Origin of the sequence: Geobacter sp. (assembly GCF_030834625.1) — a bacterium.
GTDB lineage: Bacteria > Desulfobacterota > Desulfuromonadia > Geobacterales > Geobacteraceae > Geobacter.
The window spans coordinates 57,152-114,822 of record NZ_JAUQXO010000027.1 but is presented as its reverse complement, the minus strand read 5'-3'; the positions used below and the strand labels follow the sequence as shown (position 1 = coordinate 114,822).

General features: G+C 63.7%; 49 protein-coding genes and 1 riboswitch (2 of these 50 running past the window's edge). Of the genes, 34 read left to right on the top strand and 15 right to left on the bottom strand.

From position 1 onward, the window contains the following. Together RCH91_RS07385 and RCH91_RS07380 are read left to right on the top strand one after the other, a co-directional pair. Positions 1-346, top strand: the 3' end of a protein-coding gene (locus RCH91_RS07385; RefSeq protein WP_306533985.1) for a GPMC system family 4 glycosyltransferase. Its footprint begins 674 nt before the window's first position; only the last 346 of its 1,020 coding nucleotides appear in the window; its start codon lies beyond the left edge, outside the window; its stop codon occupies positions 344-346. Positions 347-377: 31 nt separating this feature from the next. Continuing rightward, a complete protein-coding gene (locus RCH91_RS07380; RefSeq protein ID WP_306533984.1) occupies positions 378-794 on the top strand; it encodes a secondary thiamine-phosphate synthase enzyme YjbQ in 417 nt (138 codons plus the stop codon). Between the two features lie 27 nt (positions 795-821). On the opposite strand, the gene RCH91_RS07375 is transcribed toward RCH91_RS07380, so the two are convergent. Then, a complete protein-coding gene (locus tag RCH91_RS07375; protein ID WP_306533983.1) occupies positions 822-1,922 on the bottom strand; it encodes a phosphotransacetylase family protein in 1,101 nt (366 codons plus the stop codon). Between the two features lie 47 nt (positions 1,923-1,969). Next, positions 1,970-3,079, bottom strand: coding sequence for a homoserine O-acetyltransferase (locus RCH91_RS07370; RefSeq protein WP_306533981.1), 1,110 nt, complete (start codon positions 3,077-3,079; stop codon positions 1,970-1,972). 96 nt (positions 3,080-3,175) lie between these two features. Continuing rightward, positions 3,176-3,392, bottom strand: a riboswitch (SAM riboswitch). A gap of 231 nt (positions 3,393-3,623) precedes the next feature. Here RCH91_RS07370 and RCH91_RS07365 point away from each other — a divergent pair. The 5 genes from RCH91_RS07365 to RCH91_RS07345 all read left to right on the top strand — a co-directional run bounded on the left by RCH91_RS07365 (position 3,624) and on the right by RCH91_RS07345 (position 7,522). Then, positions 3,624-4,013 (top strand): DUF948 domain-containing protein, encoded by a 390-nt coding sequence (locus RCH91_RS07365; protein ID WP_306533980.1) that lies wholly within the window; start codon positions 3,624-3,626, stop codon positions 4,011-4,013. A gap of 4 nt (positions 4,014-4,017) precedes the next feature. Continuing rightward, positions 4,018-4,332, top strand: a complete 315-nt coding sequence (locus tag RCH91_RS07360) for a YtxH domain-containing protein (protein ID WP_306533979.1) — start codon at positions 4,018-4,020, stop codon at positions 4,330-4,332. 79 nt (positions 4,333-4,411) lie between these two features. Further along, positions 4,412-5,773, top strand: coding sequence for a YhjD/YihY/BrkB family envelope integrity protein (locus tag RCH91_RS07355; protein ID WP_306533978.1), 1,362 nt, complete (start codon positions 4,412-4,414; stop codon positions 5,771-5,773). A gap of 134 nt (positions 5,774-5,907) precedes the next feature. Next, positions 5,908-7,260, top strand: coding sequence for a penicillin-binding transpeptidase domain-containing protein (locus tag RCH91_RS07350; protein WP_306533977.1), 1,353 nt, complete (start codon positions 5,908-5,910; stop codon positions 7,258-7,260). 25 nt (positions 7,261-7,285) lie between these two features. Further along, positions 7,286-7,522 carry a YkgJ family cysteine cluster protein gene (locus tag RCH91_RS07345; RefSeq protein ID WP_306533976.1) on the top strand — a complete coding sequence of 79 codons (237 nt, stop codon included), beginning with the start codon at positions 7,286-7,288 and terminating at the stop codon, positions 7,520-7,522. Here the strand turns inward: RCH91_RS07345 and RCH91_RS07340 are convergent. Beyond that, entirely contained in the window at positions 7,519-8,259 is a 741-nt protein-coding gene (locus tag RCH91_RS07340; RefSeq protein WP_306533974.1) for a UDP-2,3-diacylglucosamine diphosphatase, read from the bottom strand. The genes RCH91_RS07345 and RCH91_RS07340 overlap by 4 nt on opposite strands. Positions 8,260-8,332: 73 nt before the next feature. Between RCH91_RS07340 and RCH91_RS07335 the strand changes: the two genes are divergently transcribed. The 24 genes from RCH91_RS07335 (at position 8,333) to RCH91_RS07220 (ending at position 39,176) form a co-directional block, all read left to right on the top strand. Beyond that, a complete protein-coding gene (locus tag RCH91_RS07335; protein ID WP_306533973.1) occupies positions 8,333-8,770 on the top strand; it encodes a UPF0158 family protein in 438 nt (145 codons plus the stop codon). 46 nt (positions 8,771-8,816) lie between these two features. Next, positions 8,817-9,863 carry an AI-2E family transporter gene (locus RCH91_RS07330; protein WP_306533972.1) on the top strand — a complete coding sequence of 349 codons (1,047 nt, stop codon included), beginning with the start codon at positions 8,817-8,819 and terminating at the stop codon, positions 9,861-9,863. Position 9,864: 1 nt separating this feature from the next. Next, positions 9,865-10,917, top strand: a complete 1,053-nt coding sequence (locus RCH91_RS07325; RefSeq protein ID WP_306533971.1) for an AI-2E family transporter — start codon at positions 9,865-9,867, stop codon at positions 10,915-10,917. Beyond that, a complete protein-coding gene (locus RCH91_RS07320) occupies positions 10,910-13,303 on the top strand; it encodes a heavy metal translocating P-type ATPase (RefSeq protein ID WP_306533970.1) in 2,394 nt (797 codons plus the stop codon). The genes RCH91_RS07325 and RCH91_RS07320 overlap by 8 nt, the downstream gene beginning before the upstream one ends. A gap of 81 nt (positions 13,304-13,384) precedes the next feature. Further along, positions 13,385-14,212, top strand: a complete 828-nt coding sequence (locus tag RCH91_RS07315) for a PstS family phosphate ABC transporter substrate-binding protein (protein WP_306533969.1) — start codon at positions 13,385-13,387, stop codon at positions 14,210-14,212. A gap of 7 nt (positions 14,213-14,219) precedes the next feature. Continuing rightward, entirely contained in the window at positions 14,220-15,449 is a 1,230-nt protein-coding gene (locus RCH91_RS07310) for an ATP-binding protein (protein ID WP_306533968.1), read from the top strand. 85 nt (positions 15,450-15,534) lie between these two features. After that, positions 15,535-15,948: a peptide-methionine (R)-S-oxide reductase MsrB gene (gene msrB / locus RCH91_RS07305; RefSeq protein ID WP_306533967.1), complete on the top strand. Its 414-nt coding sequence runs from the start codon at positions 15,535-15,537 to the stop codon at positions 15,946-15,948. 105 nt (positions 15,949-16,053) lie between these two features. Further along, positions 16,054-18,741, top strand: coding sequence for a 2-oxoglutarate dehydrogenase E1 component (locus RCH91_RS07300; RefSeq protein ID WP_306533966.1), 2,688 nt, complete (start codon positions 16,054-16,056; stop codon positions 18,739-18,741). 87 nt (positions 18,742-18,828) lie between these two features. Beyond that, positions 18,829-20,070, top strand: coding sequence for a glucose-1-phosphate adenylyltransferase (gene glgC, locus RCH91_RS07295; protein WP_306533965.1), 1,242 nt, complete (start codon positions 18,829-18,831; stop codon positions 20,068-20,070). Between the two features lie 34 nt (positions 20,071-20,104). Next, a complete protein-coding gene (locus tag RCH91_RS07290; protein ID WP_306533964.1) occupies positions 20,105-22,612 on the top strand; it encodes a glycogen/starch/alpha-glucan phosphorylase in 2,508 nt (835 codons plus the stop codon). Positions 22,613-22,651: 39 nt separating this feature from the next. Next, positions 22,652-23,857: a 2-oxoglutarate dehydrogenase complex dihydrolipoyllysine-residue succinyltransferase gene (gene odhB, locus RCH91_RS07285; RefSeq protein WP_306533963.1), complete on the top strand. Its 1,206-nt coding sequence runs from the start codon at positions 22,652-22,654 to the stop codon at positions 23,855-23,857. Beyond that, complete coding sequence (locus RCH91_RS07280; protein ID WP_306533962.1) at positions 23,847-24,635, top strand: tetratricopeptide repeat protein; 789 nt, start codon at positions 23,847-23,849, stop codon at positions 24,633-24,635. Before odhB ends, RCH91_RS07280 begins: the two co-directional genes overlap by 11 nt. Positions 24,636-24,704: 69 nt before the next feature. Continuing rightward, complete coding sequence (gene lpdA, locus RCH91_RS07275) at positions 24,705-26,114, top strand: dihydrolipoyl dehydrogenase (protein WP_306533961.1); 1,410 nt, start codon at positions 24,705-24,707, stop codon at positions 26,112-26,114. A gap of 70 nt (positions 26,115-26,184) precedes the next feature. Continuing rightward, positions 26,185-28,125 carry an aconitate hydratase gene (locus tag RCH91_RS07270; protein WP_306533960.1) on the top strand — a complete coding sequence of 647 codons (1,941 nt, stop codon included), beginning with the start codon at positions 26,185-26,187 and terminating at the stop codon, positions 28,123-28,125. A 47-nt stretch (positions 28,126-28,172) separates the two neighbouring features. Next, complete coding sequence (locus RCH91_RS07265) at positions 28,173-29,843, top strand: ATP-binding protein (RefSeq protein ID WP_306533959.1); 1,671 nt, start codon at positions 28,173-28,175, stop codon at positions 29,841-29,843. Between the two features lie 54 nt (positions 29,844-29,897). Further along, positions 29,898-31,604 carry an ATP-binding protein gene (locus RCH91_RS07260; protein ID WP_306533958.1) on the top strand — a complete coding sequence of 569 codons (1,707 nt, stop codon included), beginning with the start codon at positions 29,898-29,900 and terminating at the stop codon, positions 31,602-31,604. A 10-nt stretch (positions 31,605-31,614) separates the two neighbouring features. Continuing rightward, positions 31,615-32,592: a pyruvate dehydrogenase (acetyl-transferring) E1 component subunit alpha gene (gene pdhA / locus RCH91_RS07255; protein ID WP_306533957.1), complete on the top strand. Its 978-nt coding sequence runs from the start codon at positions 31,615-31,617 to the stop codon at positions 32,590-32,592. A gap of 196 nt (positions 32,593-32,788) precedes the next feature. Continuing rightward, positions 32,789-33,064 (top strand): type II toxin-antitoxin system Phd/YefM family antitoxin, encoded by a 276-nt coding sequence (locus RCH91_RS07250; RefSeq protein WP_306533955.1) that lies wholly within the window; start codon positions 32,789-32,791, stop codon positions 33,062-33,064. Positions 33,065-33,068: 4 nt separating this feature from the next. Next, positions 33,069-33,368, top strand: a complete 300-nt coding sequence (locus RCH91_RS07245; protein WP_306533954.1) for a type II toxin-antitoxin system RelE/ParE family toxin — start codon at positions 33,069-33,071, stop codon at positions 33,366-33,368. 64 nt (positions 33,369-33,432) lie between these two features. Continuing rightward, entirely contained in the window at positions 33,433-34,419 is a 987-nt protein-coding gene (locus tag RCH91_RS07240) for an alpha-ketoacid dehydrogenase subunit beta (protein WP_306533953.1), read from the top strand. A gap of 14 nt (positions 34,420-34,433) precedes the next feature. After that, positions 34,434-35,696, top strand: coding sequence for a dihydrolipoamide acetyltransferase family protein (locus tag RCH91_RS07235; protein ID WP_306533952.1), 1,263 nt, complete (start codon positions 34,434-34,436; stop codon positions 35,694-35,696). Between the two features lie 2 nt (positions 35,697-35,698). Beyond that, positions 35,699-36,340, top strand: a complete 642-nt coding sequence (gene lipB, locus RCH91_RS07230) for a lipoyl(octanoyl) transferase LipB (RefSeq protein ID WP_306533951.1) — start codon at positions 35,699-35,701, stop codon at positions 36,338-36,340. Between the two features lie 65 nt (positions 36,341-36,405). Beyond that, entirely contained in the window at positions 36,406-38,856 is a 2,451-nt protein-coding gene (locus tag RCH91_RS07225) for a Lon protease family protein (RefSeq protein ID WP_306533950.1), read from the top strand. A 2-nt stretch (positions 38,857-38,858) separates the two neighbouring features. Further along, on the top strand, positions 38,859-39,176 hold the full coding sequence (locus RCH91_RS07220) for a c-type cytochrome (protein WP_306533949.1): 318 nt from the start codon (positions 38,859-38,861) through the stop codon (positions 39,174-39,176). A gap of 79 nt (positions 39,177-39,255) precedes the next feature. Here RCH91_RS07220 and RCH91_RS07215 read toward each other — a convergent pair whose 3' ends face one another. From RCH91_RS07215 to RCH91_RS07200, 4 genes are all read right to left on the bottom strand, one after another. Continuing rightward, positions 39,256-40,782, bottom strand: coding sequence for a S8 family serine peptidase (locus tag RCH91_RS07215; protein WP_306533948.1), 1,527 nt, complete (start codon positions 40,780-40,782; stop codon positions 39,256-39,258). Next, positions 40,779-42,692, bottom strand: coding sequence for a RiPP maturation radical SAM C-methyltransferase (locus RCH91_RS07210; protein ID WP_306533947.1), 1,914 nt, complete (start codon positions 42,690-42,692; stop codon positions 40,779-40,781). Before RCH91_RS07210 ends, RCH91_RS07215 begins: the two co-directional genes overlap by 4 nt. A gap of 10 nt (positions 42,693-42,702) precedes the next feature. Continuing rightward, complete coding sequence (locus RCH91_RS07205) at positions 42,703-44,544, bottom strand: RiPP maturation radical SAM C-methyltransferase (RefSeq protein ID WP_306533946.1); 1,842 nt, start codon at positions 44,542-44,544, stop codon at positions 42,703-42,705. Between the two features lie 73 nt (positions 44,545-44,617). Continuing rightward, positions 44,618-45,706, bottom strand: a complete 1,089-nt coding sequence (locus RCH91_RS07200) for a hypothetical protein (protein WP_306533945.1) — start codon at positions 45,704-45,706, stop codon at positions 44,618-44,620. Between the two features lie 693 nt (positions 45,707-46,399). Between RCH91_RS07200 and RCH91_RS07195 the strand changes: the two genes are divergently transcribed. Both RCH91_RS07195 and RCH91_RS07190 read left to right on the top strand, forming a co-directional pair. Continuing rightward, positions 46,400-46,978 carry a helix-hairpin-helix domain-containing protein gene (locus tag RCH91_RS07195; RefSeq protein ID WP_306533944.1) on the top strand — a complete coding sequence of 193 codons (579 nt, stop codon included), beginning with the start codon at positions 46,400-46,402 and terminating at the stop codon, positions 46,976-46,978. 48 nt (positions 46,979-47,026) lie between these two features. Beyond that, entirely contained in the window at positions 47,027-47,434 is a 408-nt protein-coding gene (locus RCH91_RS07190; RefSeq protein ID WP_306533943.1) for a YidB family protein, read from the top strand. 86 nt (positions 47,435-47,520) lie between these two features. Here the strand turns inward: RCH91_RS07190 and RCH91_RS07185 are convergent, their stop codons facing one another. After that, complete coding sequence (locus RCH91_RS07185) at positions 47,521-48,594, bottom strand: Ig-like domain-containing protein (protein ID WP_306533942.1); 1,074 nt, start codon at positions 48,592-48,594, stop codon at positions 47,521-47,523. A gap of 378 nt (positions 48,595-48,972) precedes the next feature. Beyond that, positions 48,973-49,431, bottom strand: a complete 459-nt coding sequence (locus tag RCH91_RS07180) for a hypothetical protein (RefSeq protein ID WP_306533941.1) — start codon at positions 49,429-49,431, stop codon at positions 48,973-48,975. A 154-nt stretch (positions 49,432-49,585) separates the two neighbouring features. Here RCH91_RS07180 and RCH91_RS07175 point away from each other — a divergent pair, with 154 nt between their 5' ends. Next, on the top strand, positions 49,586-50,458 hold the full coding sequence (locus RCH91_RS07175; protein WP_306533940.1) for a diacylglycerol kinase family protein: 873 nt from the start codon (positions 49,586-49,588) through the stop codon (positions 50,456-50,458). On the opposite strand, the gene RCH91_RS07170 is transcribed toward RCH91_RS07175, so the two are convergent. From RCH91_RS07170 to RCH91_RS07145, 6 genes are all read right to left on the bottom strand, one after another. Further along, positions 50,421-51,527 (bottom strand): TIGR04283 family arsenosugar biosynthesis glycosyltransferase, encoded by a 1,107-nt coding sequence (locus RCH91_RS07170; protein ID WP_306533939.1) that lies wholly within the window; start codon positions 51,525-51,527, stop codon positions 50,421-50,423. The two genes, RCH91_RS07175 and RCH91_RS07170, sit on opposite strands and share 38 nt — an antisense overlap. 126 nt (positions 51,528-51,653) lie before the next feature. Beyond that, positions 51,654-52,592, bottom strand: a complete 939-nt coding sequence (locus tag RCH91_RS07165) for a chemotaxis protein (RefSeq protein WP_306533938.1) — start codon at positions 52,590-52,592, stop codon at positions 51,654-51,656. A gap of 78 nt (positions 52,593-52,670) precedes the next feature. Further along, on the bottom strand, positions 52,671-54,689 hold the full coding sequence (locus tag RCH91_RS07160; protein WP_306533937.1) for a molybdopterin oxidoreductase family protein: 2,019 nt from the start codon (positions 54,687-54,689) through the stop codon (positions 52,671-52,673). 235 nt (positions 54,690-54,924) lie between these two features. Continuing rightward, a complete protein-coding gene (locus RCH91_RS07155) occupies positions 54,925-56,463 on the bottom strand; it encodes an ATP-binding protein (RefSeq protein WP_306533936.1) in 1,539 nt (512 codons plus the stop codon). A gap of 7 nt (positions 56,464-56,470) precedes the next feature. Then, complete coding sequence (locus RCH91_RS07150) at positions 56,471-57,334, bottom strand: ABC transporter substrate-binding protein (protein WP_306533935.1); 864 nt, start codon at positions 57,332-57,334, stop codon at positions 56,471-56,473. 20 nt (positions 57,335-57,354) lie between these two features. Further along, positions 57,355-57,671 carry the final stretch of a TonB-dependent receptor gene (locus RCH91_RS07145; protein WP_306533934.1) on the bottom strand. 1,597 nt of this gene lie beyond the right edge of the window, so only the last 317 of its 1,914 coding nucleotides appear in the window; the start codon falls outside the window, past its right edge; the stop codon is at positions 57,355-57,357.

Below are 57,671 nucleotides of genomic sequence, written 5' to 3'. Positions count from 1 at the left end.
GGTGGGGCGAGACGCCATCGGTGCCCTCTACCGGCGGGCCGACGTGATCCTCAACACCTCCCGCTTCGAGGGTGGCATGGCCAACAGCGTGCTGGAGGCCATGGCCTTCGGCCGGCCGGTCCTGGCGGCGGACATCGAGGGGAACCGCTCCATCGTCCTGGAGGGAAAGACCGGGCTCCTGTACCGGGACGAGGGGGAGTTCCTCCGCAAGGCGCGGCAGCTGCTGGAAGACGACGCGCTGCGCCGGCATCTCGGTGAACGGGGGAGCCGGCTGGTGCAGGAGCGGTTCTCGCCGGAGCGGGAGGCGGTGGCGTACCGGGAACTTTACGGGAGGGTGCTGGGATGAACACCATGGGGAGTAACGGAGGGGCATCCACATGAAAACCTATCGCAGGGAGCTCTGGTTCGAGACCAGGCAGCGGCGGGAGCTGATCAACATCACGGGGACCGTGGCGGAGTGCCTGCGGGAGAGCGGCATCCGCGAGGGGCTGCTTCTGTGCAACGCCATGCACATTACGGCCAGCGTCTTCATCAACGATGACGAGCCCGGCCTCCATCATGACTTCGAGATGTGGCTGGAGGGGCTGGCCCCCGAGAAGCCCTACTCCCGCTACCGTCACAACGGGTATGAGGACAACGCCGACGCCCATCTCAAGCGTACCATCATGGGGCGTGAGGTGGTGGTTGCGGTTACCGACGGCAAACTCGACCTGGGGCCGTGGGAGCAGATATTCTACGGGGAGTTCGACGGGAAGCGCCGCAAGCGGGTACTGGTGAAGATCATCGGGGAATAGGCAGCCGGTCGGGGGGGCGATGATCTCCTACGGCCCAAAAAGCGCATCGAGCCTATCGAAGTCCAGGCGGGTCTCGGCCAGGTTCCTGATGAGGGCAAGCTTCTCGGTGTCCTCGGCGGTGATCTTCGAGACGTCCTCGGTGATGATGTGGTAGAGCTCTGCGGTGGTGTGGGTGTAGTTGCGGAGAAAGGGTATTCTGCTTCGCTCCAGGATCTGCTGGGTGATGGTGCTGACCGGGATGATGCCGGGGATGACGAGCCCGACGATCTTGGTGCGGTATTCGGGCATCTGGTAGAGGTTTGCCAGGGTCACGAGGAGTTCGTCGCGGCTGCTGGTGACGATGAGGAGGGTGGAGTCCCGCAGGAGCTCGGCCACCCGCTGGGTAGAGGCGGCGCCGATCTGCACGTTGTTGATGATCCGCTTCATGTCGCGCCGGTTGCCGTGGAGGGGGAGATCCAGGAGCTTTGAGACGCGGTCCAGGGTGGGGTTGGCCAGGACCGGCTGGTAGTCGAAACCGCCAATCACGGGGAAGGGCTCGTCGGCGAAGGCCCGTTGCAGATAGTCGAGGATCTGGCCTCGCTTGTGGGCGACCAGCTTGTTGGCCAGGATTGCCCGCACCTGGGCCCCTTCCTTCTCAAAGAGTGCCAGATCCACGGAAACGGAATCGACCACGTTCCCAACCCCGCCGCCGGTCACCATGAGCACCGGCGCGTCGAGCATCCGAGCGATACGGGCATTGGAGAGCTTCATTACGGAGCCGACCCCCGGGTGCCCCGACCCTTCGATGATGATGAAGTCGCACTGCTTCTCCAGCTCGGCATTGGCCTCGAGGATCCGCTCCCGGAGTTCGATGGGGGAGATCTCGCCGTCAATCACCTTCCGGGTGGTGTCGGGATAGACCACCACCGGCGACATCCAGCGCAGATCCTTGGTCAGGCCGAAGACTTGGGCCATGAGGGCGGCGTCCTTGTCCATGGGGATCCCCCGCAGCATTGCCGGCTTGGGACCCAGGGGCTTCATGAAGCCGACTCTTCCGTATTTTTTCCGGGCCAGGTGCAGCAGCGAAAGGCTGGTGGTGGTCTTGCCGCAGTTCTGTCCGGTGGCCGCTATGAAGATCTTCCGCGCCATTGTTTTTCCTTCCTGGAAGCGCCTCGATTGGGATGCCTTCCCCTAAGCTACTCTGAACATTCCACCTTGTCCAGAAACTCCCGCACCATCGGCGCGAAGGTCTCGTGCTCCAGGAGGAAAGCGTCGTGGCCGTAGGCCGATTCGATCAGGTGGTACTCGACCGGTTTGCCGAGGGAGCGAAGAACAGTGGCCATCTCCTCGGTCTGGTAGGGGGGGTAGAGCCAGTCGGAGGTGAAGGCGAAAAACTGGATCGGCGCCTTCACCTGGGAAAACGCTTCCTCCAGGGACTCGTACCCCCAGGCAAGGTCATAGAGATCCAGGGCCTTGGCCAGATAGAGGAAGGAGTTGGTGTCGAAGCGGTCCACGAAATTGTAGCCGTTGTAGGAGAGGTAGCGCTCCACCTCGAACTGGCCGAAGAAGTCGAAGAGGCCGTCCCGGGCGTTGAAGCGGCGGCCGAACTTCTGCCACATGGACTCGTCGGAAAGAAAGGTGATGTGGCCGATCCCCCGGGCAAGGGCCAGGCCGTCCTTGGGGTTTTTCCGGTATTCACCCTTCTTCCAGGTGGGGTCGTTGAAGATGGCCCAGCGGGCCACGGCGTTCAGGGAAATGGCCTGGGGCGAGGGCCGGCTCGTGGTGGCCAGGGCGATGGCGGAACGGACCCGGTCCGGGAACTGGGTGGCCCACTCCAGGGCCTGCATCCCCCCCATGCTCCCGCCGAGGACAGTGAGGAGCCGGTCGATCCCCAGGTGGTCCAGCAGCAGCGCCTGGGCCCGAACCATGTCGCGGACGGTGATGACGGGGAAGGTGAGGTTGTAGCGCTTGCCGGTCCTGGGATTGATGGAGGCGGGGCCGGTGGAGCCGTAGCAGGAGCCGATGACGTTGGAGCAGATGACGAACCAGCGGTCGGTGTCCAGGAGCCGCCCCGGACCCACGATGGCGTCCCACCATCCGGGCTTCGTGTCCTCGTCGCTGTTTTTCCCCGCCAGGTGGGCGTTGCCGGTCCAGGCATGGGCCACCAGTATGGCGTTGGAGCGGTCGGCGTTGAGTTCACCGTAGGTCTCGTAGGCCAGCGTGATGGGGCCGAGGATCCGGCCGCTTTCCAGCCGGAGTTCCGTGTCGAAGGTTACTGATTGTTCCTGTACGATGCCGACGGACATGCGTCAATCCTGAATGAGCGGTTGAAGAAACCAAAAGCCCCTTCCCGCGGTGGCGAGAAGGGGCTTTGTGACAGTTATTGCTATCGTCAAGCGCCGTTCTCATCTTTGCCTGCTGGCAGGATTTAGCACCTGGCGCTTCCGTTTCGCCTTCAAGCTGATACCTGCGTTGCCTGCGTCGTTGGCTCCTCAGCGTACTTTTTTGTACGCTTGCGGGGCCGCCTCCTTGGCGCCTTGGTCTAAGCTCGCATGCGAACCGGAAAAACCGGTTGCTGTGGTTTCGCAGGGCCTGTCCCTCCACCACTCTTGATAAGAATGCGTTTCTATTTGGTTTTCGTGGGAGAATACGGAAGCCTCGAGGGTTTGTCAAATGAAAATTTTCTCCGGTGCAGGGGGGGGAACTCCGCGCCAATCCTGAGCATTTCGTTTGCCAACGCCCCGGGGGATGGGGTATAGTTCCCCCACTTCCGGTTCGGCCGGAAGCTTGCATTGTCCCGCTGCTGTTCTATACTTATCACTACTTATCCGTCCTGGAGGAATCGACCCCATGAGTGTATCCGCATTTGCCTTGGTGGTGATGGCCCTTGCCCTGGTGGTGCTGGTGGCCTTCATGATCCCGACGCTGATGGAGATCCGGAAGGCCGCGGCGGATCTGCGGGGCTTTGTGACCCGGACCGGGGGCGAACTGAAGCCGGTGCTTCTGGAGCTGGAGAAGACACTGGCCGAACTCCGCATGGTGACCGAGGCAATCGCCGAGAAGCGCGAGGATGTCCAGACTTTCATGGAGTCGGTCGGCGATACGGGGCGCAATATCCGCACCATCAACGCCGTTATCGGCACCGTTGTCCACGCGGCGGTTACCTCGTCGGTCTGGATGACCGGCGCCAGGACGGCAGGCAAGTTCCTCACAGAACGACTCATCAAGAAAAGGGGGTAATGTCATGGCAGACGAAGAAAAAGGGTTAAGCGTAGGGACAGTTTTTCTCTCCTTCCTGGCCGGCACCGCGGTCGGTGCAGGGCTCGGGCTCCTGCTGGCGCCGAAGACCGGCAAGGAGATGCGGGAAAACATCCTGGATCTGACCGATGACGCGATCGACAAGATCAAGGGTTTCACCAAGGAGGCCCAGGGCAAGATCAAGGACACCTACGAGGAGACAAAGGATCTGATCACCGAGAAGAAGTCGATCATCACCTCCGCCATCGAAGCTGGCAAGGAAGCGATGGAGCGGGAAAAAGAGAAGTTCGGCCAGATGTAACAGTTTCAGCCGCAGCATGAAAAGCCCACCTCGCGTGGGCTTTTTCGTGCGCGCGGCCGGCCGGTGCGGCGGTGGGGCGATGACACGGAGAGACGGGACACAGGACAGGATCACCGGTTTTTTCACCCATACTCTCTGGGAGATGGAGCCGGACTCCTTCGGCCCGGTGAAGGGGCGCCTCGTGCGCTATCTGCAGATCGGGACCCTGGTCGTCAGGGACTTTCTCGACGACCAGTGCCTCATTCGGGCGTCGGCCCTTGCCTTTTCGACGCTCCTTTCCATCGTTCCGTTCTTTGCCCTTGCCTTTGCCGTCCTGAAGGGGTTGGGGGTCCAGAACACCCTGGAACCCTTCATCCTCGAACAGGTGGCGGCCGGCTCCCACGAGATCGTCGACAACATCGTCACCTATATCAACAACACCAAGGTCGGCGCCATCGGCGCCGTCGGCCTCGTGTTCCTCATCGTCACTGTCGTCTCGCTTCTGGGCACCATCGAGGAGGCATTCAACGTCATCTGGGGGGTCCGGGAGACCCGCTCTCTCTACCGCAAGTTCAGCGATTACCTGAGCGTGCTGGTGAGCGGTCCGATCCTCCTTCTGGCCGCGGTGAGCACGACGACTACCATCGAAAGCCAGGCGTTCGTCCAGTGGCTCATGCGGTCCACGTATCTGGGCGACGTTCTAGTGCTCCTTTTTCATCTGGTTCCCTTCCTCAGTATCTGGATTGCCCTCGTTTTCCTCTACATGTTCATACCCAACACCAGGGTCCGCTTCCGCTCGGCTCTGGTGGGGGGAGTCATCGCCGGGACCCTCTGGCAGGTTGCCCAGTGGGGGTATATCACCTTCCAGGTGGGGGTGGCCAAGTACAACGCCATCTACGGTACCCTGTCAGTTCTGCCGATCTTCATGGTCTGGCTCTACACGAGCTGGCTCATCGTTCTTCTGGGGGGAGAGGTGGTCTATGCCCACCAGCACCTGCGGACCTTCCGGCGCGAGGTGCGCACCCCGTCAATGAGCAGCGCCGCCCGCGAGCGGCTGGCCCTGGCCCTTCTCTACGAAATTTCCCTGGCGTTCCACAACGACCGCCCCGCCTGGAGCGTGGCGGCGCTTGCCGAGCGTCTCGACGTGCCCGAACGGTCTGTGCGGGAAATTCTCGAATGTCTGACCGAGGGGGGGATGGTCGCGGCAGGGTGCGGCGATGATGCCCTCTATCTGCCGGCCCGGGAGTTGGAACACATTCTGGTTCGGGACGTGCTCGCGGCATTGCGGAATCAGGGGATTGGGCTCCCCCGAAGGATGGGGGGCGAAGGTTCTGCCGTGGTGGACGGTCTCTGGGCCAGGATTGAGGGGGCTGTCCAGGGGGCTGTCGGCGACCTGAGTTTCCGGGATCTGACGGAATCCGTTCCATCGGCGGATGACGACCCCTTGACGTCTGGTTCATGAGAGGATGGTAACGGGTGCCGTCGTTGACAAAGGGTGGGGTTTTGCATATAGTGACGGCTGTGTAACCGCTATGAATTCCAGCATTCACGCCCGCTTCGGCTTCGACGGACGGGTGATCGGATCCTTTTTTATATATGCAAGACTTTAAACATCTCACGAGCAAGGGCCGCTTTTCTCTTTCCGCTCTCACCAAGCAGCGGAAAGCCCCTTCCCGCAATTCCTTCAAGAGACTCGACGAATCGAAACCCCGGAAAAAACGTCTCCGGGTTCTCCTTCCCGTGCTTGCTGCCTTTATCGCCGCCTATCCGGTCTTTTCGCCCGTGTTCTTGGGGCGAACGGCCGTCTCCAGCGTTCAGGGGGAAGCACACCCGACAGTAAAGGACCCCCGCGATCTCGACGTATTCAGTTCCTTCCGGCTCGGGGCCGGGCTCTTCCCCTCGGCCCGGCTCGAAGGGGACCGGTTCACGGCCCCCATTCCCGATGGGGGGACGGTGGTTTTTGCCATCAACAATACCATTCAGGAGCGGGTCAAGGAGGTCATGGCCCAGTTCGACGTACCCTACGGGGTTTTCGTTGCCATCGAGCCGAAGAGCGGCAAAGTCCTGGCCATGGTTTCCCATTCGTCGGCGTCTCCCGGTTGGGAGGAGCGGGCCTTCTACGGGGTCTACCCCATGGCGTCCCTCTTCAAGATAATCACTGCCACGGCGGCGCTGGAGCAAGGGAAGGTTACCCCCGACACGGTCATCCCGTTCCGAGGCGGACTCTACTCGGAGAGCTCCCGCCACTGGAGCAGCCTCCCGAAACGGGGCGCCCAGGAGATGGACCTCACGACCGCCATGGGTAAATCGGTCAACCCGGTCTTTGGCCGGCTCGCCAGCGACATCGCGGGGCGGGAATCGGTTCTGCGCTGCGCCGAGCGGTATGGTTTCAACCACTATCTTCTCCCGGGGACCCCGGTCCAGCCGAGTAAGGCCGAGCACCCCCAGACCGAGGATGATCTCCGCCTCATGGGGGCGGGCCTCGGTCGCGAGGTGAAGATTTCCCCTGTCCATGCGGCGGTCATGATGGCGGCCATAGCCAATGGCGGCACCATGCTCGCTCCCTCCCTCGTGGACGAGATCAGAAATACCAAAAACGAGGTGACCTACGCCCACAAACCCCTGACGATCCGCTCCATCGCGGCTCCCGAAGTGGCCAACCAGCTCACGAGGATGCTCTCCACCACCGTGACCAGCGGCACCTCCCGCCGTGCTTTCCATGACAGCCATGGCCGTCCCAGGATTGCCAATGTCAACATCGCAGCCAAGACCGGCTCCATCAACGGCACCGACCCCGAGGGGCACTACAGCTGGTTTGCCGCCTACGCCCCTGTCGAAGATCCTCAGATTGCCCTTGCCGCCCTCGTCATCAATCAGGATAAGTGGAAAATCAAGGCGCCCTACCTGGGTGAGCAGGCCCTGGAGGCGTTTTTCAACAGGAACCGGTGATCTGGGGCCGGGGGCCGGGAGAGGCATGGAGTGTCTGAAATGCGGCACCTGCTGTGTCGCCCCCGACATCACGACGCTCGGAAAGCCGGTTGGGGTGAGGTGTCGGCACCTGGACGGGATGGGACTCTGTACTGCCTATGACGAGCGTCCGGCGGTCTGCCGGGGGTACCGCCCCGACGAGCTCTGCCTCCTGGTGGAGGCGCCGACCATGGAAGAACGGGTTGCGAGGTATCTGCGGCTCTTCGGGCTCGACACGCTTTAGCGGGCCGTGGTCCCTGATCTTTGGTCCCGGTAGCTTTTCAGCGACAGGGTACCGTCCTTCCACTCTCCGTACGTATAATGGCTAAGCCAGTCCCCCAGGGAGAGGAGAATCCGGCCGTCGGTGTTGTCCAGGAACGGGATGTGGAAGTGGCCCGAGACGACCACATCACACCCCTCCCGGAACCGTTCGGCGGCAAAGGCCCGCAGCAGGGCGGGGTAGTCCCAGCGGTGCCGGCGCCGACCGTGGCTCTTCTTGCTCCCATGGGACATCCGCTCGGCGATCCAGCAGGCGACGGCAGGTGGGACGATACGGGTGGCTCGCCGTGTCAGGGGGCTGTGGAGGATGAAGCGGAGCAGCCGGTAGGGGTAATCCTCGCGGTTCACCTCGTCGCCGTGACAGAGGTATACCCGCTTCCCGTCTATTCCGACCGCTGTTGGGCCGGGGTGGACCCGGGCGCCGAGGACCTCGGTGAAGAATGGCCCCATGTGGAAGTCGTGGTTTCCCTCCAGGTAGACGATCTCCACGCCGCTTGCAGCCAGTTCCCTGAGCCGGTCCAGGACAGGGTGGTAGTGGGTGAAGGGGACCGTGTCGTAGCCGATCCAGAACTCGAAGAGATCACCGAGAATGAAGAGGGTGTCGATGGTCCCCCGGAGTTCGGCCAGGAACTCCATGAGGAGCCGGTAGTTTTCGTCACCCTCGTGTCGCAGGTGGGCGTCGGCGATGAAGATAGCGTGCATGGCGGCACTATAGAACAAAAGGGCTGCAAAGGTAAAGATAGAGCCTCGATTGAGAGAGGAAGACGGGTTCACCATGGGATTCATGCGGGACGTGGAGATAGTCTGGGACGACCTCCTGGAGGCCTTTGACAATCCGGAAAGTGATGTCATTTTCTTCCTGGACCGGGAGACGGGGGAAATCTTCGCCGTCCCTGCCGACTACGAGGACGACGAGTTCTGGCATGACCTGGAGGAGAGCGACGAGCGCTTCATTCAGATACCCGGATTTGACTACGATCAGGAGCGGCTTCTGCTCCACGAGTTCATCCGCGGGGTGGAGAACGATGCCCTGAAGCGGATGCTCGAGCGGGCCTTCGAGGGGAAGAGGCCCTTCGGGAAACTTGACGAGATCCTCTCCTTCTATCCGGAGGAGTTCGACCGCTTCATGGCCAGGAAGGAAGAGATCATCTCCGAGCGGATCAGGCACTGGCTCGAAGAGCACGACCTCTTTGGCGAGGAAGAGGAATTTTAGCAGCCTGCCAGCCAACGACGGCGGCGTTACGGGAACGGGGGCAATGATGGGAGAGAACGCACCGGCCGCACAGAAGGGGATCATCTGGTTCCTGGCGGTCGCGGCCGTGATAGCCGCAGGCTATGCCATCCGGCACACGCTTTCCTGCTTTCTTCTCTCCTTTGTCTTTGCCTATCTCCTCGATCCCGCCGTGGTCCTGCTGGAGCGTCGCGGCCTTCGCCGCCCCTGGGGGATCGTTGCCCTCTACCTGCTCCTCACGGTTCTCTCGGTCTTCTTCGTCACCTTCATCGTCCCCTTTGCCAGCATCCGCTGGGAGGCATTCCTCACGGGGCTCCCCACCTACCTCCAGAAGGGGAAGGAGATCGTCCTCGCCTGGAAGATGCAGATGGTTCCCTCCTCTGCCGCCGACGAGTGGCGCTGGCTCTTCGAGACGGGAGCCGGCCAGCTCGACAAGCTGGCGTCGCGCTTGGGCGCGGGAGTCTACGAGGCGGCCACGGGGTTTGTCTTCAACCTCTTCAATCTGGTGCTTGCCCCCATCCTCATCCTGTTCATGCTCTGGTACAAGGAGGAGATCAATAGGGGGATCATCACGTGGCTCCCCCCTTCCCGTAGCGAGGCAATCCTCACACTGGGGCGGGAGATCAACGCCAGCGTCGGCGGCTACATCCGGGGGCAGCTCATCGTCTCGGTCATCGTGGCAATCCTCTCCATCATCGCCCTCTTCGTCCTTGGCATCGACTATCCCTTCCTTAACGGCATCTTTGCCGGCCTTGCGTCGATCCTTCCCTTCATCGGGGTGATCCTGGCGACGCTCCCGCCGCTCTTTTTCGCCTACGTCCAGTACGAGAGCGGACTTGTCCTCCTGAAGGTGATCGGGGCCTTCTCGGTCATCTACTTCCTGGAGGGGTACGTGGTAAAACCCCTGGTCTTCAAGGAATCCATGGACTTGAATCCCCTTGTGACGATCATTGTCGTCATGCTCTTCGGCGAGCTCATGGGCTTCTGGGGGATCCTGCTTGCCATCCCCATCGCCGCAGCGGTCCGGATCATAGCGAATCACGCGCGGCACGGCGACTTTTCGCGGGGAGCGTGAGGTGCGCCCCCGCGATGCGGCCCATATCGCCTGGTTCCTGGCCGGGACCCTGGGGGTGGTGCTCCTGGCGGGCCACGTGGCCCACCACAGCCTCTCGGCCATCCTCACCTCCCTCGTCATCGCCTACCTGCTGAACCCCTTCCTGAAGTACCTGGAGCGCAAAGGGCTCGGCCGCATTCCCGCCCTCGCAATCCTCTACCTCTGCATCTCGGTGGTGATACTCTTTTCGCTCTTTGCGCTTATCCCGTACCTGAGCCATCAGCTTGAGGCCTTTCCCCGGGCGGTCCCCCACTATGTGCAGAACCTGGAACGGGTCCTGGAAGGGTGGCGGGCGCGTCTTGCCCCCTCCTACGGGGGCCAGGAGGGGGCCTGGCTCATCGCCCGGGCCGAGGAGTCCCTCAGAAAGCTGGCCCTGGAGGTGTCGGGCAAGGGGTACCAGGAGCTGAAGGCCGCCCTCTTCGGCCTCTTCAATCTGGTCCTGGCGCCGATCCTCGTCTTCTTCATGCTCTCCTCCAAGCAGTTCTTCAAGGACCTGATCCTCCGCTTCGTCCCCCACCGGGAGCGCCCCTCATTCCGGGAGGTGGGGAGGCGGATCAAGGAGTCCCTGGAGCGCTTTGTCATGGCCCAGTTCTTCGACTGCCTCCTGGTCGGTTTGTTGTCGGCCCTGGCGCTCTATTTCCTCGGGATCGAGTTCCCGCTCCTGAACGGCTTCGTGGCAGGGTTCGCGTCGGTGGTTCCCTACGTGGGGGTGATGGTGGCGGTCATCCCGCCGGCCCTCATGGGGTACGCCAAGACGGGGGACCTCATGATCATCCCCAAGGTCTGCGCCGCCTACTTCGTAATCAACGTCATCATCGAGGGGAACCTCATCAAGCCGCTCCTCATGCGGGGAACCCTGCGCCTGAACCCCCTTGCGGTGATCTTCGCCCTCATGGCCCTGGGGGAACTCCTGGGTTTCTGGGGGGTGGTGCTGGCGGTGCCGGTGGCGGCGGTGGTGAAGATCTGCGCCGTGGAGTTGAAGGGGTATCTGGTGAGAGGGGAGAGAGATGCGTAAGGCGATGTTCGGCATAACCGGCATGAGCTGCGCCGGTTGCGCGGCCCGGATCGAGAAGGAGATCGGCCGGATGGCCGGCGTCGGCACGGCGGTGGTGAACTTCGCCACCGAGGAGCTGGCGGTGGAGTATGACGAGGAAAGGACCTCGGAAGAGGCCATCGCGGCCCGGGTGAAGGAGCTGGGCTACGGGACGCGGCGCAACGCGGCGGCCGGCGAGCTTCGCTTCGGGGTTCGGGGGCTCCACTGCGCCTCCTGCGTGGCGACCCTGGAGAAGAAGCTCCTCTCCAACCCTGCCGTGACCGCCGCCGTGGTGAACCTGGCCCAGGAGGAGGCCCTGGTCCGGTTCGACCCGGCCCGCCTTGGCCAAGCCGACATTTTCGCCCTGGTGACGGACGCCGGGTACACCCCGGTGGAGCCGGAGCAGGGGGGGGCGGAAGCCGCGTCGGAACTCACGGCCCAGCGGAACTGGTTTGTCCTGAGCGCCCTCCTGTCGCTCCCCATCATGCTCACCATGACCCTGCACGACAACCGAGCCGTGGGGTGGATGAACCTGGTGCTGGCCACGGTCGTCCAGTTCTCGGCGGGACTCACCTTCTACAAGGGGAGCTGGTTCGCCCTCAAGAACAAGAGCGCCAACATGGACGTGCTCGTGGCGCTGGGCACCTCCGCCGCCTACTTCTACTCCCTCTTCGCCTTCTTCGGCGCCTTCGGGGAGCACGGCGGCCACGTCTTCTTCGAGACCTCGGCCATGCTCATCGCCTTCATCCGCCTCGGCAAGTACCTGGAGGCCCGGGCCCGGGGGAAGGCGGGGGAGGCCCTGAAAAAGCTCCTGCGGCTCCAGGCCGACAAGGCACGGCTCGTGACCGGTGAAGGGGAGCGGGAAGTGCCGGCCTCCGCCGTCCGGGTGGGGGACCTGGTGCGGGTCTTTCCTGGCGAGGCCCTTCCCGTGGACGGGGAGGTGGTGGAGGGGAGCTCCACCGTGGACGAGTCCATGGTCACCGGCGAGTCGGTGCCGGTGGCGAAGAAGCCGGGGGACCCGGTCACCGGCGCCACGGTGAACCGCAGCGGCGTCCTCACCGTCCGGGCGACCCGGATCGGGGAGGAGACCCTCCTTGCCCAGATCGTCCGGATGGTGCGGGAGGCCCAGGCCGACAAGGCCCCCATCCAGCGTTTCGCCGACCGGATTTCCGGCGTCTTCGTGCCGGTGGTCATCGCCCTGTCCCTCATTACCTTCGGGGTCTGGTTCTGGGGACTCCATGCCGAGTTCCTCTTCGCCTTCAAGCTGGCCATTGCCGTGGTGGTCATCGCCTGCCCCTGCGCCATGGGGCTCGCCACCCCCACCGCCATCATGGTGGGGAGCGGCGTGGGGCTCAACCGGGGGATCCTCGTGAAGCGGGGGTCGGTGCTGGAGAACATCTCCCGGGTCCAGGCGATCCTTCTGGACAAGACCGGCACCCTTACCCGGGGGGAGCCGGCCCTCACCGACCTCCTCCCGGCGCCGGGGGAAACGGAGATGCGGCTCCTGAAGTTCCTTGCCGCCGCCGAGTCCCGCTCCACCCACCCCCTGGCCCAGGCTGCCGTGGCAGGCGCCGCGGAGCGGGGCGTGGCGCCGGAGGAGGCGGCCGACTGCCGGGAAACCGAAGGGGGTGGCGTCGCCTGCACCGTGGCGGGGGAGCCGGTCATGGCCGGCAACGCCCGCTTTCTGGAGGAGGCGGGGATTGCCACCGAGCCTCTTGCGGCCGAGGCCGCGCGGCTGGCAGGGGAGGGGAAGTCCCTGGTCTTCGTGGCGGGCGGGGGGCGCCTCGTGGGGCTCGCGGCCCTGGCAGATCGGCTCAAGGATGGTTCGATCGCTGCCGTGGCGGCCATGAAAGCCATGGGAATCGCCACCTTCATGATAACCGGCGACCACCGGGCCGTGGCCGCTGCCGTGGCCCGGGATGCAGGGGTGGACGGCTTCGAGGCGGAGGTCCTTCCCGGTCGCAAGCAGGAGGTGGTCAAAGAATACCAGGCCAAGGGGCTTTTCACGGCCATGGTGGGGGACGGCATCAACGACGCCCCGGCCCTAGCCCGGGCCGATGTGGGGATCGCCATCGGCGGCGGTACCGACGTGGCCAAGGAGACCGGCGACGTGATCCTTGTCCGCGATGACCTCATGGACGTGGTAAGGGCAATCCGGCTCGGCCGGGCTACCCTCGCCAAGGTTAAACAGAATCTCTTCTGGGCGCTCTTCTACAACATTCTCGGCATCCCTGTTGCAGCAGGTGTTCTCTACTACCCCCTTGGCATTACCCTCAAGCCCGAGTACGCAGGGCTCGCCATGGCCTTCTCGTCAGTGTCGGTGGTGACCAACTCGATCCTCCTGAGGAGGGTCGGAAAGAGGCTGTAGACGGGCTGGACGTAACGGTTTTTTGACGCGTGCGGAGTTGACACAGATGCTGCCCCGATCCTTTACCTATGAGGAAATGTGATGACGCAAGTGATGCGAACATGTATTGCCGCAGTGATGGTGCTGATCGTGTCTCCAGCGTTTGCCGGGACGTCCGGGAACGATTCACAGGTTGTTGTGGCCGGTTCGGGGACATGCATCCCGATCGTCCGGATGCTTGCCGGGGAGTTCCGACGTTCCCATCCAGGGGTGTGTATAACGGTTCCTCCCAGCATAGGCTCGGCCGGCGGGGTCAAGGCTGCCGCAGTCGATGCGGTGGATATCGGCATGGTTTCCCGACCACTCAATAAGGCCGAAGCGGTAAAGGGGCTCGTGTACCGGCCCTTTGCGCGCTCGGCCATAGTCTTTGCCACGTCGCCGTCGGTTCCCGACACTGATCTGAGCCATGCCGACATCGTTGCCATCTATCGAGGCCACAAGAACCGGTGGAAGAATGGCCGAAAGATCGTCGTCCTGACCAGGGAGCCGGGGGACAGTGCCATAGGTTTGTTGCGGGAAAAAATTCCGGGGTTTCGGGAAGCCTACGATGCAAGCCACGACAAAAAGTTCTGGGTCACCCTCTACACCGACCAGGAGATGAACCAGGCGCTTTCATGGGCGCGGGATGTTCTTGGGATTACCGATCGGGGCGCCGTGATGGTGGAGAAGCTCCCCGTGAAGATGCTGAGCCTGAACGGGATCCCGCCCCATGACGACAATGTGGCCAGCGGCAGATATCCCCTGGCCAAAACCCTGGCCTTTGTCTATCGCAAGGGGGGGCTTTCACCGGCCGGTTCGTCGTTTCTTGAATTCGTATTTTCCGACAGGGGCCGGAAGCTGTTGAAACGATATGGCTATCTGCCGGAGTGAGGCGAGGATGAGGGGTGGCAAGCGGGGAAACATAGCGATAGCAAAGCAACTGGCGGCCCGGCTCTATCCCCTTGCGCTGGGGATCGCGCTCCTTATCGGCATTGGGTTCCCGGCAGGGTATGCCTTCCTCGCATGTAACGCCCAGGAGAAGGCCGCCACGATTCATGCGCGGGAACTGGCGGAACGGCTCGGGAGGATGGTCCTTGAGGATGCGGCCCTCTGGAAGTTCCAGAGCCAGAAATATGCGGCCATTCTTGACGATTTCCTCCCGCTGAAAAATATCGCCCATGTCCGTATTCTCGACGAATCGGGGAAGCCGCTGAAGCTGTACGATCATGACGAAACTGACGGGATGCCGCTCCTCAGGTCATTCGCCCTGAGCGGCGAGGCCCCCATTGTCTTCAACAGGGAGACCATGGGGACCGTTGTCATAGAAACGGCGGTGGACCGGCTGGTCGTGTCCACCCTTGCCGTTTTTCTCGTTTTCGCCATGGCGGGATTTGGCCTGGCGTTTTTCGTCTATCTCTATCCCACCAAGGTGGTCAAGGAACTGGAAGGGGAGATCGAGGGGCTCATAGCCGAACTTGAAGCGTTCAGCTATGCGGTGTCCCATGATCTCCGGGCCCCGCTGCGGCATGTCAGCGGTTACAGCACGGTCCTGATTGAAGATTACGGCGACAGCCTGGGGGAAGAGGGGAGGGAGTTCCTGAGCCGCATCCATGGCTCCAGCGAAAGGATGAGAGCCATCGTCGATTCCCTCCTTGAGTTATCGCGCATTGGCAAGGACGAGCTCAGACGGGAAAAAATCAATCTGGGGAGCATGGCGCGGGAGATTGCGGACGGTCTCCGGTTGTCGGAAGCTGGTCGCCAGGCAACCTTCCGCATCCAGGATGACGTGGTGGTCGAGGGGGACCCTCAGCTCCTGCGGAACGTGCTGGAAAACCTCCTGGGGAACGCCTGGAAATTCACCGCCAAAAGGGAACACGCCCTCATAGAGTTCGGTACGGTGGAGCTTGACGGCAGCAACGTCTGCTTTGTCCGCGATAATGGTGCCGGCTTCGACATGGCCTACGCCGACAAGCTCTTTGCACCGTTCCAGCGGCTCCACACCACCGCTGAATTCGAAGGGTCCGGCATCGGCCTTGCCACGGTGCGGCGCATCATCAACCATCACGGGGGAAAGCTCTGGGCCGAAGGAAAGCCGGGCGAGGGGGCGGCATTCTACTTTTCACTTTGACGTCTTCGCTGTGCCATCTTCTGCAAAATCGGTACGATGTGGTATCCTTTCTCATGAGATATGAGCCGGCCAGGGAGGTGGGCCCATGAAGAAAAAAATTGTCAAATCCGATGCCGAGTGGTGCAAGGAGCTCACACCCGAGCAGTACGAGATAACCCGCCGCAAGGGAACGGAGCGGGCCTTCACCGGCGCGTACTGGGACTGCCACGAGGAAGGTGTCTACCGCTGCATCTGTTGCGGGGCTGAACTCTTCACCTCCGCCGCCAAGTTCGATTCCGGCACCGGATGGCCCAGCTTCACCACCCCCGCCGACAATGAGAGCGTGGAGGCCGAGTCGGACTTCAGCTTCTTCATGCGCCGGACCGAGGTCCACTGCGCGGCCTGCGGCGCACACCTGGGGCATCTGTTCGACGACGGCCCGGCCCCCGCCGGCAAGCGCTACTGCATCAACTCGGCGGCGCTCACGCTGGAGAAAACGGGAGAGAACACGGGCCAATGACGGGCCGCCTTTGAAACCCCTTCCCCCTCTGCTATACTTTCGGCGTCATGCAAGAGTTATTCGTACGTTAGTTACGAACAGGCTCTCTGTCGAGAGGAAGCACCCATGTCCATTCTCCCCGGCGCCGACCCGGAGTTCATAGAATCCCTCTACCTGCGGTGGCGCGACGATCCCGCCGCCGTTTCCCCCCAGTGGCATGCCTTCTTCAGCGGATACGAGCTGGGGCGCGGGATGCCCGGCGGTGAGACCCTCTCCCCTGAACTTGCCGCCAAACAGTCGGCGGTGGATTCACTTATCTACCGCTACCGGGACCTTGGGCACCTCCTGGCCTGCACCGACCCCCTCTCCCCCTGCAAGCTGGAGCACCCGCTCCTGGCCCTGGACCACTATGACCTGGACGAGAGGGACCTGGACCGCACCTTCCATCCCCGGCGGTATGTGAAGAAGGAGGCGACGCTTCGGGAGATCCTCGATACCCTGCGGGAGACCTACTGCCGCTCCGTGGGGGTGGAGTTCATGCACATCCAGGATCCCTCCGTGCGGAGCTGGCTCATGGAGCGAATGGAGCCGGTCCGAAACCGGCCGACCTTTTCGCGGGAGGAAAAGCTCAACATCCTCGGCAAGCTCCAGGAGGCGGCCCTCTTCGAGGAGTTCCTCCACCGCAAGTTCCAGGGGCAGAAGCGCTTTTCCCTGGAGGGGGGGGAGACCCTCATCCCGCTCCTGGACGCGGTGGTGGAGCGGGCCGCGGAGCACGGGGGCACCGACCTCATCCTGGGGATGGCCCACCGGGGGAGGCTGAACGTCCTGGCGAACATCCTCGGCAAGCCCCTGGAAAACATCTTTGCCGAGTTTGCCGACAACGGGGGGCTCGGCTTCGTGGGGGACGGCGACGTGAAGTACCACAAGGGGTTCTCCCGGGACCGGGAGCTGACCGACGGCCGCGTCATCCACCTTACCATGGCCTTCAACCCCTCGCACCTGGAGGCCGTGGACCCGGTGGTGGAGGGGAAATGCCGGGCGCGGCAGGACGTTGCCGGACCGGGAAGCGACAAACGGGTGCTCCCGCTGCTGATTCACGGCGACGCCGCCTTCGCAGGCCAGGGGGTGGTGGCCGAGACCCTCAACCTCTCCCAACTGGAGGGGTACCGGACCGGCGGCACCCTCCATGTCGTCATCAACAACCAGATCGGGTTCACCACCCTGCCGGCCGATGCCCGCTCGTCCCTCTACGCCACCGACGTGGCAAAAATGGTGGCGGCGCCGGTCTTCCACGTCCACGGCGAGGACCCGGAAGCGGCGGTCCACGTGGCGCGGCTGGCCCTGGACTACCGGCAGGCCTTCGGCGCCGACGTGGTGGTCGAGATCATCTGCTACCGCCGCCACGGCCACAACGAGGGGGATGAGCCCTACTTCACCCAGCCCGCCATGTACAGCCTCATCAAGGACCGGCCGCCGGTCCACGAGGTGTACGCCGCCCGGCTGGCCGAGGAGGGGATCGGCCGGGAAGAGATCGCAGCCCGGTCGGCAGAGATGACCCGTCGCCTCGACGCCGCCCTGGGCTCCCCGCCCCGTCCCGTCCCCGGCGGTTTCGAGGGGAAGTGGGAGCAGTACCGGCGGGACTACGCCCCCGGCCCGGTCGAGACCGGCGTCTCCCGCGATGTCCTGCAGGACCTGGCCTTCCGGCTCGCCGTCATCCCCGACGGCTTCACCCCCCACCCGAAGGTGGCGGCGCTCCTGGCCAAACGGCGGGAGGCGGTGGAGCGGGGAGAGGGGATCGACTGGGGGAGCGCCGAGACCCTCGCCTATGCCACGCTCCTGGCGGAAGGTGTCTCCATCCGCCTCTCCGGTGAGGATACCCGGCGCGGCACCTTCGGCCACCGCCACGCCGTCCTCCACGACATGGCCACCGACGCCTCTTTCGTTCCCCTTGCAGGTACGGCGACGAATGGGGCCTCCTTCCAGGCCTGGGACAGCATGCTTTCGGAGTTCGCGGTCCTCGGCTTCGAGTACGGCTACTCGGTGGAGGCGCCCGAGGCGCTCGTCATCTGGGAGGCCCAGTTCGGCGATTTCGCCAACGGCGCCCAGGTCATCATCGACCAGTTCATCGCCGGCGGCGAGTCAAAGTGGCAGCGGGTGAGCGGCCTCGTTCTCCTCCTTCCCCACGGCTACGAGGGGCAGGGGGCCGAACACTCCAGCGCCCGGATCGAGCGCTTTCTCCAGCTCTGCGCCGACAACAACATGCAGGTGGCCTACCCCTCCACCCCGGCCCAGCTCTTCCATCTCCTGCGGCGGCAGATGAAGCAGCCCTTCCGCAAGCCCCTCGTGGTATTCTCCCCCAAGAGCCTCCTGCGCCATCCCCAGTGCGTCTCCCGGCTGGAGGAGCTGCAGGGGATGTTCCGGGAGGTGATCGTTGGCGGTGCCGCTCCCGAGAAGGCGCGGCGGCTTCTCCTCTGCACCGGGAAGATCTATTACGACCTCCTGGAGCGGGTGGAGAAGGATGGCCGGGAGGACGTGGCCATCGTCCGGGTGGAGCAGCTCTACCCCCTGCGGACCGATCTTCTGGGGGAGGCGGTGGAGCGGTTCCCGGAGGCAAAGGATGTGGCCTGGGTCCAGGAGGAGCCCCGGAACATGGGGGCCTGGAGCTTCATCCGGTCGCCCCTGGCGGAGATCTTCGGCGCTGAGCCCCGCTACGTGGGGCGGCAGGAGAACGACGTGCCGGCGGTGGGGTCCCACCGGCTGCACGGGGAGGAGCAGGAGCGGATTGTGGTGGAAGCGCTCAGATCGGGTCCCTGACGGGCCTGCTCCGGGCAACCCGATGATTGACCGTATTATGACACCAATTTCATGAGTATTCAGATTTCCAGGAAGGAGGGTAATATCATGTATGTATCGGGCAATTTTACGGGGAACACGATAGCGATGGTTCTGGCCGGAGGCAAGGGGGAGCGGCTCACCCCCCTCACCGTGAGACGGCCGAAACCAGGCGTGGCCTTTGGCGGGAAATACAAGATCATCGATTTTGTCCTGAGCAACCTGTTTAATTCGGGGATCAAGAAGGTCTACATCCTGACGCAGTACAAGGCGTACTCCCTGATGAAGCACATCAGGGAATCATGGGGGAAATGGGCCGGTCTCGGCGAATTCTTCGTCGCCATATCGCCCGAGACGAGCAGTGAGAGTGAGGAGTGGTTCAAGGGGACAGCCGATGCGATCAACCACTATCTGAGATTCATCGAATCATCCGATGCGGATTATGTGGCAATATTCGGAGGCGATCACATCTACAAGATGGATATTAGCCAGATGATAGAATACCACCGCATGAACAGGGCCGATATCACCATTGCCGCCCTTGAGGTGCCCCGTGAGGAAGCCAGGAGGTTCGGGGTCTTTTTGGTGGACGATGATAACCGGGTGACGGGATTTCAGGAGAAACCGGCTGATCCCGTGCCCATTCCGGGGAGAGATACCTGCTTTGCGTCCATGGGCAATTACATTTTTTCAACACAAAAGCTCATCGACATTCTGCTGGAGGGGAAGAAGCTCTACGAAGATCTTGATTTCGGCAAGCACGTGATTCCGATGATGCTTGCAAAGAAAGACCGGGTCTTCGCCTATAATTTCAACGACAACCTGATCCCCGGCATGAAGCCCGAGGAAAAGGGGTACTGGAAGGATGTGGGGACCATTGAATCCTACTACGAGGCCAACATGGATCTTATCCATGTTTCCCCGCAACTGAATCTCTACAATTACAAGTGGCCAATCCTGACGAACCAGGGAAATCTGCCGCCGGCAAAAACGGTGTTCGACGAAGAGGGCCGCCGCGGCATGAACATCAACTCCTATGTCTGCGCCGGCTGCATAACCAGCGGCAGCACCGTGCAGCGGTCCATCATCGGTCCCCGCGGCAAGGTGAACAGCTACAGCCTGGTTGAGGACTCGATCCTCTTTGAGAATGTCACCGTCGGCAGAAACGTAAAAATCAGACGGGCGATCATCGACAAAGACATCACCATTCCCGACGGGACCGAAATCGGCTATGACCATGAGGAGGACCTTCGCAGAGGATATACCGTAACCGAATCGGGCATTGTCGTGGTATCAAAGATAGAGAACTGAAAACTACCTTAACCCTGTATTGGAGAATGTACTGATGATTCAGAAGAAGAAAAGCAAGACCGTACACAGCCCGGGGCTTACCGATCTCCCCCCCCTGCCGATGGATGTGCCGAGCCTGATGGACGATTTCCGCCATTACTACACCTATAACCTTGGTCGCGACAAATACTGCCGGTCGGTTCACTACCACTACAAGGCGCTGGCCCTCTCTGTCCGCGACCGCCTCATGGAGCGCTGGAAGAACACCCGCTATGCCTACCTGGAGGCGGACTGCAAGCGGGGCTACTATCTGTCGCTGGAGTTCCTGATGGGGCGCGCCCTGGGCAATGCCATGCTGAATCTCGGCATTACCGATACCGCCACGAAGGCGCTCATGGACCTCGGCATCTCCATGGAAGACCTGGCCGAAGCCGAAATCGACGCGGGACTCGGCAACGGCGGCCTGGGTCGCCTGGCAGCCTGCTTCCTGGACAGCTGCGCCACCCTGCAACTGCCGGTAACGGGGTACGGCATCCGGTATGAGTACGGGATGTTCCGGCAGCGGATCGTGAACGGTCAGCAGGTGGAGGAGCCGGATCACTGGCTGCGCAACGGCAACCCCTGGGAGATAGAGCGCCCGGAGTATACCCAGCGGGTCTGCTATGGCGGCCACACCGAGCGCTACCGTACCGATGACGGTGCGTCCCGCGTCCGGTGGGTGGATACCCATGACGTGCTGGCCGTTCCCTATGATACGCCGGTGCCGGGCTACACGAACGGCACGGTCAATACCCTGCGGCTCTGGAAATCGGTCGCAACCGACGCCTTCAACCTGGGTGAATTCAATGCCGGCAGCTACACCGAATCGGTTGCCGCCAAGAACGAAGCCGAAAACATCACCATGGTGCTCTACCCCAATGACGCCAGCGAGAACGGCAAGGCGCTGCGGTTGCGCCAGCAGTATTTCCTCGCGTCGGCCAGCCTGCAGGATGTCATCGAGCGCTGGGTCGTGATAGGCAAGGGGGATTTCAGCACCTTTGCCGAGAAAAACTGCTTTCAGCTGAACGACACCCATCCGAGCTGCGCCGTGCCGGAACTGATGCGCCTTTTGATGGACGAGCAGGGGATGGGGTGGGACCAGGCCTGGCAGATCACCAGCCGCACCATGGCGTACACCAATCACACCCTCCTGCCCGAGGCCCTGGAGAAGTGGCCGCTCCCCCTCTTCCGCCAGCTCCTGCCGCGCCTCTTGGAGATCATCCTGGAGATCAACGCCCACTTCCTGGCCGAGGTCTCCAGCCGCTGGCCCGGCGACCATGAACGCCTGCGGCGCATGTCCATCATCGAGGAGGGATCGACCCCCCAGGTCCGCATGGCCTATCTGGCCATTGTCGGCAGTTTTTCCGTGAACGGGGTCGCCGCCCTCCACTCACAGCTCCTTGCCCAGGGTCTGTTCCGGGACTTTTACGAGCTCTGGCCCCACAAGTTCAACAACAAGACCAACGGGGTCACGCCGCGCCGCTGGCTCGCCTGGTGCAATCCGGGCCTGAGCCGGCTGTTGACGGACACCATCGGCGACGGCTGGGTTGCGGACCTGGGTGAGATCAGGCGGATTGCCGATTTCGCCGACGATGCCGGTTTCCGGAGCCAGTGGCGGGCGGTCAAGCTGGCCAACAAGGAGCGTCTGGCGGCCCTGGTCCAGGACAAGTGCGGCGTCACCTTCAACCCGGAGTCCCTGTTCGACGTGCAGGTGAAGCGGATCCACGAATACAAGCGCCAGCTCCTCAATATCCTCCATGTCATCCATCTCTACGACCGGATCAAGCGCGGCGACACCGCCGGATGGACGAACCGGAGCGTCCTCATCGGCGGCAAGGCGGCACCCGGCTATTTCATGGCCAAGCTCATCATCAAACTGATCAACAATGTCGCCCATGTGGTGAACGCCGATCCCCAGGTGGAGGACCGGCTCAAGGTGGCGTTTCTCCCCAACTACCGGGTCACGGCCATGGAGGTCATCTGCCCCGGCACCGACCTGTCGGAGCAGATTTCCACCGCCGGCAAGGAGGCATCGGGCACCGGCAACATGAAATTCATGATGAACGGCGCTCTGACCATCGGCACCCTGGATGGCGCCAACATCGAAATCCGGGAAGAGGTGGGGGACGATAATTTCTTCATGTTCGGGCTCACGGCCGAGGAGGTGGAGGCGACGCGCCCGGGGTACAACCCTGGCGCCATCATCGATGCCGACACCGATCTGGGGCGGGTCATGAACCTGCTGGCGTTCGGCCACTTCAACCTGTTCGAGCCGGGGATATTCGATCCGATCATCACGGCCATTACCAGCCCCTACGATCCCTGGATGGTCGCCGCGGATTTCCGCAGCTACGTTGGCGCCCAGGAGAGGGTCGACGCCGCATACCAGGATCAGGAGCGGTGGACGCGTATGAGCATCATCAACAGCGCCTCCAGCGGCAAGTTCTCCACCGACCGGACCATCCGGGAGTACAACGAGGATATCTGGCGTCTGCAACCGGTGCCGGCAGTCACCGCGAGGTAACGGATCTGCCTGCAACCATGAACGTGAAAGGTTTTCCCTATGGAAATCAAGATACCTTCGGTCGGTGAATCGGTTTTCGAGGCCCTGGTGGGAAAGTGGCTGAAACTGAATGGCGAGGCGGTCAGGAAGGACGAGCCGGTCTGTGAGATCGAGACCGACAAGATCACCATGGAGATCAACGCCGAGGCCGACGGCGTCCTCACCGTCCTGGTGGCGGAGGGGACCACGGTGAAGATCGGCACCGTCATCGGCATCATCACGGAGGGGGCCGTGGCGGCCGGCGCACCGGCTCCTGAACAGCCCGCAGCGCCCAAGGAGGCCCCTCCCCTGTCGCCGGCCGCCAGGAAGATCGCCCAGGAGCGGGGGATCAGCCCGGAGAGCGTCCAGGGGACCGGACGTGGTGGGCGGGTGACGGTGGACGACCTTTTGAAGGGGGAGGGAAAAGCTGCAGAAGAAGCCGCACCCTCACCCCCTTCGCAACAGCCGCCGCTTTTTGCCCCGGCCACTTCTCCCGCCCCTGAGCCGAAGGAGCAGGCGGCCGAGAGGGATCGCATCACCCGCACCCCCATGACCCCCATCCGCAAGCGGATCGCCGAGCGTCTCCTGGCGGTCCGGCAGCAGACCGCCATGCTCACCACCTTCAACGAGGCGGACCTGGGGCGGGTGATGGAACTGCGGAAGAAGTACAAGGAGCACTTTCAGAAGAAGCACGGGATCTCCCTCGGTTTCATGTCGTTCTTCGTGAAGGCCTGCGTGGAGGCCCTGAAGGAGTTTCCGGCGGTGAACGCCTCCATCGACGGAGACGACATCGTCCGCCACCACTACTACCACATCGGCATCGCCATCGGCGCCGAGAAGGGGCTCGTGGTGCCGGTCCTCCGCGATGCCGACCGGCTCTCCTTCGCCGAGATCGAGACGGCCATCGCGGGGTTCGTGGAGAAGATCACGACCAACCGGCTGGAGCTCTCGGATCTCCAGGGGGGTACCTTCAGCATCTCCAACGGCGGGGTCTATGGTTCCCTCCTCTCCACCCCCATCCTCAACCCGCCCCAGAGCGGGGTCCTCGGCATGCACGCCGTCCAGGAGCGCCCCGTGGTCCGCGACGGCCAGATCGTGGCCCGCCCCATGATGTACCTGGCCCTTTCCTATGACCACCGGATCATCGACGGCCGCGAGGCGGTGGGGTTCCTGAAGAAGGTGAAGGAGTACGTGGAAGAGCCCGAGGAGCTCTTCCTTGAAGGATAAATTGACGACAGCGGTGATCTGCTCCGTGCTGGCGACCCTGTTTCTGGGCATGCCGGAGCCGTCGGCATCGGCCGTTGCCCGAGGAGCCAAGGGGGCCAAGACTGCGGCGGCGCATGAGTATTCTCGGATCAGGGCCGCAGCGCAGCGGGGGGACGCCAGCGCCTCCTTTCGGCTGGCGCTGATGCTCCTTAACGGCAGTGTGGCGCGTAATACGGCGGAGGCGGCCCGATTCATGAAAATGGCGGCGGAGCGGGGGCACGTGCAGGCTCAGTATTCCCTCGGGACTCTCTACTATGAGGGGACGGGGGTGAAGCAGGATCGAAAGCAAGCCGCTGGCTGGATTGCCAGGGCGGCGGCCGGTGGCGATGCTGAGGCACAGTACGCCTATGGCATGCTGCTTCTTTCCGGCGACGGTGTGCCGGTGGACAAGGTGCAGGCCATGGATTGGCTGGGGAAGGCGTCCCGCCAGGGGAGCGCAGGGGCCCGCGACGTGCTTCGACAACTTGTCGCCTTTCAGGGGCGCCCCCCCGAAATTCGCTCCCTGGAACCGGTCATCACGGCACCACCGTCTGGAAGCCGGAGCGTTGAGGCCAATGAACGGACACGTCTTGAAGGGATGGGGGTTATCCTCGACCAGGGAGAGTTCAGCCTCCGGTTTTCCATGCCCCATCTGCGGGATGCAATCGATCCGGCCTACCCGGTGACGTCTCCGGACACGGGGGTCTGGGATCGCCTTCAGGGGGGAACGTTTGAAATCATCTTCCGGCTGGACGAGTGACGGGAACAAAGAAGCAGCCCTCCTTCAGGCGCGAACACGAAATTTCACGGCAACAGATCGGGAGGATTCATGGCCAACGACACATACGACCTCATCGTCATCGGCGCTGGCCCCGGCGGATACGTGGCCGCCATCCGCGGGGCCCAGCTCGGCATGACCGTGGCTGTGGTGGAGAAGCGGGAGGCCCTGGGCGGAGTCTGTCTCAATGAGGGGTGCATCCCCAGCAAGGCTCTCCTGGACTCCTCGGAGCTCTTTTCCCTGGCCCGGGACCGGTTCGCCGGCCACGGTATCGCCATTGATCCGCCGCGGCTCGACCTGGCCCGGATGATGGCCCGCAAGGACGATGTGGTGAAAAAGCTGACCGACGGGGTCGCCTTTCTCCTCAAGAAGAACAAGATCGCCTGGGTGCAGGGGACGGCGCGCCTCGCCGGTGTGCGGGATGGCGCCCATGGGGTGGAGGTGACGACGAGCGAGGGGACGCAGCAGCTCCGGGGGAAGCGGGTGCTCCTGGCCACCGGCAGCGAGGCCGCGGCGATCCCCTTCATGCCCTTTGACGGAGACACGGTGGCGAGCGCCCGGGAGGCCCTCTCCTTCGACCGGGTGCCGGAGCATCTGCTGGTGGTGGGGGCGGGGTACGTGGGCCTGGAGCTCGGGTCGGTGTGGCGGCGGCTCGGGAGCCAGGTGACGGTGGTGGAGATGCTGCCGAAGATGCTCCCCAACACCGACGGCCAGGTGGCCGACACCCTGATGCGCTCCCTTAAAAAGCAGGGAATCGCCTTCAGGATGGAGACAAAGGTGACCGGCTTCGCCAAACGGGACGGTAAGGCCGTGGTCACCGTGGAGTCCGGCGGGGCCACCGAAGAGATCGCCTGCGACAAGGTGCTGGTGGCGGCTGGGCGTCGCCCCCTCACGGCGGGGCTCGGCCTGGAGGATCTGGGAGTCCGGCTGGAGGAGGGGCGGATCGCGGTGGACGCAAACTACCTGACCTCGGTGCCGGGGGTCTACGCCATCGGCGACCTGATCCACGGCCCCATGCTGGCCCACAAGGCCATGGTGGAGGGGGAGGTCTTCGCCGAGCGGCTCGCCGGTCAGGCCTCGGTGGTGGACTATGCCTTCATCCCTGGTATCGTGTATACGTGGCCCGAAGCGGCCGGCGTGGGGCGGACCGAGGAGCAGCTGAAGGCGGAGGGAGTCGCGTACAGTGTCGGTAAGTTCCCCTTCATGGCCAATGGCCGCGCCAAGTGCATGGACGAGACGGAGGGGTTCGTGAAGATTCTTGCCACCCCAGACACCGGCCGGGTCCTCGGTATCCACGTCATCGGTCCACGGGCCTCGGACCTCATCGCCGAGGCGGTCACCGTCATGACCTACGGCGGCAGCGCTGCCGACATCGCCATGACCTTCCACGCCCACCCGACCCTTGCCGAGGCCATGAAGGAAGCGGCCCTGGATGTGGAGAAGCGGGCGATACATGTGTGACGGGTAGGGGCACGGTTCCCGCGCCCAGGGCGGGGAAACCCCGCCCCTACGGTCCAATGAGGAGAGTGATATGTCCAAGAACCTCGCAACAAAGATCCTCGAAGCGCATCTCGTCAAGGGTGAACTGAAGCCGGGCACCGAGATCGCCCTGAAGATCGACCACGCGCTCCTCCAGGACGCCACCGGCACCATGGCGATGCTGGAGTTCATCGCCATGGGGGTCGACCGGGTGAAGGTGGAGCTGGCGGCCCAGTACATCGACCATAACCTCCTCCAGACCGACAACCGCAACGCCGACGACCATGTCTTCCTCATGACCGCGGCCCAGCGGTTCGGCATCCTCGTTTCCAAGCCGGGGAACGGGGTCTCCCACCAGGTGCACCTGGAGCGCTTCGGCGTGCCGGGCAAGACCATGCTCGGGGCCGACTCCCACACCACCTCCGCCGCCGGCCTCTCCATGATCGCCATCGGCGCCGGGGGGCTCGACGTCTCCCTGGCCATGGCCGGGCATCCCTTCCACCTCCCCTGCCCGAAGATCTGGGGGGTGAAGCTCACGGGAGAGCTCCAGCCCTGGGTCTCGGCCAAGGACGTGATCCTGGAGATGCTCCGTCGCCACACGGTGAAGGGGGGCGTCGGGAAGATCATCGAGTACTACGGCCCCGGCGTGGCCACCCTCTCGGCCACCGACCGGGCCATCATCGGCAACATGGGGGCGGAGCTGGGGGCCACCACCTCCCTCTTCCCCTCGGACCACCGGACCCGGGAGTTCCTGGAGGCCCAGGGGCGTGGTCAGGCCTGGCAGGAGCTTGCCGCCGACCCGGACGCCGCCTACGACGAATACGAAGAGATCGACCTCGCCACGGTGGAGCCCCTCATCGCATGCCCCTCGTCGCCGGGCAACGTGGTGCGGGTGGCCGACATCGAGGGGCTCAAGGTGGATCAGGTGCTGGTGGGGAGTTCAGCCAACTCCGCCTTCCGGGATCTCATGTCCGTCTGCTGCATCCTGGACGGCCGCCGCGTCGCCCCCCACGTTTCCTTCAACGTGAATCCCGGCAGCCGCCAGGTGCTGGAGAACGTGGCCGACCAGGGGGGGATCATGATGCTCCTGCTGGCCGGTGCCCAGATCCACCAACCGGGGTGCCTCGGCTGCATCGGCATGGGACAGGCGCCGGGGACCAACCAGGTGAGCCTCCGCACCTTCCCCCGCAACTTCCCGGGGAGAAGCGGCACGAAGGATGACAAAGTCTACCTCTGCTCCCCCGAGACGGCGGCCGCCGCCGGCATCTTCGGCGTGGTCACCGACCCCCGCAAGCTGGAGAGCCTCATGCCGTGGCCCAACGTGCAGAATCCGGCGAAATACGTCCTGGACGACTCCAGCATCATCTTCCCCCTCCCACCGGAGGAGGCGAATCAGGTGGCAATCGTCACCGGCCCCAACATCGTCCCGTTCCCCGACTTCGACCCCCTCCCCGAGACCCTGGAGGCGGAGGTCATCCTCACCGTGGGGGACAACATCTCCACTGACACCATCATGCCGGCCGGCAACAAGGTCCTCCCCTACCGCAGCAACATCCCCGCCATCAGCCAGTTCGTTTTCGAGCAGCTGGATCCCGAGTTTCACACGCGGGCGAAAGAGAAGGGGAGCGGCGTGGTCATCGGCGGGGAGAACTACGGCCAGGGGTCGAGCCGGGAACACGCGGCCCTGGCCCCCCGCTATCTGGGCATCCGGGCCAAGATCGTCAAGAGCTTCGCCCGTATCCACAAGGCCAATCTGGTCAACTTCGGCATCCTGCCGCTCACCTTCAAAAGTCTCGCGGACTATGACCTCCTGAAGCAGGGGGACCGCCTGGTCTTTCCCGACGTCAGGCGGCTCGTGGCCTCCGGTGCCACGGAGATACCGGTGCAGGTGGAGGGACGGGAGATCGTCACCCTTCTGGAGGTTTCCGACCGGCAGCGACAGGAACTCCTGGCCGGCGGGACCCTGAACTTCGTGAAAAGTGGGAACGTGTAGGGGCGCGGAATGGGGGAGCCCATGGGGCGTGACGGGGGGAAGAACCGGTGCGTTTGAACAGGGCGGTCCTATGGGCGCTGCTGGTGTTTTCCCTTTTCATGGGGATCGGCGCGGTGCTTGCCGGAGAACTGGTGCGCGCACGGCAACAGGAGTGTCGCCAGGCCGTATCACAGATTGCCGCCAACGCCGCCTACTCCCTTGAGCGCCAGCTTTTCCGCTCCCTGTCGGCCACCAGCGCCCTTGCCGCAATACTGCGACAAAACGGCAGGATAGAGAACTTCGATGCCCTGTCGGCCGAGATGATCAACGTCTACGGCGAAATCAGCGCCCTCCAGCTAGTGCCCAATGGTGTCATCACCCAGGTCTACCCCCTGGCCGGCAACGAAAAGGCTGTCGGATTTGACATCCTCCGTGATCCTGCCCGCAGCTTCGAAGCTTTGCGGGCCATCGAGTCGCGCCGGCTGTCCCTCGACGGTCCCTTTGAGCTGAGGCAGGGGGGGACGGCGGTCGTTGGCAGACAGGCGGTGTTTCTTCCCGATGGCCGGGGTGGGGAGCGATTCTGGGGATTCACCGCCGTGATTATCCGGTTGCCGGCGTTGATGGCTGCCGGCAACCTGGGTCTGCTCGAGAAGAACGGCTATGCGTATCAGGTGTCCCGAATTCACCCCAACACCGGCGAAAAAATAGCATTCGCCCATGGGGGCGGCACTTCGCTGACGGACCCGGTCGAGTTCACCTTCCCTGTTCCCAACGGCAAATGGGTGCTGGCGGTGTCGCCGTCTGCGGGGTGGCTCACGCTCTCCGAAATCCTGTTGTACGGCGCCACGGTCCTGGGCGTCAGCCTTGCCCTTGCCGGCCTCGCCTATGTGGTGCAGCGCCAGCCGGAGCTGCTGCGCTGCGAGGTGGCGAAACGAACGGCCGAGCTCGAGGCTGCCAGGAGCCGCCTCGAAGCGGAGGTCCGGGAGCGGGTGCGGGTCGAGGAGGAGGTCCGGCGCCTCAACGCCGACCTGGAGCAGCAGGTCGCCAAGAGAACCTCCCAGCTGGCGTCCGCCAATCAGGAGCTGGAATCGTTCAGCTATTCGGTATCCCACGATCTTCGGGCGCCCCTGTGCACCATCGAAGGATTTACCCGGATCCTCAGGGAAGAGCATGCCGGTTCCCTGGACGAAAACGGCAGACAGGTCCTGATGCGGATCTGCAAGGCCGGCGACCGGATGAAGGAACTCATCGACCATCTCCTCGAATTGTCCCGGGTGAGCCGGGGGGAACTGGTCCGGCAGAAAGTCGATCTCAGCGCCATGGCCCGGGAGGTCGCCGCGGAATTCCAGGGGGGCGATCCCGGCCGTTCCGTGACGTTCAGGATTGCCGACGGCATTGTGGTGTCGGGTGATGCCGGGCTTTTGCGGGTAGCCCTCGAAAACCTCCTGGGCAATGCCTGGAAATATACCGGGGGGACGGAGGGGGCGCTGATCGAGTTCGGCGCCGACGGGAGCGGGGGGGAGCGGGTTTTTTTCATCAGGGACAACGGCGCCGGCTTCGACATGAAGTACGCCGACAGGCTCTTCGGCGTGTTCCAGCGGCTGCACAGCTCCGCGGAGTTCGAAGGGATAGGGGTCGGGCTTGCCACGGTGCAGCGGATTATCGTTCGCCACGGCGGACGGATCTGGGCCGAGGGGGCTGTCGGCAGCGGCGCCACCTTCTTCTTTACCCTGGGGTAAGTGCGGCGTTTGCAGCCCAGCAGGAGGATTGACTGTCGCGTGGGGGATGAAGCCATGAGAAATGGCGGCCCGATAGGGGGGGCGGTACTGCTCTTCGCTGTTTTCCTGGGAGCCGGCGCGTTCTTTGTGCACCAGGTGGAGCAGGGACGCCGGCATGAGCAGCGCCGGAACGTGGCCCAGTTGGCCATGGGCGCTGCCCATTCGCTGGAGCATCAGATATCCAGTTCTCTGTCTGCCTCCTACGCTCTCGCCGCCATCCTGCGCCAGGCTGGCACCATCAGGGACTTCGACGCCCTTGCCGCCGAGATGATCCGGATCTACGGCGGAATCAACAGCCTCCAGCTCGCTCCGGGGGGGGTCATTACCACAATCTACCCCCTGGCCGGCAACGAAAAGGCCATTGGCCACAATCTTCTCCAAGATCCCCTGCGGCGCACCGAGGCGCTGCGGGCGGTCGAGAGCCGGCAAATAGCCCTTGCCGGCCCTTTCGAGCTGAGGCAGGGGGGGGTGGGGGCCATCGGCAGGCTGGCGGTTTTCGTTCCCGACGGAGTCGGTGGGGAGCGCTTCTGGGGCTTCGTCACGGTCATGATGCGCCTCCCGGACCTGATCACGGCAAGCAATCTGGAATCCCTCGAAAAGGGTGACTGCGGGTATGAACTTACCCGGCTCAACCCGGATACCGGCCGCTGGGAATCCATTGCCCGCTCCGACGGTCCGCTCCAGGCACCGGTGGAAAGTACCATCGATGTCCCCAACGGGAAGTGGAAGTTGGCCGTGGCGCCGAAGCACGGATGGCAGAACTCTCCATTTTCCCCCCTGAATTACCTCCTGGTGGGGGGGATCAGCGGCATCCTGGCGTTTCTTGCCTATCTCATGCTGAGACAGCCGGGAATGCTGCGCCAGAAGGTCCTCCTGCGGACCGCGGACCTGGAGGAGGCCAACCGGCAGTTGGAGGCGGAAATCCGCGAGCGCCGCCTCGCTGAAGATAAAGTCCGCTGCCTCAATGCCAACCTGGAACGGCGGGTCGCCCAGCGGACCGCCCAGCTCGAGGGTTCCAACCGGGAGCTGGAGTCGTTCAGCTATTCGGTCTCCCATGACCTGCGAGCCCCCTTGCGGCATATGGAGAGCTTCAGCCGCATCCTTGCGGAAGATCATGCCGAGCAGATCGACGAAGGGGGGCGGCAGTGCCTGGAGCGGATAGAGGCGGGAATTCGGCGCATGAAGCTGCACATAGACAGCCTGCTGCAGCTTGCCCGGCTCGCCAGGGATCCGTTGCGAATTTCCACGGTCGATCTGAGCGGCATGGTCCGTGAAATCTCCGCCGAGCTGGCAGCCTCCGGGCCGGGACGCCGGGTTTCGTTTACGGTGGCTGACGGCATAGCGGCCAAGGGAGACGCAGACCTTCTCCGGATAGGGCTGGAACACCTCTTCGGCAACGCGTGGAAGTTCACCGAAACCCGCAGCGAGGCTCGAATCGAATTTGGCGCCTCGGAAACCGGCGGGAGGCGGGTCTTCTTCGTCCGGGACAACGGCGTCGGCTTCGACATGCGGTATGCCGACAGGCTCTTCGGCGCCTTTGAGCGGCTCCACGGGGCCGATGAATACGAAGGCGCCGGCATCGGCCTCGCAGCGGTCCAGCGGATTATCCGGCGGCACGGCGGGGAGATCTGGGCCGAAGCAAAGGTAGATGCAGGAGCCACCTTCTTTTTCACGTTGAACTCACCGGGGCGGCCCGAGAGCGAGCCCGACCCGCACAGATAGCGAGGTTCCCATGGAATCGAAACTCCGCGCCATTCTTTCCGACGCAGAACTCCTCAGGATGTACGAGCAGATGGTCCTCTCCCGCGAGTTCGAGGAGTCGTGCGCCGAACAGTACACCAAGGGGCACATCACCGGCTTCCTCCACCTCTACAGCGGCCAGGAGGCGGTGGCCGTGGGGGCCACGGCCGGCCTCCACCGGGAAGACTACATCCTCTCCGCCTACCGGGAGCACGCCCAGGCCATCGTCCGGGGGGCCGAGCCGCGGCGGGTCATGGCCGAGCTCTTCGGGAAGCGAACCGGCATCTGCAAGGGGAAGGGGGGCTCCATGCACCTCTTCGACCCGAACCTCTCCTTCATGGGGGGATATGCCATTGTCGGAGGCCAGTTCCCCATTGCCGTGGGGCTGGCCTTCGCCGCCAAATACCGGAAAGAGGGGCGGATTGCCGCCTGCTTCTTCGGCGACGGCGCCGTGAACCAGGGGACTTTCCACGAATCCCTCAACTGGGCCCGGCTCTGGGAGTTGCCGGCCCTTTTCATCTGCGAGAACAACCACTACGGCATCGGCACCTCGGTGGCGCGGGCCTCGGCCCTGCCCGACATCCATCGGCGGACCTGCGGCTATGACATCCCGTCGGAGCGGGTCTACGGCATGGACGTGGTCGCGGTGTATGAGGCTGTCAAATGGGCGGCCGAGTGGGTGCGGGAACACAACCGCCCCTATCTCATCGAGGCGATCACCTACCGCTTCCGGGGGCACTCCATGGCTGACCCCGGCAAGTATCGCAGCCTCGCCGAGGTGGAGTTGTGGAAAAGCCGCGACCCCATCCCGGCCTTCGCGAACCGGCTGGTGGAGGAGGAGATAGCCACCGAGGCCCAGCTGGAGGGGATCCGGCAGCAGGCCCTGGTGACGGTGGCCGAGGCGGTGGCGTTTGCCGAGGAGTCGCCGTGGCCGGAGGATGGGGAAGTGTGGGAGGATATCTATGTGTAAAAATCTGCCACGGAGACACGGAGAAAGACAAGGGCAGGAAGGCAGGGTGTGTTGGGTGCAAACCGTAGCAAGTCGAGAATTGGCGGGTTACGAAACCAAGCGGTTCAGCGGCCCGAATGTGGCAAATTGATTTCTTGTTAGTCCTTTTAACCGGTGCTATTGTTGGTGCTATAAGAGGTACTTTTGAGGAGGAACCATGCAACCATCCACCAAGTTTTCAGAAGACATCGTCCCGCTGAGCGATATGAAGGTTAATCCCGGTCGGATAGTCAATCAGGTTGACAAAACCCACCGGCCAGTGCTGTTGACCAACCGGGGACGAGGCGTTGCCGTTGTCCAGTCGCTTAAGGATTACGAGACGGAAACGGAGGAGCGGGCATTTCTGCGGGGGGTCGTCCAGGGGTTGATGGACCTGGAAGAGGGGCGGGAACTGGACCTTGCGGATGTGAAAAGCCGCCTTGGCCTGAGCTGAAACCATGCCGCAAAAACATACGATCACCTTTGCCGTTTCGGCGGTCGAGGATATTGAGGATATTCGCTCATGGTATGCTGACCAGCAGGTTCCTGACGTGGGCGAGCGATTGATCGGAGAGGTGATTTCCCATGTGGAACAGCTTGCCGACTATCCCGAAAGCGGCCGTATCGTGCCCGAGTTTGGGGTCGCCCATTTGCGGGAGATTATCCATCCTCCGTTTCGTATCGTCTATCGTCTCGACAAAACCCGTGTGCGCATTGTCCGGGTCTGGCGGAGTGAACGACTGCTCAAGGTGCGTTAGTCCCCGCCCGGCTGATTTCCCCTGTGTTTCCGTGTCTTAGTGGCAAATTCTGGAGGTTTGACAAATGACCGAAATGACCTACCGCGACGCCCTGAACCTGGCCCTGAAGGAAGAGATGCGCCGCGACCCGTCCGTGGTCGTCTGGGGCGAGGATGTGGCCCTGTACGAAGGCTCCTTCAAGGTGACCCGGGGGCTGTTGTCTGAGTTCGGCGAGGAGCGGGTGAAGGATACTCCCATCTCCGAGAACACCATCGTGGGGGTCTCCATCGGTGCGGCCATGGGGGGCTTGAGGCCCGTGGCGGAGTTGATGACGGTGAACTTCGCCCTTCTCGCCATGGACCAGATCGTGAACCACATGGCCAAGATCCGCTCCATGTTCGGAGGGCAGACCCATCTCCCCATGGTGATCCGGGCCCCGGGAGGCGGGGGGAGCCAGCTGGCGGCCCAGCACTCCCAGAGCCTGGAGACCTACTTCATGCACTGCCCCGGCATCCATGTGGCGGTGCCGGCCACCCCGGCCGACGCCAGGGGGCTCCTGAAGGCTTCCATCCGCGACAACAACCCTGTCATGTTCCTGGAGCACGAGCTCCTCTACAACAGCAAGGGGGAGGTGCCCGACGACCCGGAGTTCCTGGTTCCCTTGGGGAAGGCCGAGGTGAAGCGGGAAGGGACCGACGTGACGGTCGTCGCCTATTCCCGGATGACCATCCTGGCGCTGCAGGCCGCGGCGGAGTTGGAGAAGGAGGGTGTCTCCTGCGAGGTGGTGGACCTGCGGACCCTCTCGCCGCTGGACACGGAATCTTTCGTGGCATCGGTAAAGAAGACCGGCCGGGCCGTGGTGGTGGAGGAGTGCTGGCGCACCGCCGGCCTCGGGGGACACCTGGCCGCCACCATAGCCGAGGAGTGTTTCGACCGGCTCCTGACGCCGGTGCGGCGGGTGTCGGGGCTCGACGTGCCGATGCCCTACTCGCGGAAGATCGAGCGGATCTGCATCCCGCAGGTGGAGACCATTGTCGCGGCGGTTCGCGAGACGTTGAGCGGAAAATACTGATAAAGGGGTTTCGTATGCCGACCAACATAACCATGCCGAAACTATCCGACACCATGACCGAAGGCCGCCTCGTCTCCTGGAAGAAGGGGGTTGGCGACACGGTGGAGCGCGGCGAGATCATCGCCGAGGTGGAGACGGACAAGGCAACCATGGAACTGGAGGCGTTCGCCTCCGGGGTCCTCGTGGAGCAGCGGGTGAAGACGGGGGAGTTGGTGGCGGTCGGCACCGTCATCGGCGTCATCGGCGCGGCGGGCGAGGCGCCAGTGGCAAAGGAGGAGACCCCACGTCCGGCACCCGAAGCCACCTGGCAGCCGCCGGCCCCGGAGCCGGAGGCGGCAGCGACGGGGGGAGTCCCCGAACGGGTGATGGAGCTCCCCGAGGCGGTGGAGCCGTCCCCCCCGACCGCCGCCGACCATCCGGACGACACCAGGGCCTCCCCGGCGGTGCGGCGGTTGGCCCGGGAGAAGGGGATTGACCTCCGGCAGGTTGAGGGGAGCGGCCCCGAGGGGCGTATTCTCCAGGAGGATCTGGAGCGTTTCCAGGCGGGCACGAAGGTGACGGAGAAACTGCCGGCGGAGGGGGAGTCTGCCGCAGGTCCCGCTGAGGGAGGAACAGAGCCCCTTTCCCGCATGCGGAGCGCCATTGCGAAGGTGACGGGGGAGGCGTGGCGGACGATTCCCCACTTCTACGAGACGATGGAAATCGACATGAAGGAGGCGGTGGAGGTGATCCGTGAACTGAAGGGGGGCGGGCACGCCGTCACCTTCAACGATCTGGTCATCAAGGGGGTGGCCATGGCCCTGGCGGCGTTCCCTCGGCTCAACGCATCCTTTGCCGGCGACCGGATTGTGCTCCACGACGCCATCAACATCGGCTTTGCCGTGGCCATGGACGACGGGCTCCAGGTGCCGGTGGTGAAGGGGTGCCAGGGGCTCTCCCTGAAGGAGATCGCCCTCCAGGCCATGCGCCTGGCCGAGCGGGCCCGAAGCGGCGCCATCACCCAGGAGGAGATCTCCAGCGGCACCTTCAGCGTTTCCAACCTGGGGATGTACGGCATCGAGGAGTTCGCCGCAGTCATTCTTCCACCCCAGGCGGCGATCCTGGCCGTGGGGGCAGTGGCCGACCGGCCGGCGGTGCGCGACGGACATCTGGTCGCCGCCAAGACCATGCGGGTGACCCTCTCCTGCGACCACCGGGTGGTGGACGGAGCCTATGGGGCGCGGTTCCTGGGTGAATTGAAGCGGGTAGTGGAAAATCCGGTGCTGATGCTGGTCTGACGATGAACATGATTGACCTCGGCTGCCTCGACTACCACACCACCTACGCCATGCAGGAGAGGCTGGCGGAGGCGGTTGCCGACGGAACCTCCCCGGAGACGCTGCTACTGGTGGAGCATCCGCCGGTCTACACCACCGGCCGGGGAGGTCGCCGGGAAAACGTGCTCGACCCCGGTATCCGGGTGGTGGAGACCAACCGGGGGGGCGACGTGACCTTTCACGGGCCGGGACAGCTGGTCGGCTACCCGATCATCGACCTGGGGCGCCGGGGCCGCGACCTGCACCGCTACCTCCGTTTTCTGGAAGAACTCCTCATCCACGTGGCGGCCGACTTCGACGTCGCCGCCCGCCGCGAGTCGGGCCGCACCGGCATCTGGACTGACGGGGGGAAGCTCGCCTCCATCGGCGTCGGCGTCCGCCGCTGGGTGACCATGCACGGGTTCGCCCTCAACGTCGCCAATGACCTGTCCCCCTTTAGCCCCATCAACCCCTGCGGGATCGTTGCCTGCCCCATCACCTCCCTCTCCGTTGTTCTCGGTCATCACGTGCCGCTTGCTGCCGTCAGCCGTTCAGCGGCCGAGCGGTTTTCTCCCCTCCTCGACGCGTGGCTTCCCTGCCGGGAGTCTCCTGAACCGGCCCCCTGACCTTACAATTCGAGGAGACGTGGTATACTTATTCAGTTCCTATGCAATGAATAAGGAGGTTTATCATGCCCGTCACCGACCAGAGGAAACTTCTTCCCGAGCAGCTTCGCTGGAGCTGCGATCCCGGCCAGTTCGACTTCGACACCACCGACGACCTCCCCGAGCTGGAAGGAACCCTGGGGCAGGCCCGGGCCCTTGCCTCCATCGATTTCGGCCTCGATATCCGGGAGAGCGGCTTCAACCTCTTCCTCGCCGGCGAGGCCGGCACCGGCCGCACCTCCACCATCAAGAACATCCTGAAGAAGAAGGCCAAGTCCGAGCCCCCTCCCTTCGACTGGGTCTACGTCAACAACTTCAAGTCTCCTGACCTCCCCATCGCCCTGGCGCTCCCGACCGGTAAGGGTGCCGAGCTGGAAACGGACATGCGGGAGTTGATCGACGCGGTGCGCAGCATCATCCCCAAGGCCCTGGACAGCAAGGAGTACGAGGCCAACAAGGCCACCATCATCGAGGCCTACCAGGAGAAAAACAACGAACTGTTCGGAAAGCTGGAGGCCGAGGCCCAGGAGAAAGGCTTTGCCCTGCAGCGTACCGTTTCGGGGCTTGTCATGGTTCCCCAGAAGGAGGGGCGCAACTACACCCAGGAGGAATATGACGCCCTCACCAACCAGGAGAAGGAGAAGCTGGAGGAGGTGGGGCAGGAGTTGACCGAGAAACTCAACGACGTGCTCCGCCAGGTGCGTGACAACGAAAAGCAGACCAAGGACCAGCTTGCCCAGCTGGACCGGGACCTGGGCAATGCCTCGGTGGGGCACCACATTGACCCCCTTCGGGAGAAGTACGGCGACAACCCCAAGGTGGTGGAGTACCTGAACGCGGTCCAGGAGGACATCATCGCAAACCTGGAGGACTTCAAGCCCCAGCAGCCGGTCCAGTCCCCCATCCCGGGCCTTAAGCTCCCCCGGCAGGAGCCCTCCTTCGAGCGCTACCAGGTGAACGTCTTCGTGGACAACCATGACGCCCAGGGGGCGCCGGTGGTCTTCGAGCCGAACCCCACCTACAGCAACCTCTTCGGCCGCACCGAGCACATCATGCAGATGGGGGGGACGGCCACCACCAACTTCACCATGATCAAGCCGGGGGCGCTCCACAAGGCCAACGGCGGCTACCTCATCGTCGACGCCCGCGAGGTCCTCGTGAACCCCTACTCGTGGGATGCGCTGAAGCGCTGCATTCGCAGCGCCGAGATCAAGTTCGAAGACCCCCTGGAGCAGTACCGCTTCATCACCATCGTCTCCATGAAGCCCGAGGCAATACCCCTTCAGGCCAAGATCATCATGATCGGCTCGTCGTGGATCTACTACCTCCTCTACCACCTGGAGCCCGACTACCGGAAGTTTTTCAAGGTGAAGGCCGATTTCGACAGCCGCATCGCCCGCACTCCGGAAATCCTCAAGGACTATGCTCTCTTCGTTTCCACCCACTGCAAGAACGAGAAGCTCCTTCCCTTCGACCGCAGCGGCGTGGCCGGGCTCATCGAGTACTCGGCCCGGCTGGTGGAGGACCAGGAGAAGCTCTCCTCCCAGTTCATGGAGATCGCCGATCTCATCCGCGAAGCCAGCTACTGGGCCGGCAAGGCCGGCGGCGGCATTGTCACCCACGCCCACGTGGCCACGGCTATCGAACAGAAGATCTACCGGAGCAACCGGGTCGAGGAGCGGATGCAGGAGCTCTTCGACGAAGGGACCATCCTCTCGGCCGTGGACGGCGAGATCGTGGGGCAGATCAACGGCCTGGGGGTGATGCAGCTGGCCGACCACACCTTCGGCCGGCCGTCGCGGGTTACGGCGCGGGTCTGGCTTGGCCGGGCCGGCATGGTCAACATCGAGCGGGAGGTGAAGCTCTCCGGCCCCATCCATGACAAGGGAGTTCTGATCCTTACCGGCTATCTGGGGGAGAAGTTCGCCCACGACAAACCCCTTTCCTTCTCTGCCTCCATCTGTTTTGAGCAGAACTACGAAGGGGTGGAGGGGGACAGCGCCTCCTCCACGGAGCTTTACGGCCTCCTCTCCGCATTCTCCGGCGTTCCGATCCGGCAGGGGATCGCTGTCACCGGCAGCGTGAATCAGCTCGGCATGGTGCAGCCCATCGGCGGGGTCAACTTCAAGATCGAGGGGTTCTACGCCGTCTGCAAGTCCAAGGGGCTGACGGGTGAGCAGGGGGTCATCATCCCGAAGACCAACGAGCGCCATCTCATGCTGAACGACGAGGTGGTCCAGGCGGTGCGGGACGGAAAGTTCCATATCTGGAGCGTGGAGACCATTGACCAGGGGATCGAGATCCTCACCGGCGTTCCGGCCGGCGAGCGGCAGGAGGACGGCACCTGGCCCGAGGGGACCATCAACGCCTTGGTGGACAAGCGGCTTCGGGAGATGCTGGAAAGCATGAAGAAGCACAGCGTGGACAAGGACGAGAAGAAGGAGCTTCCTTCCGCCGCGACGAACGGAGGCGCGTGACGATGGAGCGGATGATGACGCTTTCTGGCGCCGTTCTGTTCCTCGGGGTGCTGGTGGCCTGTCAGTCCGGTTCCGGCGCGACCGGCGAGGCACTCTTCGCCACCCACTGCGCCGGTTGCCATCCCAAGGGCGGCAACACCATCCGGACCGGCAAGACCCTCGGCCGGGCCGACCGGGAGGCCAACGGCATCCGCACGAGCGCTGACGTGGCGGCCTACCTGCGGAACCCGGGCCAGGGAATGCCCGCTTTTTCCGAGGGGATGATTCCGCCCGGGGATGCGCTGAAGATTGGAGAGTACGTGGTGGAGACCTTCAAATAGCCGATTGCCGTACTTGGCGGGAGATGGTCCTGGCAGCTGACGAACGGGCCGTCCGATGATCGGACGGCCCGTATTTTTTCTATCTCACCCCGCTCCAGTTTTCGGTCTGGATTCTTCGCCGGACAGTGGGTGCCCCAACCCCGCCTGCGGGTGATGTTCGGGTCGCTGCCCTTCCCCGTTGCCGGATCAGCGCCGCGCCCAGGGCCCGGGCCGCGCTGGCCATGCCGGCCCCCTGCATCTCGGTGGGAAGCCCCAGGTCCACCGCCGAACGCTGGATCAGGTCACGGACAGCGAGGGGCTGGTTGACGTCGCCGGTCCGGACCTCCGGGTAGGCCTCCAGGATGAGCGCCGCCACCCCCGCTACGAAGGGGCAGGCCATGGAGGTGCCGTCCCAGGCGGCATAGCCGTCGGGAACGGTGGAGGGGATCGCCACCCCCGGCGCGCAGACGGCGATCTCCGGCCCCCAGTTGGAAAAAGAGGCGAAGAAGTGCCGGCTGTCCCGGCCATAGTAGTCACTGATCTTCAGGGCGTGGGCGCTGTCGGCCGGGAAGGTCCCGATGCGGCCGATGGCGGATACTGCCAACACTTCCGGCAGGGCTGCCGGGTAGCCGACGGCGCCGCCGTCGTTACCCGCCGCCGCCACGCAGGTGATCCCCCGGCCGTGGGCCTCGGCCAGGGCCACCGCCACCTGTTCAGACGGGTAAGGGCTGCCGAGGCTCATGCTGATGACATCGATGTAGTTGTCGATGCACCAGTTTATCGCCTCCAGGAGGTCGCTGAACCGGCCGCCGGGGAAGACCTTGAGGGAGTAAACCTCCGCTCCCGGCGCCACTCCCCGGATTCCCACCCGGTTGTCTGCCCGGGCCGCCATGATCCCGGCGCAGTGGGTGCCGTGACCCTTCTCGTCCAGGTTCCAGGCGGCCGTGTCCTGGCCGTCGAGGGTGTTGAAGCCGCCGGCGGGCGTCAGGTCCTCGTGTCCGGCGATCCCCGAGTCGATCACCGCGATCTTGACCCCTTTGCCGGTGAACGCCGTGCCGATACGGTCGATCCCCATGGCCGCGTGTCCCCAGGTACATCCCCCCCGGATCGGGAGTTTCTTGAGCGTTACCATCAGCTCGCTCTTGGCGGAGGCGGTGACCGACGGCACTACGCGGGACCAGAACCCCTGCCGGGGCGAGGCGATGAGGTAGGGGAGGAACCGCTCGTGGACGACCACTTTGGCCATCCCCTTGGCGTCGGTCTCACCCCAGTAGCTTACCTGTTTGCCGGCGGCGATGATGGTGACTCCTGCCACTGGCGTTCCGGCCTCGTCGGTCACCTTCACCCGCAGGGTGACGGCGGGGCCCGTGGGGATGGCTGGCGGAAGGCCCGGCATGGAGAGGTAGAGCTCCAGCTCCCGGTCCTCCTCCACGATCAGGTCGGGGCGTCGGGAGGCAAGTTTTTCCGCCTCCTCGCGGGTCATCTCCAGCACCCGTTGTCCACCCTTGAGGGAGCGGAGCTGTTTCGTCCCCGCCGCCGCGGCCAGGCTGTCCAGGGCCGTTTCCACTTCCCGCGGCATCACGGCGCCGCTGCGGTAGCCCACCAGGTATCGTCTCTTCTCGGTCATGAAATGCTCCTTGAGTGTGAGATTGTCTGCTTTTGGTCATGGATCGGCACCGCCAGGCTCAGGTACCGTTCTTCTTCGCCCGCCATGAAACCCAGGGCCACCATGTCGTCGAGGAACTCCCGCACGTCCCGTTCGCGGATGGCGACGGAGGGGAAGCGCTCACGCATCATTTCGACGAGGTCATCCACCGGGCGGATGACGCTGCAGGCCATGTAGATCTCCCGCTGGAGGCCTGACAGTGTCACCTGCCGGTGCGCGGCGCCGGGGCGGCCGTCGCTGAGCTGCAGGATGTCGCGGCCGACTGCTTGGGCCGTGAGGAACGCGCCGGCGGCGTGGGCCTCCTGCCACCGGGTCACGGCGGCGGAGAAGGGTTTCTCCCTATCCGGCGGCGCCACGTCGGGCCGGTAGTCGAAGTCGAAGAAGTAGGCGATGTTGGCAAGGGCGCTGTCGTCTACCGGGTAGAGGTGGCGGTAGAATGGCTTGGGGCGGATATTGAGGATGCCGTGGTGCTCCGCCTCATCGAAATAGGGGCTGAAGCGCTGGAGACAGAAGCGGGAGAAGCCGCTGGGGGGCGGCAGGTGCGCCACCCGTTCCATGAGGGCGATCATCTGCCGGTAATCCTCCTCCCGCTCGCCCGGAAAACCGGTGAGGAAGTTCCAGATGGGATAGACGCCGAACTCGGCGCAGTTCCGCAGGAGCTGGATGTTGTGGAGCGCCGTCACCCCCTTGCGCATCAGCTTCAGCACAGGGGTTGAGAGGCTCTCGATGCCGGGCTGGATCCAGAGGATCCCGGCCCGGCGCAGCTCCCGCACCTGTTCGCGGGAGAGGTTGGCCTTGGTCTCGTAGAAAATCCCCACCGGCAGGGCCATCTCCTGCAGCTTCGGCAGCAGCCCCTCGAAGTAGTCCATGGAAAAGATGCTGTCCACCATGGTCACCTGCCCGATGCCGTGGGGCTTCATATACTGTGAGTAAAGGTTCTGCAGTTCTGCCGCAACCCGGCCGGGGCTCTTGCGGCGGTAGTGGATCGTCTCGGCGTTCAGCCCGCAGAAGGTGCATTTGGACTTCTCCCCCCACCAGCAGCCCCGCGAGCTCTCCATGGGGAGGCCGCCCCCGAGGTTGGCCAGGGTCGGAAGCCGCCACTGGCGGAGCTGGGCGAACCAGTCATCGTAGTCGGGAGGGGGGAGGGTGTCCAGATCCTCCGCCAGCTGCGGCGGACCGGTCGCCACTGACTGGTCGCCGTCCCGCCAGACGATCCCCGGTATGTCTTTGACCTCTGATCCTGCCATGATCCCGCGGACCAGGGGAGGAAAGCTCAGGTCTGCCTCGCCGGAGCAGACGTAATCGACCCATGGGAACTGCCGGTGGAGTTCGACCCCCATGGCGCCGTCGCAGTTGGCCCCGCCAAAGACGATGGCCACCCCCGGGTGTCGCTCCTTCACCCGCCGGGCCAGGGCCAGGGACGCCAGGTTCTGCTCGAAGACGCTGGTGAAGGCGACGACCCGGTACTCCTGCCATGGGATGTCGTCGAGGCAGGCATCCAGGAACGGGACGGCCAGTTCCCGGATGGACCGGAACCGCTCCGCCGAGTACTCCGGCTCATGCCTGAACCGTTCGGAGGCCAACAGCCCGTTGTCCTGCTCCGGTAGAAGCCGGTCGAAGAGGGACCGGGCGAAGCACCACTCGCCGATGAGGGTTTCGCCGTCGTCCCCCAGGTAGTCGCAGATTTTTTCGTAAGTGTCGATCCCCGCCAGGGCGGCAAAGCGGAGGTTCAGGTAGCGGATGTCGCACCCGATCCCCTCCCGGGCGAGGATTGCCTTCAGGATGCTGATCCCCGGCGCCGGCCGCTTCACGGAGTAGAAGGGCATGGCGATCAGGAGGACCTTTCCGGGCGGTGGGATGGCCGCAGTCATGGCAGTCACCTCAGGCGGCCGGAATCGCCAGGCTCAGATAGCGGGAGTTTTCGCTGATCATGTAGTCCAGCGCCACCATCTCCTCCAGGAAGTCCCGCACGTCCCGCTCCCGCACCGGAAGGCGGCTGAAGGTCTCCCGCGTGTAGTCGTAGATGGAGGAGAAGTCCCGGGCGCTGCCGCAGAGCTCGTAGATCGCCTTGTGGGGACCCTCCAGATGCATCAGCGGCTGGCGCGCGGTGGAGCGGGTGTCGCGGATCACCAGGTCGCCGGCCGACTCGGCCCGGCTCTCCAGGTTTTCGCCCCGCTCGGAGCACTGGCGCCAGAACTCCACGGCCTGCTCCAGCTCCTTGTCCCAGCCGGGGGGCGGGGCGACCTTCTCGTCGAACTCGAAGTCGAAGAAGTAGGCCAGGTTGGCGATGCTCTCCTGTCCGAAGGGGTAGATGAACCGGTACGATTCCTCCGGCGTGATGCTGGCGATGCCGAACTCCTTCGGGGTGTTGAAGTAGGGGCTGAAGCGCTGCATGCAGAGGGGGATGAACCCTTCCGGCGGCGCCAGGTGGGTGATCTTGTAGATCAGGTCGATCATCTGCCGGTAATCCTCGGGCTGCTCGCCGGGGGAGCGGTAGATGATGTTCCAGGTGGGGTAGACGCCGAACTGCTTGGAGTGCTTCAGGAGCTGCACGTTCTGGAGCGCCGTCACCCCCTTCTCCATCAGCTTCAGGATGCGGGTGTTGAGGCTCTCGATGCCCGGCTGGATCCAGGCGATATTGGCCTCGGCCAGCATTCGCACCTGCTCCTCGTTCAGGTTCGCCTTCACCTCGTAGAAGAGCTTCACCGGAAGCTGGAGCCGCTTCAGTTCCGGCAGGAGATCCTTGAAGAAGTCCATGGAGAGGACGTTGTCCACCATGGAGATCAGCTTGAGGCCGCGCGGCACGGCATAGGTGTCGATCAGGTGAAGCAGCTCATCCACGATCCGGTCCTTCGATTTGCAGCGGTAGCTGATCGCCTTGCTGTTCAGGCCGCAGAAGTTGCATTGGGACTTGGCACCCCACCAGCAGCCGCGGGACGACTCCATGTGGATTTCGTAGCAGGCCTCCGGCGGCAGGGTCGACTGGTCCATCTGCCGGAAGTAGTCGGAGTAGTCGGGGACCGGGACGGTGTCCAGGTTCTTCACCACCTGGGCGCCGTGGGCCATGACCGATTCGCCCCCGTGGCGGGTCACCACCCCGGGGATCGTGTCCACCGGCTCACCCTTTGCCAGCCGCTTCACCAGCTCAGGAAAGGTCTCGTCGGCCTCGCCAGAGCAGACGTAGTCGATCTCCGGGAAGTGGCGGTGGAGCTCCACCCCCATCTCCCGCTCGCAGTTGGCTCCCCCCATGATGATGGTCTTCTCCGGGTACCGCTCCTTGATGGCCCGGGCCAGGGTGAGGGAGGAGAGGTTCTGCTCGAACATGCTGGTGAAGCCGATGATGTCATAGGAGTCCCAGGATACTTCCGCCAGGCAGCGGTCGATGAACGGCCCGATCTGGCTGCTCACCGCGAAGAGCCGGTCGAAGGAGGCATCCACCGGCCCTTTGTAGACCTTCTCCAGGTAGCGGCGGTACTCCTCGTCGGGGGGGAGGGCGCCGCCGAAGTACTCCTTGGCGAAAAGCCGCTCGCCGAAGATGTAGCGGGGGTAGATGGCGATGTCTTCGTAGGTGTCCAGGCCGATCATCTGGGCGAAGAGGATGTTGAAATACCGGATGTCGCAGGGTATCCCCTCGGTCTCGAGCCGAGGCTTCAGGAGGCTCACGCCGATGGCGGGCCATTTGGTGGAGGCGAAGGGCATGGAGATGAGCAGTACGTTCTTCATGGATTCTCCGTGTGCGGGCTGAGGCCGGGAGGGGGGCTGGAGCCCCCTCCCGTTACGTTGATGGTTCAATGTCTCATATGGGCCGGATCAGGGGCCGGGCGAGAGAACGACTGAGCCGCTGGAGCATTAGTGCCATGTTTTCCAGGGATGTCGCCGGGGTGAATGGCCGCGCTGCCGGACGATCCATGGGTCGGGTCAACGGCCGCTCGATGGGCCTGGTGATCGGCCGCTCGATGGGCCGGGTCAATGGCCGCTCAATGGGCCTGGTGATCGGTCGTTCGATGGGCCTGGTGATCGGTCGTTCGATGGGCCGGGTCAACGGCCGCTCAATGGGCCTGGTGACCGGACGCTGGACGGGTCGGGTCAGCGGCCGCTCGATGGGGCGGGTGACAGGCCGGGTCAGTGGTCGTTCGATGGGCCGGGTCACGGGCCGGGTGAGTGGTCGGTCAATGGGCCTGGTCACGGGCCGGGTGAGTGGTCGCTCGATGGGCCGGGTCACGGGCCGCTCAATGGGTCTGGTGACCGGTCGTTCGAGCGGGCGCGTGATGGGGCGCTCGACGGGTCTGGTGATCGGCCGCTCAATGGGGCGCGAGATGGGGCGGGCGAGGGGCGCGGGAGCGGTGGGTCCCGCGGCTTCCATGCCGTATCCCGTCTGGTAACCGTAGCCGCCGGCCAGCGATGCCTCGTAGTCGGCCATCCCCTGGTAGTAGGCATCGGCGCTGGGGTCGGATCCCTCCTGGTAGCCATAACCGCCGGCAAGGGCTGCCTCGTAATCGGCAATCCCCTGGAGGTAGCCCTCGGTGTAAGGATCGGACTCCTCGTAGCCGCTTCCGGAGAGGGAAGCCTCGTAGTCGGCCATCCCCTGATAATAGCCTTCGGTGTACGGGTCGGACTCCCCGTAGCCGCCGCTTCCGGAGAGGGAAGCCTCATAGTCGGCCATCCCCTGGTAGTATGCCTGGGTTATGGGATCATCCTCATGTCCCGCCCCGTAACCCAGCGACGCTTCATAGTCGGCCATCCCCTGGTAATAGGCGTGGGTCACCGGATCGTCACCGCATCCGCAGCAGCAACCTTCGGCGGCAGTCGCCGCGTCGGCCATACCCTGCTGATATGCCTGTTCTTCCGGTGTTCCGCAGCATCCTTGGTTCTCGTTTGGATTCATCGTTCGTTCCTCCGTTCATAGATAGTTGATTCGACGATATTCCCAGGTCGTTCAGCGCGAGAAAAAACCATTATTCCGGGCATTCCTCCTTTCGCGGTTCGTGGCCGCAAGCAGGCTACGGCAAAACCTCAAAGTTCACTGTGTTCGAAATGTAAATCCCCCGGGGGACCTCGCCAAGCAGTCGCTTGATTTACTCTTCGTCCGAAATGGTGAGGCGGGTGCGGTCGCAGGATGGCTGACGGAACGCCGCGTCGGAAGCCGAACGGAAGATTCAGGGTGCGGGGGTTGTGAACGCAGTGGCGCAACCAGGATTAGAGCGTCAGGTAACGTTTGAAATGCGCAGCGTTTTACGGGTACCGGGAAAAGGAACGGGTGACGCTGAAGCCGGTGACGCCCTCCTGGCGTAACACGTACTGCGGTGCTCCTGGTCAATGACTCCTCCTGAGCCATAGGGGGGGATCGCGGTGGGGACGGATCGTTGTTGGAACCACTCTAGCAGAGACTGTTGCCTGCGCAAGGAGACAGGGTCAATTTTTTCAGGAGGTTGAGCGCCAAGTGTCGTAACGTTTCCATGCATGTTTGATTGTAATTCTTTGGTTTACTTGACTTTCTTTCAAATAATGGTAATTTTCTCATGTTAAATCGTGATGTGAAGTTTTCACACTAATTGGCAGTAATGGAAAGGAGGAGGGTATGCAGCAGAAGGTATCGCGTTGGATTGTTTCACTGATGGTAGGGGTGGCGCTCGCAGTATCCGTACCGGTATTGGCGGCCCCAAAGGCCGGTGATGTTAAAGCCGTGGCCGGCCCGGTTGACCTTAACGCAGCCACCCAGGCGGAACTGGAGAAGCTTCCGGGGGTTGGCCCCGCGGCGGCAAAGAAAATCATCGCCGGCCGCCCCTATGCCTCGACGTCTGAGCTTTCGACGAAGGCGAAGCTGCCGGCCAAGACGGTTGAGAAGATCTCGCCCCTCGTCACCGTCGGTGCCGGCGCAAAAGCGGCTGCAACGCCGGCGGCGATGCCGTCCGTACCGAAGCCCGCGGCGACGGTGCCTGCCGTCAAGACGCCGAAGGTTCCCAAGGCCGCTGCCCCCGCCAATGTCGTTGTTCCCCCCGCCGGCAAGGGAATGGTCTGGGTGAATCCCGATTCCAAGGTGTATCACAAGGAAGGGAGCCGCTGGTACGGCAAGACCAAGAAGGGAAGCTACATGACCGAGGCCGAGGCCGTCAGGGCTGGGTACCGGGCGCCCAAGCAGGGTGGCAAGGAACAGTAGCCGCACAATTCTATTTACAGAGCGGAAATCATGCTCAGGGAGGAAACAATGGGACTTTTCGACGAACTGGTAGGGAAGGCTGCGCATCTTTTCGGTGGGGCCGAGGGTGAAAACCAGGGGCTTCTCCAGAACGTCATGGAGATGCTCTCCAACAAGGAAGGGGGGCTGAGCGGCCTCGTGCAGTCCTTCCAGGAGAAGGGGCTGGGCGATGTCATATCCTCATGGATCAGCACGGGACAGAACCTCCCCATCAATGCCGATCAGATCAAGCAGGGGCTGGGGAGCGAGACGATCCAGAACATGGCCGCGAGGGCGGGGGTTTCCCCTGACGACCTGAGCGCCAAGCTCTCCGAATTCCTCCCCGGCGTCATCGACAAGCTCACCCCCGACGGCACCGTCCCCGAGGGGGGGCTGCTGGAGAAGGGGCTGGAGTTTTTGAAGGGGAAGATGGGGTAAGTTGAACTCTCAGGGAAGCGCAATTGGAAAGGGGGCGATGGCCGGATGGTCGTCGCCCCCTTTCCGTCCCAATTGGCATTCCGGTTTCAGTTGCCGGTCGTGAAGGTCCACTCGTAGATATTGGGCATCTGGTTGCCCGACAGGTCCCTCACCCGGATTCTGAACGTGTAGTCTTTGTTAGCGGTGAGTGGGGTCGTTGGCGTCATGGTGATCATGTTCGTTGCGTAGTCGACGACAATCTTTGTCGCAATCCCGTTGATGCTCCCCAGAATATCGGGATAGATCGCCTCATCGAAGGTGACGGAAATGGACGTTCCGCTCGTCGGGACGTTTGGGGCTCCTGCCGCCGGGCTGACTCCCAGGACTCTGGGGGCGGTGCCGTCGACACCTGCGCCAGTGGTGAAGCTCCACGACACTGGAGCGGCAAGGCCGTTGTCGGCCAGGTCCTTAGCGTCTGTCGTGAGGGTTACAATGTAGTCACCGGGAATGAGAGGAGTGTCCGGCGTGAAAACTACCACCTGTCCGATAAGGGAGAATGTTCCCGGGACTGGAATGCCAACCGTAACAGCCGGCACTAATTGTATCACCTGCGCTAGGGAGAACGCCGAACTGAACGTGGAAATGTCCATCGGTTCGCTGAAGGACATGGCTATGGACGTATTGGTGCCGACGCCGGTTGCGTTGTCTGCGGGCGCCTTGGAATTGAGGACGGGAGGGATGATATCGGCCCCAGCGCCTGTCTCGAACTTCCAGGTGTAGTCGGCCGTCATGACGTTGTCCGCCGTATCCGTGACCCTCCGTTTGACCGTGACGGTGTAAGTTTGGTTTCCCAGCAGAGGAGAAGGGGTGATGGTGGCGATCTTGTTTGTTTCGTCATAGGTTACGGTGTTGATGTCGGCAGTGGTGCCGGCTCTTGCAAGCTCGAAGGTGTCCTTGGTAACCGTGGCGGGCTCCACGGCCTCGCTGAAGGTGACGGTAATCTTTGTGTTCGTACCCACGTTGGTTTCGTTGTTCACGGGTGTTGTGTAGACCACCGAAGGGGGGATGGTGTCGACAATCACGCCGCTGCTGGACCCTCCCCCACCTCCACCACCTCCGCACCCGGCGACGAGGGCACCAAGAACCATTGCAGCGGAAAATACCTTCAATAAACCGTTCATCACAATTCCTCCCCTGAGGTATAACGTTGGTGTCCAATCCGTGGAACAAGAATCTGGCGGTCGCCATCACTGCGCTGAAAAGCGCAGTATTGGACAAGATTAGAGTATTTTACGCTTTCGTCAAGGCTGATGTTGTCACAAATTCTCAATAAACAGTCCCCTCCCCCCTGGCGGGGGAGGGTCAGGGTGGGGGGGAGCTAGCCATGAAATCAGCAGGTTGCAGCTTCACCCACCCCCTGACCCCCTCCCGTCAAGGGAGGGGGGAAAGACTTTTTACGACAGCATCAAGGCTGGAGTGTGAAAATTGAGCGTCCGGGATGAAAAAGGCCGCCCACGGGGCGGCCTTTTTTCACTGTTGTGATGAATGGGGTGAAGGTGTTATTTGACCTCACCCGCCGGTTTCGGCTGTTCCTTCTTGAGTTCCTTGCGCTTCTCCCAGCGCTCCTTGGCCTTCTCCCGCATGGCGTCGGCCTTCTGGCGCTGCTCGGGGGTGAGGTGTTCCCCGATTTTTTCGTGGTGCCTGTCGCGTATCTCCCGCATCTTCTCCCGCTTCTGGGTGCGGGTGAGGGTGGTGTCGTCGCGGATGGTCTTCATCTCCTTTATCTCATCCTGGAGAATCGGCCTGATCTTCTCCTTCTGCTCGGCGTTGAGCCCGAGGTTTGCCTCCATCCGTTTAAGCATCAGTTCCGGGTCCATTTTCTGGGTCTTGCCGGCGCACCTCTTCGGCCCCATGCCCGCTCCTGCCCCCGGTCCGGTCTGGGCCACTGCCCCCTGGTTGATTCCGGCAAGGGCCACGATGACAGCGGCGGCCGCCAGCGCAAAACTGATCCGTTTCATCTCCGTTCCTCCTTTGTTCGGTAGGTTACGCGTATACTGACAGAAACGCCCCAGGGGCGATGCCGGTTGACATGACCCTCCAACAAAATCGTGGTCCCTCTCCGGAGGGGGGTGCTATACTGCCGCGAAACGCCATTCCCCAAGGAGTTTCCCCGTGTCCTCTTCATGCACCCTCATCATCAATCCCACGTCGGGAAGCTATTCCGAGGCCCTGGTCACGCGGGTGACCGCTCTCCTCGCTGCGGGGGGATTTGTATCTACGGTATTCCTCACCGGCGGACCCGACGATGCCGCCGCCTTTGCCGCCCGTGCCTGTGCCATGGAGGAGAACCCCTTCATCGTGGCGGGGGGAGGGGACGGGACCATGAACGGGGTGCTCAACGGACTCGTGCCGGGTAAGGCGACCCTGGCCTTTCTTCCCTTGGGCACCGCCAACGTCTGTGCCCGTGAGTTGGGCATCGGCTCCATCGACGAGGCGGTGCGGCGGATCGTCCGTCGGGAGACCCGCCCCCTGTCGGTGGGGGTCCTGAAGGGGTTCGGGGTGAGCCGCCGCTTCTTCCTCATGGCCGGCGTCGGTTTTGACGGCTTCGTGGTGGAGGGGGTGCTCGGCCGGGAGAAGAAGCGCTTCGGCAAGGGGGCCTACCTCCTCTCGGCCCTGCGGACCCTTTCCACCTGGGATGAACGGTCCATGGAGGTGGAGGTGCGGGGAGAGCGCCGGTCCTGCCACAGCGTCATCGTCTGCAACGCCGCGCGCTATGGCGGGAGCTTCGTCCTGGCTCCCGGTGCGAGCCTCTTCGAGCCCGGTTTCCGGGTGGTCTGCGTCGAGGGGGCGAGGCGGCGCGACTACCTCCGGCTTGCCCTGAAGGTGGCTGCCGGGCGGGGGGCCGCCGGCGCAGGGGTCACGATTTTCGAGGCCGATGCCCTGACCATCGGCGGCAATAAACCGGTTCAGGTGGATGGCGACTTCATCTGCCACGCTCCGGTCACGATCAATACAATTGCGGATTTTGCGCGTCTGGTGGTGTGAGAGGCTCGCGGGAGAGCGACAGCCGGAACCAGAGCCAGACCAGGAGTGCCGTTGCCCGGTGGCCGGCCCCGTTGTCGGTGAGCCGGTCGAAGAGTCGGTCGTGGATGTTCAGGAGTGGCGTCGCCCCCTCGCCAACGGGGGTTCCGTTGCGGAAGTGGCGTAGTACATCGAGGAAGAGGGGGATCTGCCAGGCGTTGGCCCGCACGTAGCGCCCCGTTTCGCGCCAGAGCCGGAGCCGCTCCCGGCGGGGGAGGGGACGGAGCAGGGCGGCGATGAGGCGGAGAACCGGCCCGAGGAGGAGGCGACCGGCCCGGTCCTGGCTTTGGTAGAGGCGGGGGAGTTCGGCCAGGAAGGGATCCCAGCCGATGGCCGCGAAATTCATGAGGAGGGCGTTCAGGGTCTGGCGCTCCCGCAACCCCTCTGTCTCGAACCGGCGGGCCGAGGTGGCAATCTCCGCCGGCAGAAGCACCCATCGGCCCCCGTCAGCGATCCGGCCGGCCAGGCGCACGTCCTCCAGGATCGGGTACGATTCGTCGAAGGGGCCAACCTCGGTGAAAAATCGCCGACCCAGGAGGAACCCCTGGTCGCCGTGGGTGCATCCCGGCCGGTGAAGCCGGGCCTTCCATTCGTAGAAATAGTAGGGGAGGGAGGGGCCGGGGGCGCCGCGGTCGAAGCGGAGCCGGAAGTGCCCGGCGATTCGGTCGTTTCCCCCCGTGGCAACCGCCTGCGTGAAGGCGTCCAGGGCGGTCCGCAGGGCCAGGGGGTCGGGAAAGATGCTGTCGGCGTGGAGGAAGAGAAGAGTGTCGCTTGAGGCCGCCGCGGCTCCTGCATTCAACTGCCGTCCCCGTCCCCGTCCAGTTTCGATAACCTTCGCCGGGAACGGGGCTGCACCGGCCAGTATCCGGGCGCGCTCTGCCGTCCCGTCCGTGGAGCCGCCGTCGGCCATGACCAGCTCCAACTGAACCTCCCGCTGTGCCGAGAGCATGGCGAAGAGGCGTTCGAGCCCGCCGGCCTCGTTCAGGGTCGGGACGACGAGGGAGAGTTCGGGATGGTCCGGTTCGTAGTGCATGGCACCCGGCATACTACCTTAGCCCGCGAAGAATGAGAACGTCATTTCTCCGTGCACGCGGGCCCCGAAACGCAAAAAGCCGCCCCTTCGACCGGGGCGGCTTTTCTAATCGGCAGGTGACCGCTTTCAGTTCATGATGCCATCCGCGATCTTCACCAGGTTCGGGAGATCCGGCTTGGTGACGATATCCAGGGCACCCAGGTCTTGCCACTTCCGTCGGTTGTCCTCGGTGGCCAGGGACGAGAAGATCAGCACCGGCAGATCCTTGAGCACATCGTCCTTCTTCACGAGGGAGGTGAGGTGGAGGCCGTCCATCTTCGGCATCTCCACGTCGGTGATGAGGAGGTCGAGCTCTCTTCTGAGGGGGGTTCCGGCGGCCTGGCAGCGGGAGAGCTTGGCGTTGAGCATATTCCACGCCTCTTCGCCGTTTTCCGCCTCCTCCACGTTGTAGCCGGCGGCCCTCAGTGATGAGCAGATGCTGTTGCGGATGAAGGTTGAGTCATCCGCCACGAGGATACGGTGCTGGCTCCGGTCGAGGATTGCCCCTTCCAGGAGTTGGTCGTGCCCGATTTCGTGGAGGATGTCAGTGCAGCAGATTTCGCCCACGATCTTCTCGAAGTCCAGAACCAGGATGATCCGGTCCTCCATTTTCACCATGCCGGTCACGTAGGCCGACTCGATGGCCCGCACCGGCGGCTCCACCTGCTCCCACGAGATGCGGTAGATTCGGGAAACCCCGCTCACCAGCACGCCGATCATCATCCGGTTGAATTCCAGAACAATGACCCGATCCGGGGCGAGGCAGTTCATGCTCTTGCCGAGGGTGGTGGCAAGATCCACCACCGTGATGACCTTGTCCCGCAGCTTCATCATCCCCGCGATGGCGGGATGGGCGTTGGGAACCTTCCACATCTGGGGCTTGCGGAGGATCTCCCGAACCTTTGCCACGTTGACGCCGAAGTAGGAGGGAACCGCCTCCCCCTTTTCGTCGTATTCATTGAGCATGAACTCCACGATCTCAAGTTCGTTGGTGCCGCTTTCCAGCAGGATCTTGTGGTCGGCCATCGGGTCATTCCCCTTGTCGCTGAAGTCTGCCTTCCGATCGAAGGCCTGATACTCGTATCGGCGACGGCGGAGAAAACTTTAGTGTTTCACTTTTCTTATCTCGATTCTCGTATCGTAAAACGTGCTCCCGTTCCCCCGGTCCGTGAGGCGCTGGCTGGTGAGGGCGTTCACTGTCCGATCCCCGGGGGCGTGCACGGACCACCAGACCCCTTCTGCCACTGCCACGCCGGGGGGAACCCGGTCGGTGGCCGCCAGGATGAAGGTGACCTCCCCCAGCCCATTGAAGGCGATAACGTGCTCGCCGTCGGCAATCCCCCGGGCTTCGGCCTCCGTCGTGTTCACCAAGAGGCGCATCCCCCCCTGCTTTTTCCGCAGTTCATCCTGCTCGTAGAAGGAGGCGTTAAGGGCATAGGGAGTCGGAGCGGTCATGAGCATGAGGGGGAGTTCCCCTTGTTCCTCATGGGTGGGGAGGTACCGGGGCAGCGGCTCCGGGTCCCGGGGATTGAGGATCTCCACCTTCCCCGACGGGGTCCGGAAGGTGCGGGGGGGGTCTTGGGCCAGGGGAAGCTCCACCCCCTTTCCTTCGTTGAAACGGGCCAGGTCGATCCCCTCCCGCATGGGGGTGGGAATGGCCAGGAGCCCCTCGATCATCTCCTCGGCGCTCTGACGGAAGTAGGGCTCGTCGAACCCCATGGCCTCGGCCAGGAGCGCAAAGGTGTCCCAGTTGGACTTGCTCTCCCCCACCGGTGGGATGGCTGGCCATGCCCTCTGGATGCAGTAGGTGCCGTAGGCTCGGTAGACATCACCCGTCTCCAGGGACGAGCAGGCAGGCAGCACCACGTCGGCCCAGCGGGCCGTGTCGGTCATGAACCGCTCGTGGACCACGGTGAAGAGGTCGTCGCGGGCAAGTCCCCTGAGGATTGCATTCTGGTCCGGGGTCACGGCGGCGGGGTTTGCGTGGTAGACGTAGAGGGACATCACCGGCGGGTCGGCCAGTTCCGTCAGGGCGTGGCCCAGGCGGTTCATGTTCACGAGCCGGGTGGGGCGCGCCCTGAAGTCCTCCCGGGTCACCTCCGCCATGGCAAAGGCGTGGCCGGTGCTCGTGGAGGCCAGGAGTCCTCCCCCCCGCTTCCCGTAGGCCCCCACCAGGGCCGGCAGCGCGCAGATGGTGCGGACTGTCATGGCGCCGTTGCCGTAGCGGGAAAGTCCGCTCCCGAGCCGGATGAAGGGTGCCCGGGCCCGGGCGTAGAGCCGCGCCAGCTCCTCGATGACGGCGGGGGGAATGCCGGTGATGGTGCTCACCCGCTCCGGCGTGTAATCGGGAAGAACCTGCTCCGCCAGCTCCGTGAACCCTTGGACCCGCTGCGCCACGAATTCCCGGTCAACGAGCCCCTCCCGGGCCATGACGTGCATCATCCCCAGGGCCAGGGCTCCGTCGCTCCCCGGCCTCGGGAGGATGACCCGGTCCGCCGCCGCTGCGGTGGGGGTCTCGTAGGTGTCGATCAGCCAGACCGTGGCGCCCCAATTCTTCGCCTCCCGCACCCCGTGGAGGAAGTGGATGTTGGTGGCCGCCGCGTTGATTCCCCAGAGGATCACGAGATCGCTCCCGGCCACCTCGTCAGGGTGGGGGGCTGGCGTGTCCCCCATGATCGCCCGCCATCCCGCCTCCTTGGCCGGCGCGCAGATGGTCCTGTCCAGCCGCGACGCTCCCATGCGGTGGAAGAATGCGTGGCCGCAGTTGCGGTGCACGAGCCCCATGGTTCCGGCGTAGGAGTAGGGGAGGATCGCCTCGGCACCGTGGCTGGCGATGATCTCCCGCCAGCGGGCCGCGATGACGGCAACCGCCTCGTCCCAGGTGGCGGGGCGGAACTCCCCCTTCCCTTTGGGGCCGGTGCGGATGAGGGGGGTCGTGAGCCGAAGGGGCGAGTGGACCGTCTTCTCGTAGTGGAGCATCTTGGGGCAGAGGGTGCCCCGGGAGAATGGGTGCTCAGGGTCTCCGGAAACGCGCACGGCCCGGCCGTTCTCCACCTCCACCAGGAGGCCGCAGGTGTCGGGGCAGTCGTAGGGGCATACGGAACGCTTGATTTCGGTGGGCATGGGAACCTCCAGGATGCGCAATGCCTGAAAACGACACTATGAATAACACAGAGCAACAGAGCAATAGAGAGATCAGGATGTTATCCAGGTTTCTACCTGACCTGACGGGGCGCTAAAAAATGTTAGAAAAGGAGTTTACCTCAGATTTTGCTCTGTTGCCCTGTGGGTCAGATTTTTTTTTCGGGGGGAGGGGATAATGTACTTCCACCGGAAGTGGCGGAGAAGGACGGGGCTTTCAGGAGGGGAGGGTGAAATAGCAGGTTGTTCCGGCCCCCGGCGTGCTTTCGAGCCAGATGCGTCCCCCGTGGCGTTCGATGATCCGGTGGACGATGGCGAGTCCCACGCCGGTTCCGGGGAACTCGCCGTGCGAGTGGAGCCGCTCGAAGGGCTTGAACAGTTTGTCGGCGTAGGCCATGTCGAAACCGGCTCCGTTGTCGCGCAGGAAGTAGACGGTCTCCCCCTCCCGCTCGACCCTGCCGAACTCGATCCGCGCCTCTGCCGTGCGCGAGGTGAACTTCCAGGCGTTTCCCACCAGGTTTTCCATCGCCGTGAACAGAAGCTCGGTGTCGCCGCAGACGGCCATGGCCGGTTCAACTGCCACCATTACGTCCCGGAGGGGGTCGGCCTCCCGCAGTGTAGCAACGGTGGCCCGCACAACGGCGCTCAGATCGATCTCCCGCCGGGTCATCTCGCGACGCTGGATATTGAAGAGGGTCGACATGGCCGAAATCACCCGCTCCATCTGCTTGCCCACCGTCGCAATGCGCCTGAAGTACCCGCGGGTTTCCTCATCGAGCCGCTCGCCGCAGTCCTCCTTCAGGGCCTTGCAGAGGCCGTTCAGGCGCAGCAGCGGCGCCCGCAGGTCATGGGCGGCCGAATAGCTGAACGACTCCAGCTCCCGGTTGGCCTCCTCCAGCTGGATGGTCCGCGCAGAAACCTTTTCCTCCAGCCGGGCGTTCAGATCCCGGAGCTGCCGCTCCGCTTCGTCCCGCTCCTCACTCCGCTGCCGGAGGGTGTCCGTCATGGTGTTGAAGGAGGCAGTGAGGGAGCCGATTTCGTCCTCCGATTCCACGGGAATGCTCACGTCCTTCTCCCCTGACTCGATGGCCTTGACCCCTTCTGCCAGGTGGGTGAGGGGACGGGTTATGCCGCGGATGACCAGGTAGACCAGTCCCGTTCCCAGGGCCAGGAACGCCAGTGCCGCAAAGGTCGCCGTGACGGTGAGGCGGCGTACGTGGGCGTGGATCTTCTCCTCATCCATCACGATCCGTACGGTGCCGAGGAGCTGGCCGGTCTGCTCCGGCTGCTCCGCCGGAGAGAAGTAGAGATCTGATTCGCTTCCTTTACCCTGGAGCGCGAAAACCGGTTCTGAAAACTCCATCGCCAGACGGCTGCGGGGTACCGCACCGCTCTTCGACGACCGCGTCAGGTGGGCCACCGGCCGGCCATCCCGGTCGGCAATGGTCACTTCCACCACGTCGGGGACCGTCAGCACCCCTGCGGCCAGATCGGCCAACTGGTCGCGGTTGCCGGCAAAGAGGCCCGGGCGGACGTTGTGGGCAAGGAGGCGGGTCAGGAGTTGCCCCTCGGTGGCGAGTTTTTCGTGGAGTATCGTGTGCTGGTTGGAGAGGAAGAAAATGATGAAGGCTGCCGAGAGGATGACGATCACGGTGGCCGTGACGGCAAAGAGCTTGGCGCGGAAGCTCCCGCGGATACCCCGTGGCGGGGTAGTCCGCGCTGGCTGGGAAGAATCGCTGGGGGAGGTCGCTTCCATGGGGGGCTTACTCCTTGAGGGTGACGCCCAGGTGGCGCGCCACGGACGGGTTCACCTTCAGGTGCGTCTTGGCGGGATGTTCGGGCTGCAGCGATTCGGGTGGCGCGCCGTCCAGGATGCGGCGGGCCATGCGGCCGGCCTGACGGCCCATGTCGGCGGGGTCCACCTCGAAGGCGGCAACGGCCCCCTGTTGCAGGTATTTGGCGGCAAAGGCCACCACCGGCACCCGGTTTTCCTGGGAGAAGAGGGCGAAGGCTTCCACGGTGTCGCGGGTCACCACCGTCGGGTCGGGGAGCATCCAGAGGACATCCACCTTCCCCTTGAGGGAGGAGAGTTCGCGAACCGTTTCGCGGGGGTCGTCGGCCTTGCGGACCACCAGGGTGATGCCGAGCCGCTCCGCCGCCTCGCGGGCCTCCCTCACCAGGGCGCCGGTCCTGGCCGGGTTGTGGATGATCCCCACCCGCTTGCCCCCAAGTTCCTTGGCGAAGAAGGAAAGGTAGCGCTCCGCCGGCACGTGCATCTCGACGCCGGTGACGTTGCGTCCCGTGGCGCCGGTGGCTTCGGGGGTGGCCACCATCACGTAGATCACCGGAATCTCGCGGATCTCCCGCACCCGCACCAAGGCGTCGCGGCCCACGGCCAGCACCAGGCGGGGGCGGGCCTCCCGCACGGCCCGGGCCACGTCGGCGCCGCGCATGTCGGAGAGCACGAACCGCTCCACGGAACGCACGCCGGCCGTTCCCTCGAAGCCGCGGAGTGCGGCCTCGAAAGGTGCCATGCGCTCGCCCTGCACCACTACGACTTCCGCGGCGAAAGCCGGGAAGCTCCAGAGGAGCAGTACAGCGAGTATGTGGAGGATGCGTGCGGTCATTGGTTCCTAAATAACGTTCGTTACCACTTGATGCGGAGACCGCCTTCGAACCAGCGGTCGGGGTTGCTGTACACTTCTGCCCAGTATTGCTTGCTGTTAAACAGGTTGTGGCCGGTGAAGAAGACTTCTGCTTCAGCATTCCGGCCTTTGTAGGCTTTCCATCCAAGGTTGAGATCCCAGATGAAGTTATTGTCTTGGGCCTTGTAAATGGGACTAGCATTCCACTTGATGTAGTGACCGGTAAGTGCTCCACGGAAAGTGCGGTCATCGTAGTGGAGCCCAAGGTCCACGGTGTGGCGGGCTTCGTCCTTGATTCCCGTGTTGAGAGTGCGATTCT

Coding starts and splice junctions, on each gene's coding strand:
- RCH91_RS07160 (WP_306533937.1), bottom strand. CDS start 54,689: ATGCCCACCGAAATCAAGCGTTCCGTATGCCCCTACGACTGCCCCGAC.
- RCH91_RS07205 (WP_306533946.1), bottom strand. CDS start 44,544: ATGAAGAACGTACTGCTCATCTCCATGCCCTTCGCCTCCACCAAATGG.
- RCH91_RS07335 (WP_306533973.1), top strand. CDS start 8,333: ATGGGATTCATGCGGGACGTGGAGATAGTCTGGGACGACCTCCTGGAG.
- RCH91_RS07215 (WP_306533948.1), bottom strand. CDS start 40,782: ATGACCGAGAAGAGACGATACCTGGTGGGCTACCGCAGCGGCGCCGTG.
- RCH91_RS07310 (WP_306533968.1), top strand. CDS start 14,220: ATGAGGGGTGGCAAGCGGGGAAACATAGCGATAGCAAAGCAACTGGCG.
- RCH91_RS07345 (WP_306533976.1), top strand. CDS start 7,286: ATGGAGTGTCTGAAATGCGGCACCTGCTGTGTCGCCCCCGACATCACG.
- pdhA (WP_306533957.1), top strand. CDS start 31,615: ATGGAATCGAAACTCCGCGCCATTCTTTCCGACGCAGAACTCCTCAGG.
- glgC (WP_306533965.1), top strand. CDS start 18,829: ATGTATGTATCGGGCAATTTTACGGGGAACACGATAGCGATGGTTCTG.
- RCH91_RS07355 (WP_306533978.1), top strand. CDS start 4,412: ATGACACGGAGAGACGGGACACAGGACAGGATCACCGGTTTTTTCACC.
- RCH91_RS07380 (WP_306533984.1), top strand. CDS start 378: ATGAAAACCTATCGCAGGGAGCTCTGGTTCGAGACCAGGCAGCGGCGG.
- msrB (WP_306533967.1), top strand. CDS start 15,535: ATGAAGAAAAAAATTGTCAAATCCGATGCCGAGTGGTGCAAGGAGCTC.
- RCH91_RS07260 (WP_306533958.1), top strand. CDS start 29,898: ATGAGAAATGGCGGCCCGATAGGGGGGGCGGTACTGCTCTTCGCTGTT.
- RCH91_RS07240 (WP_306533953.1), top strand. CDS start 33,433: ATGACCGAAATGACCTACCGCGACGCCCTGAACCTGGCCCTGAAGGAA.
- RCH91_RS07340 (WP_306533974.1), bottom strand. CDS start 8,259: ATGCACGCTATCTTCATCGCCGACGCCCACCTGCGACACGAGGGTGAC.
- RCH91_RS07195 (WP_306533944.1), top strand. CDS start 46,400: ATGCAGCAGAAGGTATCGCGTTGGATTGTTTCACTGATGGTAGGGGTG.
- RCH91_RS07250 (WP_306533955.1), top strand. CDS start 32,789: ATGCAACCATCCACCAAGTTTTCAGAAGACATCGTCCCGCTGAGCGAT.
- RCH91_RS07150 (WP_306533935.1), bottom strand. CDS start 57,334: ATGACCGCACGCATCCTCCACATACTCGCTGTACTGCTCCTCTGGAGC.
- RCH91_RS07365 (WP_306533980.1), top strand. CDS start 3,624: ATGAGTGTATCCGCATTTGCCTTGGTGGTGATGGCCCTTGCCCTGGTG.
- RCH91_RS07155 (WP_306533936.1), bottom strand. CDS start 56,463: ATGGAAGCGACCTCCCCCAGCGATTCTTCCCAGCCAGCGCGGACTACC.
- RCH91_RS07370 (WP_306533981.1), bottom strand. CDS start 3,079: ATGTCCGTCGGCATCGTACAGGAACAATCAGTAACCTTCGACACGGAA.
- RCH91_RS07290 (WP_306533964.1), top strand. CDS start 20,105: ATGATTCAGAAGAAGAAAAGCAAGACCGTACACAGCCCGGGGCTTACC.
- RCH91_RS07165 (WP_306533938.1), bottom strand. CDS start 52,592: ATGGCCGACCACAAGATCCTGCTGGAAAGCGGCACCAACGAACTTGAG.
- RCH91_RS07350 (WP_306533977.1), top strand. CDS start 5,908: ATGCAAGACTTTAAACATCTCACGAGCAAGGGCCGCTTTTCTCTTTCC.
- RCH91_RS07245 (WP_306533954.1), top strand. CDS start 33,069: ATGCCGCAAAAACATACGATCACCTTTGCCGTTTCGGCGGTCGAGGAT.
- RCH91_RS07235 (WP_306533952.1), top strand. CDS start 34,434: ATGCCGACCAACATAACCATGCCGAAACTATCCGACACCATGACCGAA.
- RCH91_RS07200 (WP_306533945.1), bottom strand. CDS start 45,706: ATGAATCCAAACGAGAACCAAGGATGCTGCGGAACACCGGAAGAACAG.
- RCH91_RS07210 (WP_306533947.1), bottom strand. CDS start 42,692: ATGACTGCGGCCATCCCACCGCCCGGAAAGGTCCTCCTGATCGCCATG.
- lipB (WP_306533951.1), top strand. CDS start 35,699: ATGAACATGATTGACCTCGGCTGCCTCGACTACCACACCACCTACGCC.
- RCH91_RS07185 (WP_306533942.1), bottom strand. CDS start 48,594: ATGAACGGTTTATTGAAGGTATTTTCCGCTGCAATGGTTCTTGGTGCC.
- RCH91_RS07375 (WP_306533983.1), bottom strand. CDS start 1,922: ATGGCGCGGAAGATCTTCATAGCGGCCACCGGACAGAACTGCGGCAAG.
- RCH91_RS07225 (WP_306533950.1), top strand. CDS start 36,406: ATGCCCGTCACCGACCAGAGGAAACTTCTTCCCGAGCAGCTTCGCTGG.
- RCH91_RS07300 (WP_306533966.1), top strand. CDS start 16,054: ATGTCCATTCTCCCCGGCGCCGACCCGGAGTTCATAGAATCCCTCTAC.
- odhB (WP_306533963.1), top strand. CDS start 22,652: ATGGAAATCAAGATACCTTCGGTCGGTGAATCGGTTTTCGAGGCCCTG.
- RCH91_RS07190 (WP_306533943.1), top strand. CDS start 47,027: ATGGGACTTTTCGACGAACTGGTAGGGAAGGCTGCGCATCTTTTCGGT.
- RCH91_RS07170 (WP_306533939.1), bottom strand. CDS start 51,527: ATGCACTACGAACCGGACCATCCCGAACTCTCCCTCGTCGTCCCGACC.
- RCH91_RS07330 (WP_306533972.1), top strand. CDS start 8,817: ATGGGAGAGAACGCACCGGCCGCACAGAAGGGGATCATCTGGTTCCTG.
- RCH91_RS07220 (WP_306533949.1), top strand. CDS start 38,859: ATGGAGCGGATGATGACGCTTTCTGGCGCCGTTCTGTTCCTCGGGGTG.
- RCH91_RS07320 (WP_306533970.1), top strand. CDS start 10,910: ATGCGTAAGGCGATGTTCGGCATAACCGGCATGAGCTGCGCCGGTTGC.
- RCH91_RS07270 (WP_306533960.1), top strand. CDS start 26,185: ATGTCCAAGAACCTCGCAACAAAGATCCTCGAAGCGCATCTCGTCAAG.
- RCH91_RS07180 (WP_306533941.1), bottom strand. CDS start 49,431: ATGAAACGGATCAGTTTTGCGCTGGCGGCCGCCGCTGTCATCGTGGCC.
- RCH91_RS07315 (WP_306533969.1), top strand. CDS start 13,385: ATGACGCAAGTGATGCGAACATGTATTGCCGCAGTGATGGTGCTGATC.
- RCH91_RS07360 (WP_306533979.1), top strand. CDS start 4,018: ATGGCAGACGAAGAAAAAGGGTTAAGCGTAGGGACAGTTTTTCTCTCC.
- lpdA (WP_306533961.1), top strand. CDS start 24,705: ATGGCCAACGACACATACGACCTCATCGTCATCGGCGCTGGCCCCGGC.